A 57,671-nucleotide genomic window follows, 5' to 3' on the forward strand; every position below is an offset into this window, starting at 1 on the left:
TAACCGACACCGTGGCCGGTTCCGTGATTGAAGTCAAGACCTCTCTCCCAGAATGCCTGTCTTGCAAGGTAATCAAGGTTGATACCGATGCAGCCGTGGAGGAATTTTGCATTTCCAAGACGAAGGGTTCCCATCGCAGTGATGGTGAAATGTTCTTTTTCTTCCTCGGTCAGCGGTCCAACTACGATTGTTCTGGTAATATCGGTCGTTCCCTCATAATACTGTCCGCCGGAGTCCACTAGGTACATGCCTTTTGGCTGCAGAACAGAGAAATTGTCTTTCGTTGCCTGATAATGGCACATAGCAGCATTCGGGCCGTAAGCGGAAATCGTTCCGAAACTTGGCTCAATAAAGCCTTCCTGCTCCTTCCGGAAGGATTCCAGTTTTTCAGCAACGGAAACCTCATCCATTGGGATCTTACCGATATTCTTCTTTAACCAGTATACGAAACGGGTAACGGCAACGCCGTCTTTGATGTGGGCTTTTCGGATGTTTTCCATCTCAACCGGTGTTTTGACTGCTTTTAAAGAAGAAGCCGGGTTCATGACATTGACAATCGTATTGCTGCCCATGACACTCTGGCAGATCGTGTAGTTGACTTTGGCTTTTTCCAGAAGAATGGTTTTTCCTGTGATGCCGGAAACAAAATCATAAACAGCATCGTATGGATGAAGGGAAATGCCAAGATCAGCAAGATACTGTTTTACTTTCTCATTTAAGGTTTCTTCCTGAATGAACAGATGACTCTCGGTTTCTGTCAGTACGAGATAGGAGAGAACAACCGGGTTGCATGGAATATCGTTTCCACGGATATTCAGCATCCAGGCGATATCATCCAGTGCAGTCAGAATATGCACTTCGGCACCGTTCTCTTTCATCTTTTCGCGTACTTTTGCAAGACGCTCCGCAGCGGATTCACCGGTATATTTTGCATCAAGGATCCACACGGGTTCTGCGGAAAGTGCCGGGCGGTCCGACCAGATCTCACCGATCAGGTCGCTTCGATAGGAAAGAAAACGCTCCGGAAGTGTTTTCTCCAGTGCTTCGCCGAGCATTTCATTGACAACGCGGCCGTCAAAACCAATGGTCATGCCCTCTTTTGTATTTGCCGCCAGGTATTCCTCTACCGTCGGAACGCCTTCCTGGCCCATTTTCATTAAGGTAACGCCGGTTCCGGCAAGTTCTTTGGCTGCCTGTACGAAGTAGCGGCCATCGGTCCAGAGGCACGCTTCGTCCTGCGTAATCACAGCAGTTCCGGCAGAACCGGTAAAACCGGTAATATACGTTCTTGCTTTAAAGTAAGTTCCTACATATTCGGATTCATGATAATCGGCGGTCGGAACCAGATAAGCGTCCACGCCGTATGCTCTCATTTTTTTCGCGGAGAGCAGCTAATCTTTCTGGTATCATAGTTTTTTCCTCATCTTTCTTTTCGAAAATAATGTCGACATTTTTAATGGGATGCCAACGTTTTTATTCTATCACATTTTCCAAATCTGTCAAAGTGATGATTGAGAATTTGTCTCACTGTTTTCCTGTTTTTGCGAAAATTTTTGTGCATTTGGAGATTTTTCCTATTTTTCAAGAGCTTTTTTGTACCATTTTCTGTACAAAAGAAGTAAGATAGGAAGAAGGAAAAAGCGTGGTGAAACTACGCGAAGAAGCAGAAACTATGTAAGAAAGGGGGACATACTGTAATGCATACAATATGTCTGAAAGACAACTGGACCTTAACGGTCCTTGGAAAAAATGTTTACGATATTCCGGAGACTCCAATTGAGACAAAGGTTCCGTCTACCGTTTACGGCACACTTCTGGAAAAAGGTCTGATCCCGGATCCGTTTTATCGTGACAATGAACTCGACGCACTGAAACTGATGGAGAACGATTTCGCATACGAGACAGAAATCGTGATCGGAGAGGAAGACAGAAAAGCGGACCGCCTGTTTTTACATTTCGACGGAATTGATACGATCGCGGATGTTTATTTGAACGGAGAGAAAATCGGCTCCGCAGACAACATGAACCGTGTCTGGGAGTACGATATTACCGATCTTGTTGCAGGTGATGCAGCCGATACCGTATATCAGGTAAAAGTGATTCTGCATTCCCCGACCAAATTCATTGCGGAAGAAGATACAAAATGCCCGGTTGGCGGATCCTCCGATGCAATGCCGGGATTCCCGCATATCCGTAAAGCAGCGTGCATGTACGGCTGGGACTGGGGCCCGCGTCTTCCAGATGCAGGACTGTTCCGTGAAGCTTCCGTTCTCGCAGTAAAAACAGCCCGTCTGGCGCAGGTATTTGTAGGCCAGGAGCATCACGTAACCGGAAAAACGGTTCACGGAAACGTTGTTGATTCTGTTCGCCTGACGGCAGATGCTGAGATCGAGTGGATGCCGGGAGTTACCAACGGAAATGTAAAAATTGTCATGACGGTTACTTCTCCGGATGGAAAAACCGTTCTGACCGCAGAAAGCGGCAGCATCGATCCGCTGACCCATTCAGCACCGGCAAAGAATCTGACTGGTCTTACGTGTGAGCTTCGCAGCAACCATGTACAGGCTTCTCTTACCGTAGAAAATCCGGAGCTGTGGTGGCCGAACGGTTACGGCGCACAGGCACTGTATCAGGTAAAGGTAGCGCTTGTTGCAGAGGATACCCTGGATACCTGGGAGAAAAAAATGGGTCTTCGCACCATCACGGTCAATACCGATCCGATGGAAGATGAAGTTTATGATGAGCACATGACCGGACAGGCACCAGATTACGACGACGGCGACAACATGGTTATGACAAACGGTGAGAAGAAAGTAATTATCACCGATAAAGCAGCAAAGACGGTAAAAGGCCGCAACTTTGCATATGAAATCAACGGACTGCAGATTTTCGCGATGGGCGCGGATTACATTCCGGAGGATAATATTTTAACCCGCCAGACGAGAGAACGTACCGATCTGCTGTTAAAATCTGCACAGGAAGCAAACTTCAATTCCCTGCGTATATGGGGCGGCGGATACTTCCTCGATGACTTCTTCTATGATGTCTGCGATGAGAGAGGACTTCTGATCTGGCATGACTTCATGTTTGCCTGCGCTTCCTATGAGCTGTCAGATCATTTTGAGGAGAATATCTCCACAGAAATCCGTCAGAATGTACGCAGACTTCGTTCTCATGCAAGCATTGCTCTGTGGTGCGGAAACAATGAGATGGAGACACAGTATGAAATGCTGGCATGGCCGAAATCCAAGAAACAGTATTACGATTATATCCATCTGTATGAGTACATCATTCCGAAAATCGTCAAAGAAGAGGATCCGGAGAAATTCTACTGGCCGTCATCCCCGTCTTCAGGTGGAAATTACGAAAACAGCAATGCGGAAAATGTCGGCGATACCCATTACTGGGGCGTATGGCACGGAAGCGAGCCGTTTACCGCTTATCGTTCCCACCATTACCGTTTCCTGTCCGAGTTCGGATTCCAGTCCTTCCCGTCCCTGCAGACTGTAAAACGGTTTACGGAAGACGGCGACCGCAACATCTTCTCACGCGTCATGGAAATGCACCAGAGAAATACGGCTGCCAACGGAAAGATCCTGAACTATATCTCACAGACCTATCTGTATCCGAAGAATTTCGATGAGCTTCTTTACTGCTCACAGCTTCTTCAGGCAGATGCCATCCGTTACGGCGTAGAGCATTTCCGCCGCTTCCGTGGTACCTGCATGGGTGCTGTTGTATGGCAGCTGAACGATATCTGGCCGGTAGCATCCTGGGCAAGCGTCGATTACTACGGAAACTGGAAAGCCCTGCAGTACGCAGAGAAGAAGATGTTCGCACCGATTCTGCTTTCCTGTGAGGAGCATGGAGAGATCGATCAGAAACCGTTTGTCAACACCCTGCCGCATCCAATCGATGTCAGTGCAGACCTTCACGTTGCGAATGAGACGGGTGAGCCGATTGTTGGAACCGTAAAATGGTCTCTGCGCCGTCCGGATTCTTCCGTAGTCAAAGAGGGAACCTTCGAGGTCAACGCACCGGCCTACGGCGGACAGTGGATGCCGCATCTTGATTTCAACGGTCAGGATCCGCTGGAAGTTCATCTGACGTATGAGCTGGTTGTCGATGGAAACGTCGTATCTTCCGGATCGACGCTGTTCTGTGCACCGAAGCATTACCATTTCGCAGATCCGAAACTTTCTGTATCGGTAGACGGCGATACCGTAACTGTAACGGCAGAGAACTTCGCAAAATCTGTCAGCGTAGAGACCGAAAACGGTGTGCTTCGCCTGGACGATAACTTCGTTGATATGGAAGCAGGAACAAAGACCTTCCGTATTCTGCCGACCGCAGACTTTACCGCCAAGGGAACCGGCGTATCGGGCGCATACCGCGTACGAAGCGTATACGAGACAGCAGAACGATAAGGCATGGAAAAAGGGCACGCAAAATGAATGCGTGCCCTTTTCTGCAAAATAACGTTATTTATTTTTTTCTTGCCTGCATTTTTCTGGCCTGTTTCGGTGTGATTCCTTTTATTTTTTTATAACACCGGATGAAATAGCTGCAGTCCGGATAGCCGACTTCTCTGGCAATAAAAGAAACATCGTGACTGGAAAAAAGCAGCATGTTTTCTGCCGCATTGATTCTGGTTGCCGTAATATATTCTTTGCAGGTCATATTGTAGCGGCGGTAAAAATTCATGGAAAATGTGGAGTGCGACATGTTGCACATGGCGGCAAGTTTCTCTACGGTCAGTTCTTCAAAATAATGGGAATCAATGTATTCGGAAATCAGGTCAAAACTGATTTCGTAGGAAGGATGCACGCCGGGAGACGGAAAAGAAGTCCCGCTTTTCTGCCAATTCCGTACAAAACGGCTGATGATTTTCCGAAGATCCGCTGTAAGAATCATGGAATAGCCAAGCTCTTTATCCCGGTATTCCTTAAGAATATCCGAAAAAAGAGGAAAAAGGTCCATTTTCCGTACCTGCTCCGGAGAAAAAATACAGGGGCAGCGGAACGTGTGGAGGCCGTGCAGAATCGAACGCAGATCCAGCTCATCCGTCTTGCAGGTGGGCAGAAGATTGGGGTCAAATTTAATCACATCATACTGCACCGGAACAGACCCTTTTGCAAGCGCGATGGAATGAACGCATTTGGGCGGAAAAAGGATCACGGATCCTTCCGTTCCGATGGATGTCACATTATCAAGGGAAACCTCAATTTCTCCTTTCAGAACGTAGAGAAGTTCTACATAATAGTGCCAGTGAGCAGGAATCGGAAGGGAGTCCCGCGTGCTGTCAAAAAGAAAAGCCTCATAAGGAGAGGCGATGGGGTCGATATATTCATATAAGTTATTCATAGATGTCTCACTTTTCGTTCGTAGTGGATGTTCCATACTGACTGTGGATGGAAACAAACTTCTTTTAGTATATAGTGATTTTATATGATTTGCAAGAAGGAATGAAGAAAGGAAAGGTTACAAGATTATCATCATGCAAAAAACAACAAATGATATGACGCAGGGCAACAGCATGAAGCTGATTTTTCAGTTTTTCCTGCCGATTCTGATCGGAAATCTTTTTCAGCAGCTTTACAGCTTTGTGGATTCCATGGTCGTTGGAAAGGGGATCGGAGATGTGGCCCTGGCAGCGGTTGGAAATACCAGTTCGGTACATTTTTTGATTCTCGCTTGCCATGGGGCTTACCGGAGGACTTGGGATCTGTATTTCCCACTCCTTTGGAGCGAATGATATCGAAAAACTGCGGAAAGAAATTGCGATGTCGGTTTATATCTGCCTTGCCATTGGAATTGTAATTACGGTGGGCAGTCTGTTTTGGATGCGCCGTCTGTTTGTCTTTCTCCAGACACCGGAGGATATGATGACAGACACTCTGGTTTATTTTGGAACCATTCTGGCGGGCAGTACCGTTACCATTTTTAATAACTTTGCCATGACGCTGCTCCGGTCCGTCGGAAACAGTAAAGTGCCGCTGGCTTCTATGATCGTTTCGTCGGTGGTCAATATTGTGCTGGATCTTCTATTTGTATTTCCGTTTGGCATGGGCGTGTTTGGAGCGGCGCTTGCAACGGTTCTGGCGCAGGTGGTTTCTGCCCTTTACTGTCTGGTATATATCCGGCGCGCCGCAGAACTGCTTCCGCGGAAAACAGACTGGAGGGCAGATGGTGTACTTCTTGGCGCACTCGTTGGAAAAGGCCTGCCGGTAGCTGTGATGAATTCTGTAACTGCGGTGGGCGGTATGGTCCTTCAGGTTTTTGTCAATCAGATGGGAACGGCTTATGTCGCGGCTTATGCTGCATGTATGAAGGTGTGCGGTCTGTTCGAGCAGCCGGGTATAACACTTGGACTTGCACTTCTGACTTTTACAGGACAAAATTATGGAGCCGGAAAATACGACCGGATCAAACAGGGAGTCAGGGCAGGTGTCGTGCTTTCTGTCCTTGTCAATCTTCCTTTTGCAGCACTGGAAATTTTCTGCCCGAAGTTTCTGGCATCCCTGATGCTGAATGATGCGACAGTCATTTCCTATACCTGTATCTTTCTGCCGGTTACCGGAGTTGCCCTGTTCGCCCTTGGCGGGCTGTTTGTCTTCCGAAACGCCTGCCAGGGAATGGGAAAAACAGTTCTGCCGATGGTGTCCGGGATTGTGGAGGTTGCCATGCGCGTCATGGTTGTGCTGCTTTTAGAACCGCGCCTTGCGTTCCGCGGAGTGGCATTCGCAGAAATTTCCGCATGGGTCGGAGCTGGAGTTATGCTTATGATTACCTACTTTTTTTATCAGAGGCGGCTCTCCGGGAAAACTCCAGATGTGAGAGGATAAAAGGAGAAGTTATATGTAAAAACCCTGCCTGCACAGCTTTGTAACATAGTCTTTTCAAAGACTGAAAAACTGTGCGGGCAGGGTCTTTTGGTTAAACAAGCGTTCCCATATAGTAGAAGCCGCGGCATTCGTCCAGGGAAACGTTCTGCAGCGTTCCGATCATCGAAGCATCTCCCGGGAAATGAACCAGCGTATTGTTGCTCATACGGCCGGTGACAAGAGAAGCGTCCTGCTCATTAATACTTTCCACCAGAACTTCCTGTACGGTATGAAGATGTCTTGCGGTTACCTCGCGGGAAATTTCCTGGACCTCGGCAAGAAGACGGTCAAAACGGTCTTTTACAACATCCGCCGGGATCTGGTCTTCCATGGCAGCTGCCGGTGTTCCGGTTCTTCTGGAATACTGGAAGGTAAACGCGCTGTCGTAACGAACGCGGCGGACCACATCCAGTGTTTCCAGAAAATCTTCTTCGGTCTCACCAGGGAAACCAACGATAATATCTGTTGTCAGAGAAATATCCGGCACTTTTGCGCGGATTCGGTCTACCAGGTCAAGATACTGCTCTTTGGTATAACGGCGGTTCATCAGTTTTAAGATACGGCTGCTTCCGGACTGGAGCGGAAGATGAAGATGGAGGCAGACCTTCTCGCAGTCGCGCATTGCATCGATCAGTTCTTCCGAGAGATCCTTCGGATGTGAGGTCATGAAACGGATGCGTTTCAGCCCTTCAATCTGATTTGCCTTGCGCAGAAGCTGTGCAAACGTCATCGGCTCCTCGAGATTCTTTCCGTAGGAATTGACATTCTGACCAAGCAGCATGATTTCAACAACGCCGTCTGCAACGAGGCGTTTGATCTCTGCGATGATTTCCTCCGGCTTCCGGCTGCGTTCGCGGCCGCGCACATACGGTACGATACAGTAGCTGCAGAAGTTATTGCAGCCGAACATAATATTAACACCCGACTTGAACGGATATTTGCGGTCAACCGGGAGATTTTCCACGATTTTGTCGGTATCTTTCCAGATATCGATCACCATGCGGTCCTCTGTCATGCAGCGGACAAGATACTCGGCAAAGCGGTAGATATTATGCGTTCCGAAAATCAGGTTGACGAAATGGTAGCTTTTTTTGAGTTTTTCGACAACAAGCGGCTCCTGCATCATGCATCCGCAGAGGGAAATAATCATGCCCGGATTTTTCTTTTTGTACTTGCCAAGCTGTCCAAGGCGACCGTAGACACGCAGATTTGCGTTTTCACGGACGGTACAGGTGTTGTAAACAACAAAATCGGCATCTTCGGTCTCCACAATGTGGTAGCCGACGGTTTCCAGAATTCCCTCCAGCTTTTCGGAATCTCGGGCGTTCATCTGGCAGCCGAAGGTTGTGATGCAGGCAGTCAGATACTCTTTTCCGTTTTGTTTTGCACGCTCCGGTACGAGCTGCTGTTTTAAAAGTGCCATAAAGTAATACTGACGCTGCGGTTCTGTCTCCGGCGCCGGAACAGTAATGTCAATATTTGCAAGATCAATACCGGAAACCTCGGCATCCGGAACGTTTCTGAGATCTATCTTCATAAATGAAACCCTTTCTTTTTCAATATAAAATGCTAAGTACAGTAATCATGAGACGGTATAAAATGCCGTGAAAAAAGACCCGTACAGCCGGATCTTCTTTTTATTTTAGCGTATCTGATACAAAATAGCAAGAAAAACAAGATTGAAAACAGTAAAAACCAGGATATATTTTTTGCGGCAGGAAGCGTCTGCGGCCGTAATCTGGCGATAGGAGATCAGGCTTGCCATAGATGCAATTAAAGTCCCGAGGCCGCCGAGGTTGGTTCCTACAATCAGTTCCGGGATTTCTTTTGTATATCCGGAAAGCAGCATGGCGGCAGGAACATTGCTGATGATCTGGCTTGTGAGGACGGAAAGAAGCCGTTCGTGTCCGGTAATCATCTGTTCCAGATAAATACGAAGCGCTGCCATTTGTTTCATGTTTCCAATAAAAAGAAAGAAAAACACAAAAGTGAACAAAAGAGAGTAGTCTGCTCTGCGGTAAAGGCTGCGGTTCACCAGGCAGATCCCGGCAATCGTGATCAGAAGCAGAATACTATGCGGGAGAAGTTTGGCAACCGTAAGAATACAGCAGAAAAAAAGAGCTGCAAAAACTGCGATTTGCCGCGGATGAGTAATCGCTTTTTTCTCCAGGGAAACGGAAATTTTCTTTCCGGAGAAAAACAGAAAAATGCAGATCAGAAAAAGAACTGCAGCACCCAGAGTATAAGGCAGCATCATAAGCAGAAAATGCAAAAGGGAAAGTCCGGAAAGCGAATACAGATAAAGGTTCTGCGGATTGCCGATAGGAGTAAACATACTGCCAAGGTTTGCAGCCATGGTCATAAAGGTGACAAGAAGTATTTTTTTCTGCTCCATATGGCACATTCGCAGAAGCAGAATGCCAAACGGAACAAAGGTAATCAGAGCGACATCATTGGTAATCAGCATGCTGCAGAAAAAGCACAGGGAAATCAGAAGCAGAGCAACCATCCGTTCTGAGTTTACATGCCGGAGAAGACTGGTGCCAAGCCAGTCAAATACGCCACATTCCCGCAGACCCGCGACAATCAGCATCAGACAGAACAGCAGGATCAGAGTATGAAAATCCAGATAGCCAAGATACTGTGGACCGGGAGGACAGAAAAAGCAGGAAAGCACTGCAAGAAAAAAAGAGACGGTAAGCACTGCATCTTTTTGAAAAAAGGAAATCAGTTTTTTTTACAAAAAATCATCCTTTCATGAATAAGCAGGACTGATGTTGGAAGATCGAGATGAAAAATCAGGCTGCATATTTCGGATACCGCAGATTATTATATAAAAGATATGGAAAAGATGCAAGAAAAAGGTCCAAAACCGAAAAAAATGCGGTTTTTCAAAAAAACGACAAATTTTTCCAGTCAATTCTTGACAATCAACAAAAATCGCGTTAAAATTGCTCCAGTCGTGTAAAAGCAAATTCTGAGAAAAGAAAAAGTAAATGCAGACAAATCGTTTTCAGAGAGCTGCCGGAAAGGTGCGAGACAGCAACGAATCTGGATTGAAAATCATCTTGGAGAAGGAAAGCCCAACGAATCGGCCGTGTATCGTACTATGTGCCGGAATTCCAGTAGGTTTTCACGGGAGTTTCCCGTTACAGAAACCGCGTATGCTTGTGCGTTGTATTCGTGCTTGTTTCAAAGAAGAGACAAGGGTGGTTGCGGGAAAAGAACAGTTCCGTCCCTCGTTGAGGGGCGGATTTTTTTGTTTGTCAGCTGCAAATTCACCCCGGTAATACAGCCTGGCAAAGAATAGATCCTGCTGGAACATTGTACCTGACAGCGGGAAAAGGGAGGAAACATATGAAAGTGTACAAAAAAATCATGAATGGACTGGCGTTTGTTGAGAAACTGGTTCTCGTGCTGTCCACGATCCTGATTGTTGTGCTTACGGTGGGAAACGTTCTTTCCCGTAAGGTACTGCATCAGTCCTGGTCATTTACCGAAGAGCTTGTCGTTGCGGTATTTGTCCTGATTACACTTCTCGCAGCAGCGCTTGCTGCCCGTGACGGAGAACTGGTCAATCTTTCTTTGCTGCCGGACCGTCTTTCTGCGAAGGCGAGAAGAATCCTGCTGGTTGTCAACACAGCATTTAGTGTTGCCTTTACCGTAGTTCTGTTTAAATACGGCATGGACAAGGTACTGACCCAGCTTGCCAACGGAAAGAGAACGTTCGTTTTAAACTGGCCGGAATGGGTTTTCTGGTCTTTCGTACCGATCGGCGCAGCCTGCATGACGCTGCACATGATCGAATATCTGATGGATACATTCGTAAAAGCAAAAGAGGAGGGACAGAAAAAATGATCAGTGCAATTCTTTTTCTTTCATTCTTTGTTTTTCTGATCCTTGGTATCCCGATTGGCATCTGCCTTGGTCTGTCTTCGATCTGCGCGATCCTGTACTCCGGTACATCCCTGACCATCGTAGCAACCAATATGTATTCCGGTATCAGTAAATTTTTGCTCCTTGCCATTCCGTTCTTTGTACTGTCCGGAAACATTATGGCAAAAGCGGGCATTTCCAAACGACTGATTCGTTTCGTCGACACCTGCGTCGGCCATAAAAAGGGCGGTATCGCGATCGTATGCGTTATCGTAGCCTGCTTCTTTGGCGCGATTTCCGGTTCCGGTCCGGCAACCGTAGCAGCACTTGGTATGGTTCTGATCCCTGCCATGATTGAGCGAGGCGGATTTTCTGCTCCGTTTTCCACGGCCCTGATGGCGACGTCAAGTTCGATTGCGATCGTCATACCGCCGAGTATTGCATTCGTTGTTTATGCATCCATCACAGGCGTATCCATCGCCGATATGTTCACAGCAGGTATCGTTCCTGGTATTCTGATGGGTGTGGCCCTTGTCATCGTTGTTCTTCTGGAGGCAAAGAAACACAACATTCAGCCGACCCAGAAAAAAGCAACAGCCAAAGAAAGATGGGATGCTTTTAAAGATGCTTTCTGGGGATTCTTAATGCCGGTCATCATCCTTGGCGGTATCTATGGAAGTATTTTCACCCCGACCGAGGCAGCTGCCGTTTCCGTTGTATACGGTCTGTTTGTCGGAATCTTTATTTATAAAGAGATCAAACTGAAAGACCTGTGGGATCTGATGGTAGATTCTGCCAAAACAACCGGTGGAATTATGCTGATCGTCGCAAGTGCTTCTCTGTTCTCCTTTGTCTGCACAAAGTTTGGTATTGCGCAGGCAGCGTCGGATCTTCTTGGAAGCGTTGCTCATAACCAGTTTGTATTCCTTCTGATTGTCAATATCATTTTCCTGATTGCAGGATGCTTTATCGATGCAAACTCTGCCATGTATATTTTCATCCCGATTATGCTTCCGGTCTGCAAAGCCCTTGGCTATGACCTGATAGCATTCGGTATCGTGGCAACGGTCAACCTGGCCATCGGACAGGTAACTCCGCCGGTCGGTGTCAACCTGTTTGTCGCCATTTCCGTAAAACTGAAAAAAGGAATGGAAGTTACCATTCAGCAGATTTCCAAAGCCGTTATGCCAATGATCGCAGCATCGGTAGCAGTTCTGCTTCTGATTACGTATGTTCCGCAGATTTCCACGTTCCTTCCAAAAGCACTGGCAAAAGACGGAGCTTATACCGGAACGGTAGCTGCAGCAACGAATTCCGATACTTCCAGTGGCGATGGTGCGGATGGCAGCACAGCAGGAAATTCCTCCGGCAATGAGGATTACAATGATATCGCTGATTACAGTGACCTTGGATGGGAAGAGCAGACCTGGAACTTTACCTGCTCCACCACCGAGAACAGTACCTGGGCAGAAGGCGGACGCAAGTTCGGCGAGCTCATGGAAAAAGCAACCGGCGGCAAGATCAAAGTCAATGTATACGCTGCAGACCAGCTGACCAACGGAAACCAGTCCGAGGGAATCCAGGCACTGATGAACGGAGATCCGGTACAGATTTCGATGCACAGCAACCTGATTTACTCTGCATTTGACCCGAGATTTAACGTCGTATCTCTTCCGTTCCTGTTTGATTCCGTAGAAGATGCGGATGCCAAACTGGACGGCGAGGCAGGCGAAAAATTAAAAGCAATCCTCGATGAGTACGGCCTGCACTGCATGGGAATCGCCGAGAACGGTTTCCGTCAGCTGACCAACAGCAAGCAGGAAGTAAAAACCGTCGATGATATGAAGAACCTGAAAATCCGTGTAGCAGGAAGTAACCTGCTGATGGAGTGCTACAAACGCTGGGGTGCCGATGCGACCAACATGAACTGGTCTGAGACCTACACCGCCCTGCAGCAGAAAACCGTAGAAGGCCAGGAGAATCCGCTTCCGGCTATCGATGCAGCCAGCGTACAGGAAGTACAGCCGTACTGCTCCATGTGGAATGCAATTTATGACTGCCTGTTCTTCTGCATTAACGGAGACATCTATAACAATCTGACCCCGGAGCAGCAGAAAGTTGTCGATGAGGCCGGACAGAAAGCCGTCGATTACGAACGTGCGATCAACCGTGCCGGTGACGATGAGATCATGAACCGCTGGCAGAACGAGAACGGTGTCAAGATCACAAAATACGAAGATATGGACATCGATTCCTTTAAACAGGCGGTAGACGGTGTAGATGCCTGGTATCAGAACGAACTGGAAAGCCAGGGCTATGACGATGCCAAAGATCTGATTGAAGCCTTTACAAAGAAAGATACATCTTCTGCAAGCACCTACGATGTAGAAGACAGAAGCGATCTCGACTGGCCGGAGCAGACCTGGAACTTCACCTGCTCCACGACAGAAACCAGTACCTGGGCAGAAGGCGGCCGGAAGTTCGGTGAGCTGATCGAAAAAGCAACCGGCGGCAAGATCAAAGTCAACGTATATGCCGCAGACCAGCTGACCAACGGAAACCAGTCCGAAGGTATCCAGGCACTGATCGATGGAGATCCGGTACAGATTTCAATGCACAGCAACCTGATTTACTCTGCATTTGATCCGAGATTTAACGTCGTATCCCTTCCGTTCCTGTTTGATTCCGTAGAAGATGCGGATGCAAAACTGGACGGCGAGGCAGGCGAAAAATTGAAAGAGATCCTTGATGAGTACGGCCTGCACTGCATGGGAATCGCCGAGAACGGTTTCCGTCAGCTGACCAACAGCAAGCAGGAAGTAAAAACCGTCGATGATATGAAGAACCTGAAAATCCGTGTCGCAGGAAGCAACCTGCTGATGGAGTGCTACAAACGCTGGGGCGCCGATGCCACCAACATGAACTGGTCCGAGACCTACACGGCCCTGCAGCAGAAAACCGTAGAAGGCCAGGAAAATCCACTTCCTGCTATCGATGCAGCCAGCGTACAGGAAGTACAGCCGTACTGCTCGATGTGGAATGCAATTTATGATTGTCTGTTCTTCTGTATTAACGGAGACATTTATGACAGTATGACACCGGAGCAGCAGGAAGTGATCGATGAGTGCGGTCGTCTGGCAACACAGTACGAGCGTGAGATTAACCGCGCCGGTGATGATGAAATCATGAACCGCTGGCAGAATGAGAATGGTGTAGCCATTACCAATTATGAGGATATGGACATCGATTCGTTCAAACAGGCCGTAGACGGCGTGGACGAGTGGTATCAGAAAGAACTGGAAGGCCAGGGATATGATGATGCCAAAGAGTTGATTGAGACGTTTACAAAAGAGGCAGTTTCGTAAATATCTTTATAAGATTTGCTGAGCTTGCCTGAAAAAATAATGTAACAAACTACATATTTGGTAGAAAATAAAAATTCATCCATGACTTGGAGGTCTCTGGTGAGACTGCTTCCGGGCGTGGGTGGATTTTTTTATTTGAGTTTTCCAGGAAAACAGGTATACTGGATGGTATCAGAAAACGGGAGATTTGAATCAATGAAACAGAAAAAAGAACGGGAAAAAGAAATCAGTCAATGGCCATGGATTTCCATGCTGCCGTTCGGAATCCTGGCGGGATACTGGGGAGATAAGGAAGTGCGGATCACGGCAATTTCAGAATATGGCTTTCAGACCCGGCTTGCGACACCGACTACAGTTGAGCAGAAAAATGCGCCGTGGGAACTGGCATTTTACGATCAGAAAACAGCATCCTACCAGCGGATTCTTCTTCGTGATGCGACTTTTCTGCAGGAAAAAGAGGAAGATTTTGATGTTGTTTATACCTTCGCCACGGAACAGGAAGATTATCAAAATGCGGTACAGCGCCTTGCCCTGCAATACAGCCAGTATATTCGCTGGAAAATGGAGGACGATGATGCCGCGCTTGCAGAAGAGATGACAGGATATCCTGCGGAGCAGGACGCGTTTCATCTGGAAAGCCTGGAAGAGCAGAAGAAGGTATGGTTTTCCGGGGTCGGGAAGGAAACATTTACGGCATTGCAAAATGGCTTTGCGGAATCCGGGCAGCCTGGGCAGCCGGTCGAGCTGGCGCTCGAACTGGACCGGCCGGAATGGTATACGGCGTATCTTTCGATGGAAAGTGCGGTGTTTTTTGATGCTTATTTTCGGAAAAACCAGATTCCAGATCCGCCGATTTTTCACCCAGACCGGCTCTATATAGGAAATGCTTTCTGCCCGCATTTGGCACCAACGGAAGAGGAACTGTTCGCACTGATGGATAAAGCCTGCCGGGAGTCGTTTGCGGTTACACTGGTCTTTCCTTTCTTACTGGAAGGAAATCTGCTGGAAACACAGCAGCGGCTGCAGCGTCTCGTCGAATGGTGTGAACAAAAGAACAAAATCATCGAGATTGTCGTAAATGACTGGGGAACGGCCCATCTGGCAGCTCAGCTTCCGGTGTTTTCCCTCTGCCTTGGCGTGCTGCTCAACAAACGGAAAAAAGATCCGCGGATGGCTTATAAGCTGGGGGACCGTACACTGTTTGAACAAAACAGCGTCCACGCGGCATTTTACCGGGAGTATTTGAAAGAAGAATTTCGGATGGAACGGTATGAATGGGAGAGCTGCGGCGATACCAGTACAAGGAAGTTTCCAGAAGGGAAAAACAGTCTTCATCTTCCCTTTTATCAGACAAATACTTCGCAGTATTGTCCAATGTATGCAGCGTGTATCAAAGGAAGCCGCGGCGCGCAGACGCCGGTGAGGAAATGCCCGGAGTTTTGCGAAAAACAGACATTTTTATATCCGGAGCATCTGCGGATGGCAGGAAGATATAATTCGCTGTTTGGGATTGATTTGTCGGTTTTGCAGGAGCCAGAAGCGATGGGGAAGATGTATGGGCTGCGAGGGATAGATCGGATTGTAGTGAATTTGTTATAGTGACATCTTAAGAAGCATGTTCATAGTTCGTATTTCCAACTTGATAGAGCTGCCAATTCGTGATAAGATGAAAAACAACAGGAAGGGGTGCAGACTTCTCTGAAATATTTTTGAGGAGGCGTATGCACATGGGAAAAGCGGACATTGTTACCAAAGCATACATGCGAAAGAGTAACATTTTTGCAGATGCGTTCAATTATTTGATCTATGACGGGAAAAAAGTTGTTGATCCGGAAAAACTGACAGAAGTTGATTCAACAGAGATTGCCATACCGTTTGGCGCAACAGAAGAGAGAAAAGAGGCAAAAGAGACAACCGAAATGACAGAAGATCCGGTCCAGAAATATCGGGATATATTGAAAACAGCTGTGATTATGCAGGAAGTGGAAACGTATTATCTGCTTCTTGGAATTGAAAACCAGACAGACATTCATTATGCGATGCCAGTTCGAAATATGATATACGATGCCTTACAGTATGGCAGACAGGTTACAGACACTGCGGCAAGACATCGAAAAAACAGAAAAAGTGCAAAACAACAGGAAAAAGACCATGGAGATGATTACACAAAAGCAGAATATTTGTCTGGATTCTATAAGGACGATGTCCTGAAACCAGTAATTACACTGGTAATTCATTTCGGAACAGATCCATGGGATGCGCCGTTGTCTCTGCATGAGATGATGAACATTCAAGACGAGAATCTGCTGCGTTTCGTGCAGGATTATCGGATTCATCTAATAGACCCGGCAAGGTTAACCGAAGAAGATTTGGAGAAATTTTCTTCCAGTCTGCGGGAAGTTATGGAGTATATCAGGTATTCAAAGGATAAGAAAAAGCTATTAGAAATTTTAAAGGATAATCCGCGCATGATGCTCGACCGGAAGGCAGCAGTGGTGATCAAGACCATTACAAATACACCCATAGAAATTCCAGAAGAGACGGAGGTGATTGATGTGTGCAAAGCGGTAGAAGATATGCTGAAAGAAAGCAGAGAACAAGGTATTGAACAGGGTATTGAGAAAAAGCGTTGGCAGCATGGTTTGAGGGGAGTAAAGAGTCAGAAGTATTATGATAGTATTGAAGAATGTAGAGGGTGCTTGAGAAAAGTGTCCTCTATTTTTTTATGCTTGCCACCTAAAATATTGATTTCAAATGTCACATTTTTGAAGAAAGTTATGTTTCGGTGATATTTTTTAAATTAAAATCCCAATCCACAACATTTTTACCCATTATAGACGATGCTGTGATATACTGTAGCTAATATATGTAATTTTGACTAATTTATTTTGGAAGTGTTCATTTGATGAGCTTCAGGAGGAACAATGAGCGTATCTTATAAAAAATTATTTAAATTACTAATTGATCGTGACATGAAAAAGAAAGATCTGAGGGAACTTGCCGGAATTGGAAATAGCACTATGACTAAGTTGGCCAATAATGAAAATGTAACGGTTGAAGTTATGGCAAAAATATGTAAGGCACTTGATTGTAAAATGGATGATGTAATAGAAATTATTTAGGACGATTCAGATAAATAGATAAAACGAGGGATTTTATTATGGCAAAAATGATTGATGAAAAACCATCCTTCAAAGGGGAAGGGAAAGTTTGGGATAAATTAAATGAATACTTGCCCAGTGATATGGTTGTGTATAACCAGAGAGAAATCAATGGTAGAGAGTATGATTTTTGTGTTATGGCAGAAAACCTTGGTATTGTTGTAATTGAGGTTAAGGAGTGGCTTGCTGAAAAGATTATAGTAAACGGTGTTGATAATATTGATGTAGAAGGTTATGAGAGGCCACAGACATCGCCCAAAAAGCAAGCGAGAGTTTATAGATTTGCCATACTCAATAAAATAAGCGAGAAATATAATGTAAGCCCATTGGTTTTAGACATGGTATGTTACCCATTTATCAGTAAAGCCGAGTATGAAAGTAGTCGTTTAGATATTATTTCGGAGGAACAATATACTATTTTTAAAGAAGACTTAGAGGATCGCGAACGGTTAAATAACAAAATAATCAATGTTTTTCAAGTCAATAGCGTTATTCCACATTCTGATTTTTCTTATGATTTAATGTTTCGCATTAGAAGAAGCCTAGAACCCGATATTAAAGAGAATGTTGAAGACGGCAAGGTGTTACCCTATTCGAAATTGTATATTATACCGGATATGCCTAATATAACAGAAGTTGAAGAGATGATTGATATTTATTTTATGGGTGTAAAAAGCATTATTTTTGTTGAGGATGGTGCTTGCTACAAAAATATTATTAGATGCTTAAATGACGGTTTAAGAAAACGTAACGTGGATTATAAAAAAAAATAATTTATATTTGGGATATTACAAGGGAATTTCAGAAGAGAAAGATGATGATTGTTTTAGAATATTTAATTTTGAACTGTACCACATTGATTCGTTGGGGGCAAAATGTTCTGAAAAAATTGTTGTTAAAGAAGGAAAAGTAACACCTCAAGCATACGATGTGTTAAGAACGCTTTCAGAGTGTTCTGCATTCAATCTGCAGCAATACGAAGTAGAGCACGCATCTACTTTGCATGACATTTTAGTTGAGGCCGGGGCTGGAACAGGAAAGACATTTTCGATGGTCTCCAGAATTGCATATCTCTGTAATAAAGAAGTGGACGCTGTTTCCAATATAGCAGATGAGATAGCAATGGTGACGTTTACAAATGATGCAGCAATTAATATGAAAAAAAGATTAAAGCAAATGTTTGTGAACTATTTTGTATTAACGGGAAGAGAAAAATATCTCAAATTTGTAGAGGATATTGATCGTTCAAATATTTCAACAATCCATAAGTTTGCTATAGGAATTTTGAGAGGAGAATCCTTGTATACGGGACTGGGAACCAATTTTAGAATTACAGAAAATGAACATAAGAGAGGAAAAACCTATGATTTGTTTTTGGGTGAATTCCTGGAAGAAAAAGAATGTGAGAATGCAAATTTTGTAAATGAACTACCTATCCAATCTATGATTTAAAAAAGAAACTTATGAGTATTGCGGATAGGCTTTTTGATAAGAGTATTAATTTGGAACAAATAAAAACATCCGAAATGGGCGTCACTGTTGATAATAATATTCCGTATTTTAATGAATTGCTTACAAGAGTTGTATTTCCAGCAGAAGAGTTGTATTTGGAAACATTGAGAGATGGTAACAATATTGACTTAAAGGAAAGCGTTATTGAATTGGAAAAAATATTGTCAGGGGGATGTGAAAAATTAAAAAATTTACATCTTAAATATTTATTCATTGATGAATTTCAGGATACTGATGACGTACAGATTGAAATATTTCAGAAGTTGCAAAAAGGCATCAATGCGGAATGCAAGTTGTTCGTTGTCGGTGACTTAAAGCAAAGCATTTATAGATTTCGAGGTGCTAAATTGAATGCTTTTCAAAAACTTCAGAATGGCAAGAAAAAGGAGTGGAGCCACCATAGATTAAATCGTAACTATCGTACAGATCAAAGACTACTCAGCCTGTTTGATGAAATATTTGCGAAAATGGGGAGTAAGAATATATTGCCATATTCTGGAAAAGCAGATCGGTTAGTGAGTGATGTTATTTCAGATGCAAAGGATGATGAATTGTTGGTTGAACTGCCTTGTCATGGCAAAGAGAATGAGAAGATTCTAGAATTGCTGAATGAAACTATTCTTTCAGAAGTTACAAAGCTAAAAGAACTGATGAAAAATAAGTCGCTTAGTAAAGAAGAACGAACAATTGCTATTTTGGTTAGAAGTAATTGGCAAGTTGAAAATGTTGTAAAGGCAGCGGCAAAAAAGAATATTAATGTGGAAATAAGCACTGGCGGCGATTTGTTTCAACTGCCATCAACATTGGATTTGTATAAATTAGTTTTAGCTATTAGCCATAATACTAGCCCGGTCTATTTGGTGAATTTTATTGAATCCAATTATACGGATTTGAAACTTGATTATCAAAAATTTCATTGTATGTCTGAGAAAGAAAAACTAAAAGAATTAAAAAAATATATTAAATGCTTTCTTTGTAAAACGGATGAATATGAGTTGGGAAAGTGTTTTGAATGAGGTATATACGCAACCGGTTCTGTATGCATTAAAGAATATAATTGAATCTTTGAGACCTTGGGATAACTATACTCAGATTCCGGAGAAGAAGAGATTATACATTGCTAATCATGAGTATTTGATGGAGAAAATGATCAAATTTACACATGTAGATACATTGACATTGAATCAGATTATTGAATATCTTGGGATAAATATTTTGACCGGTCAGAGACAACTTTCAAGATCAGTAGAAGTTGACGATGAAGGTGTGCATGTGATTTGCAGTACAGTTCATAAATCTAAGGGGTTAGAATACGGAACGGTGATTTTACCATATACTTTCGAGGATATAAGCGATATAAAAAAGGTTAAATTAGAGACAAACTATAACGATAATAGTTTGTCGTACACTGTATTGTTTGAAAATGGTATTCGAGAAAGAAATTCAAATTACAGTGAGGGTAAGGAAGTCGATGAGCAAATTGCTGAAGAAGCCCGGATTCTATATGTTGCATTGACAAGGTCGATACGGAATTGCATTTGGATTAATAATATAGATAGTACTCCGCAAATTAGTTGGGGATCACTATTGGAGGGATAATATGTCAGTCATTATATACACATATCGCGATCCATATAAATTGAAAGAAAATAAAGAATTATGGAAGGAAATATCTTCATGTCCATATTTCTGTGCTGCGCAAACACTGGTAAATGGTCTGAAAGTGGTTTATGGAGCGGCTTTTCAAATAGGACGTGTTACTACCGTTAAAAACCTTACAGATGTTTTGTATGAGAAATGGAACGGAACGGCGTGTGCTGTTAAGCAGCATGCAGATATCGATAATATTATTGTTAATTCTTCGGATATTACAGGAATATCAAGAATAGAATTGGATAATGTAAAAAAATCATTTTTATTTAATAGGGATGAGGTTTTTACAAGTATACGTACAATGTTTGAATTGAAGATGGAGCCGCAAAATATTGTAGACAAATATTTAACACCAGAACAAAGATTTATAGTATCTGTTTATAAGAAAATTAGAGCATCTGAGAAGGTGAAAGATTTTTGTTTAGAGCAGGATTTTACAGAAGAGCAAATAAATAAAGCAATTATCAAAGCTATGACCACAGCAAAAGATAATTCTTCTACGAAAAATGAGATAGAAGTGGAAACACTGGATCACATTGTTATTCATGGAGTACATCAGTTTTCGCCACTGTTGTTGAGAGCTATTGAGGAGATAGCGAAATATAAAAAAGTAATTTTATTAATTAATTATCAGGAACAGTATAAAAATATATATCAGACATGGATTGATATTTATTCTGCATTTGACTGCGAGATACAAAATTTTGATGGCATTGAATATTATCCAGTAGATGTTTCGGCGGTAAGTTATGATGGAAATTTATTGGCTCATAACATAGGTAAACTTATAGGTGGACACAAGGAAGATATTTCTGTCAGAAAGCCCTACGAAATAATAGAGTTTGATAATACGACGGAATTCGCAAGTTACGTAGCTAAAGTATTTGAGGATGCAGAAAAGAAAGATCCAGAACATCCAATGAATGCAATGAAAGAACAAATTTACGCAGCAGATAGTTCTGTCAATGATATTTTGAAAGTATATTTTCCGGAACAGTTCGGAGAACGGCAATTCTTAAATTATCCATTAGGACATTTCTTTATCGCAATTGCCAATATGTGGGATTCAGAAACAAATGGCATTATTATTTCAGATATTAATGATATCAGAGAATGTTTAGGGGCTGGAATTTTAGCGGAGGCAACAACAGGAAGACTGGTGTCAACATTTGGCAAATTAGAGGCGCTGTTTGATGGATGTGCGTCAATTGATGATATGCTGTCCAGAATAAAGAAAGTGAGGAAAAATAAAAAATATGTCTCAGATGAGAAGAGGCAAGAGTATCTTGGACACATTTCTTATTATTCAGTTTCTTCGATTGAGTTAAAAGAGTTAGAAGAGGCACTTAATGAACTTGAAGAATTAGCTTCTTTCTTTTATGAAGACTTTGAAAAAAGACCAAGTAATTTTAGAAGATTTTATAAAAAACTAAAACAATATCTGCAAGAGGAAATCCTTGAAGAACGAGAATTGTCAGAAGAGTTTACTGATATAATCAGCAGGGTGTTATCTAGATTGGATGAGGTGGAAAATATTGATGCTTCCGCATCTTTTGAATGTCTTAAATCTACTATGTCATTGTACTTGGTTCAGGAAAGCAAACCAGGGAAAAGTGCCAATTGGATTGTTCGTAATTTTGAGCAGATTGATGGTGATGTGCTAAGAACTTATAAGGAAAGGGATAACAGCATATTGCATTTTGCTTGTCTAACGGATGAAGATATTAATTCTGTTAAGCAGAGAGAATTCACTTGGCCGTTAAATGGAGATTTCTTTGAAGTAGCACAAAATCCAGTTGACTGGAAATATCAGGTATACGTTAAAGCTAGAAAAGAGTATAAGAATTTTAAAAGATATGCTCTGATTTATGGACTAGAATTTAACAGGGGAAATTACAAACTGAGTTTCGTAAAGAGGGATGGAGATCAGGAAAGAGAACCATATTATTTGTTGAAAATTCTCGGGGTAAAAAAAGAGCGGAATATAGATAGAAGAATAAATCATAAGATGGAGCCACTTTCAGGCATACAGATTAAAAATGGTATTTCTGGAAAATATCAGAATTGTGATTATTATAGATTTAAGATATGTAAAAAAAGATTTTTATTAGAAAGCCTTGTAGAAGGGAATACAATATATAAAGATAATTTTTTACTTGCAAAGTATCTGGAAGTTTGGATAGAAAATGAAACAAAAGAGAGCCTGCAAGGACTTCCACATAGTGAAATTCTTCTTTTGGATAAACTGAATGAGTTGTATGATGAGCTAAAAAAGTATTTCCCATTTGCGGTTAATATAAATAGAATTGATATCATTAATAATGTGAAAAATCGATTGAACAATGGAAAAGCTTTTCTTGTTTTATCAGAAGATGATCTGAAATTTATGATGATACGTGAATTGTTTATATGTAAGCAATTGAAAGATCCAAAGAAATTTAATCAAGACGTATTAAAAGATATGTTTCCAGATGTAAATCAGCAGAAAATAGAAGAAGAGTTGTCAGAAGAAAAATTAAAGAAACTTGGATTTGGTGGCAGTACCAATCTCTGGTGTAAATACTGCACAAATAGAGAAATATGTGTTGATTATTATGCATGCATAGAATAACGATAGGGGGAGGCCGATTATGTTAAAAACAAAGATGTATGTTAGATGTCCAGCGGATCAAGAGAGCATGTATGAACCACGAATTTTTGTATGCGGACAAATAATTAATATTGATGAGTTTAAACGGACTGTATCGGTCAAAGTTCATGATCCATTTGGGCATCTTCTATTTTTTGAAGATTTACCGAAGGGTGTTATAGAATTGCCATTAGGAAGTGTAGATAGATGCAGTTTTTTTATCGGATCGATAGTTGTGTATAAGGGATCCAGCTATAAAGTATTATCATGTCAAAAATGCAAAGATGATTATTATAAGTACTATATTCAAAACTTTGATGACACGAGTGTTGTTAAGGTGCCAGAGGCTGACGTTATAGCTGCTTTTAATAACGGTCAGGTAGATCCTTGCGTCCAGTTGAAAAATTATGAGTTCCAAAATCCAGCATGGTATCTTGGAAGGGCTGTTGTGGCAAAAAGTATGGATATTCTTGAAAATTCTATTTATGGTTTTAAAGAATTGGCTGGATCAAAAATATATTTAATGCCACATCAGGTTAATACGATTATGAGATGCCTGCAGGAGTCACCATGTCGATATATGCTAGCTGACGAAGTAGGCATGGGAAAAACAATTGAGGCTATATCAGTATACAAGATATATACTATGAATCAGAGTAATAAGAAGGCATTGATTGTGGTTCCTCAAGTATTAAAAGAACAATGGATTTCAGAACTGTTATTGAAATTCAATATACCTAATGGAATGGGGAAAAATAATAATTCTGTAACAGTAAAAACATTACAGGAACTTAGTGAAAAGGATTTGTTTACTGATTGGGATTTTGTAATTGTTGATGAAGTGCATAAATATTTGTTTTCACAGAGTGAATATGAAAAGCTTCATAAAATAAGTACACTAGCAAAAAATATACTTTTATTAAGTGCTACACCGGTTCAGCAGAAAAAAGAAGAATATTTGGATTTATTAAGGCTCCTTTTACCGCAAAAATACAATTCCTTTAGTGTGGAAAAATTTGGAAAACTTATTGCTAAACAGAGTAAAATAATTCAAAAAACTGCTTTGATTTTAGATGATCTTGGAGATTTTGAAGAAGAAATAAACAGCCTTGCTGAAAGTGCACATGATTCTGAAGAATGTGAAGAATTGTTTGAGGAAATACATGAGGATTTAGAAGAGATATGTGATGAATTAGATGATGATAAATTGAATGAGTTATTGCAACAAATTAAGTATGAAAATGATGATTTAGGTGTTTATACAATAAAAGTTATTATTTCATATATATGTAGCAATTATCAGATTGAAAGTAATATCATCCGAAATAGAAGGAAAATCTTAGAGTCAACAGATGAAGATGTTCAACTGATGGCTAGCAGAGATTTGATTGAATTAACATATTTGACAGATAACGAAGGGAACCCGTATGAACAATTGTCATATAATGTTTTTGCTCATTGGATTATTAAAGGATTGGAGAGTGGCATACTAGATGTAGAACTAGATATAAAACCACTTTTATCCAGATTTTTTAGTTCACCTTGGGCTTTTTACAAGCAGGCTAAATCAAGCAAGATGGACGGGAGTATTTTAGATAATATTAGAAAATGGCTAGAATCAGAACAGTTCAATGTTGACCACATCAATGATATTTTGGATGATCCGGATAAATATGCAGATAGCTATGCTTCAAGATTGGTTATAGTAATAAATGCATTGTATGATGATTTTTATGATCAAAAAATTGTGTTGTTTACAAATTATGCAGAAACATTTGATGTATATCGGAAAGCGCTGACAAAAGTTTTTCCAGAGGAAGAAGTAAGTTTCTTTGGGGCTAGTATGTCGACAGAAGAAATCGAGTTGAATGCATATCGCTTTCAAACTCAAGATGAATGTAGAATAATGTTATGTGACAGTACAGGTGGCGAGGGACGTAATTTTCAATGTGCAGATTACATTGTTCATATTGATCTTCCGTGGGATGCAAGCGCGATTGAACAACGTATAGGACGATTAGATCGACTGGAAAGAGATATGTCGAGACCGGTTGTATACTCTGTTGTTGTTCATACCAAGGATACTTTTGAAGAAGCGTTATTTAGTTTTTTCAAGGATGGTTTGAAGATATTTAATCATTCATTGAGTGGAATGGAAATTATCATGAAAGAAATAAATGATGAAATAATATCCGCAATTAATGATGATTTCAAATATGGATTATTCGATAGAATACCTAAAATAGTAGAACTTGCAACTACAATGCGGGATGCGATAAGAAAAGAGCAAAACTTTGATGCTGCGGGATTTATATATCGCCCTATGTATGCAGAATTAAGAAAGTTAATAGAATATTATTCACAAAATGAGAATGTATTGTTTGCTTCGACCATGTCTAATTGGGCAAGCTTGGCTGGATTTCGAGGAAGTGAAAAAAAGAATGGGGAGATTACGTATTCTGCAACTTCGTTTTCTGCTAAAGCTGCCATTAATTCACAATTGATACCACCACGTTGGGATGAGTACCTGAATACTGCACAGAATCAATTTCTGATGAATGTTCAGAATGCTTATGATAAAAGCATGGCAAGAAAAACACAAGACAGAGCAATACGCGGAACATTCTCAAGAAAACTTGCGATTGAAAATGATTATTTGCATTTTTTTGCACCTGGCGATGAGGTGTTTGACTGTATTGTTGATAATGCAATTAATTCATGCAAAGGGTGCTCAAGTGCGTTCGCAACGTTTTGTAGGATTAACTGGATTGGTTTGATATTTACCTGGTCGATTGCACCGGACACTTCGTATTTGCTTGATAATGGAGTTTCGATATATGCAATGAGTCCTTATCGTAATTATTTATTCTCAGAACAGGTTATAATTCCTGTTTCAATTAGTAATGTGGACGAACTAGATGATGAGACTATTATTAGAGAATATACAGAAATTATTAATCGTGGATTTAACGCCAAGTCGAATCTAGTACATTTGGGAAAGAGAAGTCATGAGGCTAGATTTTTAAAAGATACAATCAAAGGCCGTAATATAGATTGGTTTAAAGAAAAATTTGGTGGAGAAAATTGGGAAGATTATGTTCTAAGTGCTCGTAAATATTCTCACGAAAAAGCATTAGAGATATTAAAGAAAAGATCAAATATCCGAGGTGCTAGAGAAGAAATGGAAAGAACGTTGTCTGCACGTGTCGCAAATAGCGAATTTTATGGATTAAATGACGAAGGCATTGAGCAATTAAAACAGACGCAAAAAATAGTATTAGATGCAATAAAGCATCCAAAAATCCATTTGGAATCTGTTTCTTTTATAATGATGATTGGGGAGCGTAATGAATAAAGAGTTAATCATAAGTGAAACGGAGCAGTTTATAAATGACGAAATTTTTTATATTCAAATAGAGTACGGAGAGAAAGAAACGGCCAATGAACGGTTTTACTTGAATACCGCAAAAAGGTTGACTAAGGCGTATTCGTTATATAAGAAAAATAATATTTTCAAGAATGATTACATATTAGCCTTAAGAGATTTTCTTATTACTTTTGATGTATCAGTAAGAATAAATCAGAATGAATTCCTAAAAAACAACAAATTTGGAATATCATTCGATGATGTAGAACGTAAATATTTCGCATCATACCAACTATCTTTTGATGTTAATGAGAAGTTCGTCAAAGAGGCTTTTTTAAGAGAAATTCAGAATAAGAAATCAGGCAATGATAATGATAATTTGACTACCGATCCAATGATTTTAAATCTGACAGGGTATTCAAAATTTAAGTCTTTAGGTCAGAAATTAGCAGTATATGGTGCGTTAAATACACCAGAAGGATTTACAACACTGGTATCTTTACCTACTGGTGGAGGTAAGAGTCTTATTACACAGACTATTGCCTTTCAAAAAGAAGGATTAACAATAGTTATTGTACCTACTGTATCTTTAGCGATTGATCAAGAACGAGTAACAAAAGAAATAATAAAAAGAGATAATAAGGATGGAGAAATCTTTTCGTACTCAAGTGGAGTTGATGCAGAACCTATATTATCTGCAATTAAAAAAAAGAATGCTAGAATGCTTTTCATTTCACCAGAAGCTCTTCTGGAAAATCCAGCATTTGCAAAGGTGATTAGGGAGGCAAACAAAGACAGGTACTTAAAAAATATTGTGATAGATGAAGCCCACATTGTTGTTGATTGGGGGGCAGCATTCAGAGTGGACTATCAGTGTCTAGAGGCCTGGCGAAATATGCTATTAATGACAAATCCATCTCTGCGAACAATACTCTTATCAGCTACTTTCGAGGATAAATGTGTAGAAATACTAAAAAACTTTTTTGAAGTATCCGGAAGATGGATTGAAATCAGATGTGATGCACTTAGACACGAACCGAGATACAGTGTTGTTCGATTGCGAAATAACAGTGAAAAACAAAAATGTTTAATTGAGATGGTAAGAAAATTACCACATCCTATGATTATTTATGTGGCTAGACCTTTGGATGCAGATAATATTAAGAAGTCTCTGGCGAATGTTGGAATCAATAATGTGAGAACATTTACTGGATTGACCGGGAAATCACAGAGAAAAAAATTGATAGATGAATGGGTAGATAACGAATATGAGATTATTATTGCCACTTCAGCATTTGGGGTAGGTGTGGATAAGAGTGACGTTAGGACGGTTATTCATACATATATTCCACAAAATGCAAACACTTATTATCAGGAATTAGGGCGAGGGGGGCGAGACTGCTTGCCGTGCTTAAGTGTAATGTGCTTACAACCAGAAGATACAACAATCGGTAGGGATCGTATTATCAAAAAAGTATTGACATCTGAAAAGATAATCGGTCGATGGGATAGTTTATATAATAATCGAAAGTCTGTTCGATTATCGGACAATAGGGTTTTTATAGATACATCCATAAAACCCAATTATGCAGAGGTGGATGAATTTGATGATTCTCCGACAAGTGATGCTGATATGAACTGGAATGTGTACGTACTTCTCTTTTTGCGTAGATATAATATGATTCAGATTCTTGAAGTCAAGATTGATCATGGCCGTTATATGATTTTGATTAAAATTGAAGATGATCGACTTCGAATAGTGGATGATGAACTTGTTGAATATATTAAAAAGATACGTGAACAAGAGTGGAACTATTACAGTAGATCTTATAATGCAATATCAAATGCTGTACGGGAAAATTGCAAGGAATGTATATCTGAATTGTTTACGGATACTTATTCCAAAGTATTTGAATACTGTGCGGGATGTAATGCACATAGTGAAGTAATTGTAGGTGATATGCCTAAATTTCCACTTAAAAATCGAGTATCTGAACCATTAAAAACTTTATCAGATGAACAGATGGCTCTATTTGGAACAGCTAATGAATTGATTGTCGTTGCCGATGAAAGCGATCAGAAAAATCTGATAAGCAAGTTGGTAGAGAAAGGCGTATCATTGATTATTGTTCCGGATCACTTTAACGGAGAGAATATATTGCTGAAAATAAAGCCGAACAGAAACATGATGATTTTCAGTTTGGATGAAGCGTATCAGTTAATTAAGATGAGAGGATTCTATTTCATTTCTGGGTTGATTGCAGTAATCTATCCTAAAGAAGAAAATGAAATAGGGGAACAATATGTGATTGTTAAGAATAACTTATGTGGAAGAGCTTCAACTAAGATTGTTCATATAGTTGAGAAAGATGTGTATATTGTTCAAGCGGGAAAGACACTTGTTGAACTTGTGGATGGACCAAGCTTGCAACCTAACATAGTCTACACATAGAAAGGAACGATAATGTTTAAAGAAAAAATGGTTACAACTGCAATTCCGGAAAGAGTATTTGCGTTGTGCAAAATCGTTGAAAAAGGATCCATATATTCAAGTGAATTGAAAAACAAAATGGAACCAGAATTTTTAGGGAACGGGTCGGTATATTTTAATGATTATAAAAATGCAGCTGAAGAATTAGGTCTCGTTACAATATCGGATGATCTTATTTCTCTGGCAGTTGATCCAAAGATCGTAAAAAATATAGAATCAATGAGGATGTATATAAACTCTCATTTGGAGTTGTATGATACAGGACAATTCTATTTGGTTACAAATGCGTATTTCGATAAGGGAAATGACATTTTCAAGGAGGATAAGAACATTGCAAATTTAGGTCCGATGTTTAGCGAAATGACTGGTGTGCCGGTAGATGCGGTAGCTATGAGAGCATGGAGATTTTGGGCGTCATTTTAGGCTTTGGATATTTACAAGAAATGTTCGTAATTCCAAACGCCAATGTTTTTTTGGAAGATGTGATCAGTTCCACGAATCTAGAAAAGAAAAGAATGTATTCGGTAAGTGAATTTGTAGATGCAATTACGCCTATGGCAAATATTGTTATGTCAGACATTGCAGCTAAAAAATTCAACTATGGAGTATCAAATGGTCTAAGAACATTACAGGATGCGGGGAAAATAAAGATGGAACACATTCATGATCAAGAAGACATGTGGACATTGTATCCTTTGAAAGCTTATTCGAATGATTCGACGATTACACATATTACCATTATGTAAAGAGAGGTTGATTTATGAATTCTAAAATAGCAAAAGAGAGAATATCATATGTAGCTAGACCGGACTCTATTACTACATCTGAAGGAGATTTCCTGGCAACCCACGTAGCGATAAAAAAATTAAAAGTTTTAGAAAAATTTGATATCGCTCCAACAGGTGGAAAGTCTTTTTCGGAAGAGGATATTTTTAAAAAGTATATCCTTAATCCGGAAGATAGACATCAATTTATAGCTATATACGGACAAAGTGGTACAGGAAAATCTCATTTGATCAGATGGTTTGCAGCACGTTATGAACAGAGTAAACCTAAAGATGAAGTAGTACTGTTTATTAGGCGTAGTGATAATACTTTAAAGGGAACAATCCGGCAATTACTGGAAAAACCGGAAGTGCAAGGAATCAGTAATAAGGAAATATACGAGCGCTTGGTGAAAGCATCGATTTCCGTTGAAGAAAATAAGTTAAAAGACTTGATCTATCACAATTTTATCATTGAAGTCGACCATGATTTGGATGACCATGATATTCTATTGGGGAATGTGATGAAAAGAAAGGTAGTGGCTTTTCTTAATAACGAAATTGTGCATGATTTTCTATTAAGAAAAAATGGTCCAATCGAAAGAATGTATTCTAAGATAGCAGAGCATTCAACGGTTGATAGAGATACAATTGCGCAATTTGAAAAAGAAGACTTTTTAGTTTCCCAAGATTTATATGAGAGCATTCAGCGTGCTGGTGGTGATCGAAAAGCGGAAAGATTGGCGTTAGAACTTTTATCTGATGAAAAAGGAGCAACTACAGCGAAGAGGATTGCAGATTATTTGAACCAGTTTAGAAATGATGTCATTCAAAGATGTGCGGGCATTGAGCCGGGAGATTTTAAACAAATATTTTTAGATATTCGAAAGGAACTCTTCAGATTAGATAAGAAGTTAACTCTTTTTATTGAGGATGTAACTTCTTTTACTGGAGTAGATACTGCATTGCTTGATGCATTAATTGAAGAACATACAGGTAAAAGAGATGGAGAGAGTCTTTGTAGAATTTCATCTGTTGTAGGTACTACAAATAACTATTTACAACATAATTTTAAGGATAATCATAAGGATAGAATTACAAAATATGTTTATATTCCGAGTGATGTTCTTGATGAAGATGGACTGTATGAATTTGTTGCTAGATACGTGAATACAATGTCCCTTAATGAAGATATTATATCTGATTGGGTAAATGGTCATGCTAATCCAGAGGATTATCCTATTCATGATGTTGTTGAAGGAAAAAATTGGGAATATATCAATGTTGGACATGGGAAAAAGATAAATATTTATCCGTTTACTAAGAACAGTATTCTGTATTTTTATAATAATGTGTTAGAAAAAGGACATCAGACACCAAGATATATTATCCGTGATATTATTGAACCGGTTGTTCGTGATGCTATTTTTAATAAAGAAAATTTTCCGAGCATAGATGTTAAGATTGTAAATGTGAATACTACGCTAAGTTTTAGAATTCATTCGCAATTAGACGACCAGGATGCAGCGGATAGATTACTTAAGTTTATGAGCGTATGGGGAAATGGAAGCCCGGATCAATACGAAGAAAACGGAAAAATATATATTTCAGCAATTAGCAAAGATATGTATGATGATTTTAGTTTTCCAGTTTTGCAGATGGATAAGGTTGAAGCACCAAAAACTTCACCTCAAAAGAAAGCCTCAAACAATGCTATAACACCCAAAGTTACATCTGAAGTTAGTATTGATGCAAGTGAAATTGTCGTTTCTGCAGCAAAGATTAAAAAGGTCAATGATGCTAATACGCTACTTACAAAATGGACGAATGAAAAGAAAATTGATATTTCTGCTACGGTAGGAGCAGCGGGAACGGTGCATTCGGCAATATATGATGAGATTCCAGACTATCTGTTTACTGCAATTAACTGGCAGGTAGAAGGAATAACGATGGATAATGCAAGAAAAGTTAAAGATTCTGCAGTGCTTTTGGTAGCGCTTGAAGGTCAAACTAAAAAGGAAGGGCTCTATGTTTTGCCTGCCAATTGGAATAGTATAAATATTATTCTTGCTTTTATTCGTTGGAAAGAATATGGAAATAAAAGTTGGAATTATCCGGACGCAGATTTTGATGCATATTTGATTACGACATGGACAGAATCTATTAAGAAAACGTTGGTAACAAAGGTATCAGAGTACAAAAGCGGAATTGAAACAAAATATATTGAGGCGGCTGTGGCAGCGGAAATATATCGGACTATCCTTGCAGGTGAATTTAGAGAAAAAAGTTTAAAAAATTTTAATTTGCAGACCTTACTTGCAAGCAAGCCCAATAAAGCAACATCAAATTCACATTGCAGTGAATGGAAATCTTTAGTTAGTGTAATGTCTCAAAAGAGTGCAGATGTAAATAATCAACAGACAGTGAGAAGATATTTTAACATAGGGCAGGGTGGCGCAAGTACGAATGTCGTTCTGGATGCAATTGCTCTTTCAAAAGTTTTTGGAAAGGTTAAGAAAAGCCGGCTTATCATTGAGCCTGAAGAAAAACAAAACGACGATAGGATTAAACAACGTAGAGATGCATATACCTTCTTAAATGATATAGAGGAACGTATTGAAAGTGTTGCTAAATCTGAATTGGAAAATGGAAAAGCTAAGCTTCAGAGAATATATGATGCATTTGGAGACAATGAGATAGGAGAAGATGAATTAACAGAATTTATTTCTAGAGTAAAAAAATTTTATGAGGAAGCCAATAAAGCGCAGGTTAATGTGAAAGAGATTTCGCTAGATGGAATTAAGAAGGTGTCAATTCTTGAAAAAGCTATTTCGGATATTGCTGCGGTGCTAGATGAAGATGATCCGTTAACCATTATAATGGCATTTTCTGGGGATCCTGTTACAACTATAAATCGGTTAATCAATGTTATAGATGCCCTTGAAACCGAGATAGCGAAAGCGAAAACAATCATTGCAAATAAAAAAGCCGCATTAGGACCGGATGGTGAAGATTCTGCTGATAATAATAGATATTCTGCAGAACTGGTAAGTATTAATCAAAGTAGACAAAAGATTGAAGGGATGGTGAAGGTATGATCTTTGATGATTTAGTTACAACGACAAAAGCTATGCAGGATCTTCAGAAAAAAACTGCAATAAAAAATAATAAAGCCATGCAGGATAATGCGGACACTAAGTATCGTTTATTACTTACCCAGGCAAATCATTTTGTAGATGTAATGGTGTATTTATATACTGATCTTAGCGTGCCAAAGAATCATGAAATTTTGATGTCAATATCTGAGCTAATGAATGTTTTAGAACAAATTGTTGCCTCTGGTTTGGCTTCACCGGACGGTATTATAAATGCAGATAATACATTTAAGACCCTTCAAAGTAGTATGAAAAAAGAATGGTCGAAGCAATATGCGGATTTGACAAGTGCTACAGTCAGTACTTTGGAGGCTATCAGAGGGATAGATCCGGATAATGTTGGAAGATGTTTGCAAAAAATTCAACCTGCAGAGAATTGGGACTTGGATGTAGAAAGATATAAAACAATGCATAATGGTCTAAATGAGGCTGATTATCTAATAATGGAGTTGGGATTAGATGACGAAATAATAGCATTTCTACAGAATACAAATTCTGGTAGGGCAACATTACAAGACTTAAATGACAAAGTATTAGCTTGGATTCGGGATGAACAGTTAGAAAGAAAAATAAGAATATCATTTGTGAAAGCAAAGTAAAAACCAGAGATTTCGCTTTTAGAAAATAATATTCCCGTTTTGCCGAGAGCGCATCCAGCAGAATGGGGAATTCCCTTATTGAAAGAAAAATTACTGTTTTTTCTGGATAAACAACCAAAAAGGACACCTTTTATTGTATAATTATGTTACCACAACATAAAAACGAAAGAAGGTGTCCTTAATGAAAAATTAGCATTGAAGAAACTGCTAACTTATATGAAAAGTGTATACAAAATTCCGCAAAAAATCAAGGGGTTATCGGATGAAAGAAAGAGAAAATCTATTCCGTTGTTTAACCTTGTTATGCCTGTATTGATTTTTCTGATACTGCAGTACGAAAGCTTTCATACTGTCTTTTCAGCGCCCGAAAGTATGGGTAGACGGCTGAAAAACTGTATCCGTGGAAAAATCCCAAAAGTCGATGCGGTCAGAGATCTTCTTTCACGAATAGATCCAAAAGAAATCGAGGAAATTCATGCTCAAACGGTTGATATTATAAAACGTAACCGTGTATTTCGGGAAGGAACCATAGGCGGCTATGTAGTAGCAGGCATAGATGGTGTGGAATTGTTCAGCAGTACAAAAAAATCCTGTCCAGAATGCCTGAGCAGGAAGAATGGGGCTGGTAAAACAGAATACTTTCATCGGAGTGTGGTATGTATGACAGTAGGAAAACCACCCCATGTAATCTTTGGACAGGAAATGCTGAAACCGGTGGATGGATCTGGAAAAGATGAAGGGGAACTGACAGGTGCAAAGAGACTTATTCGGCGTTTAAAGAAAAGGCATGGTCATTTTGCGGATGTAATTGTGGCAGATGCGCTGTACTTGAATGCGCCGTTTATCAATGCTTTGAAGGAATGCGGTATGGAAACCGTGATCCGGCTTAAAGATGAAAGAAGGCTTTTGTTTCAGGATGCGGAAAGTATGTTCCAGAGGGATGAGGGGAGAAAAAAGAGTTTTAACATAGGAAAAAAGAGGGTTGAAGTCTGGGATCTTTCCGGATTTGAGATAGCTGGCAGCCCGCATAAACTCCGTGTGGTCCGATATCGCGAAAAATGGGAAGAAAAAGGAAAGGAAAGCGAATGCTGGATGTGGCTTGTGACTACGCTGGAACATGCGGACTACCGAATCTTGTGGAGATGATGAAGCGCAGATGGGATATTGAAGAGAATGGATTTCATCAGTTAAAAACGTATTATCACGCGAAGCACTGTTATTGTCACACAGCGACAGAAGTTATATTTAACCTGATGATCATAGGTTTCAACATGAGAGAACTGTATGTGTATCGACGGGTCCAAACGTTTGAAGGAAGCGGAATCAGCCGAAAGAGTGTAAGCCGAAAGTTCTGTGATGAACTGCTGATAGAAAAAGTAAAGGATATTTTGTATGAAAAAGGTGGATAGAATATGCTGTATAAAAGGAAAAAGAAATAGGTAAAACGGTTCCAAACAGAAAAGGGGGAATTTTGTGCATAATGGTTCTGTCTGTGAGGAAAAAAGGAAAAGTGAATACAGAAAAGGGGCTACTTATAAATATGCGTTGCTAAAAGCGAAATCTCTGAGTAAAAACGGCACTTGTTGACAGAATGATACATATGGGATATACTTAAGTAGGTACTTAAGTATAGTAAGAGCTTTATATTCTAGCGTCAGATAAAACAAATACTTGCGCCATTACTAGACGCAAGCATTTTACTACATTTATTATTTCTGGCAACTCGCTTTCACACTGTCACTCCACGGTGCCAATTCGGATAACTGTTCATCCGTCATTTTGGCATTGGGCCGATGTTCCAGCAGATATTCCAGGTAGCGGTAAACATTCAAACCATTAGCTTTTGCCATCTCTACCATTGTGTAGGTAAGAGCGCTCGCTTCAGCACCTTTTGAACTGGAACTGAATAACCAGTTCTTTCGACCAACGGTAAATGGACGGATCGCATTCTCACTTAAGTTATTGGAAAAACTGCAATGGCCATCTTCCAGATACATCATCAGCGACTCTTTTCGATTTTGGGCATAGTTCACCGCTTTCTCGAAGCGGGTTCCACGGTGGGGACGTTGTTGTTCCAGCCATTCCCAGAATGCATCGAGTACTGGTTTTTCTTTCTGCAGACGGTATGCCTTTCGATGGTCCGGATCCATTTTTCGTTCGGCAGCGATCCGTTCATAATCAAACAGCTTCGTGCAGAACTGGATGCCCTGGACGGTAGCATTGCTGTAATCAAACTCTTTTCCCTTGGGAACAGCATCCACAAAGTATCTTCTCATGTGCGCCCAACAGGAACACCGCTTTACACCGGGCAGATCATTGTATCCTTGGTATCCATCTGTTTCCAGGTATCCGCCTTGGAAGCCATCCAGGAATGCGGCTGCGTTGTACTTTGCGCGAGTCTCTGTGTAATGGAAAAGAATGATCGGCGCAAGCCCATCTTCCCCTGAGCGGAACAGCCACATGAACGATTCTGTTTCCGGATTTCTGCCGGGTTCTTTCAATACCTGGATCCGTGTTTCATCTGCCATCAGATACTTTCTGGCAAGCAGTGTACGATGAAAGTAGTCATACATTGGACGGAAGTAATTCTGTGCGCAGTAGATGATCCAGTTTGCTAAAGCTGCCCGCTTGAAACCGACACCAAGCTGCTTCCAGTCCTGTTCCTGGCGGTACAGGGGCATTGCATTGGCAAACTTCTGGTACATGACCCATGCAGCTGCAGATGGTGATACATAACTGTTCGGGATCAGAGCTTCAGGGACCTCGGCTTTTACAAAAGCAGGGCTGTCTGCCAGTTCCTCTTTTTCCGTACATTCCGGACACTTATAGGTAGTCCGATAAATATTTACTACCTCGCCTTTTGCCGGAGTAAAACGGAATTCATGACGTACGAATTCTTTCCCGATGGCTTCCAGCCTGCTTCCGCATACCGGGCACAGCTGTTCTGCCTCCGGGAGTTCCAGAACTTCATCGCGGGAAGGAATTCCTTTGAACAGCTCTTCGTGGGTGCGCCTTGCTTTTCGCTGATGTTCTGGGACTGTGACAGCGGTGCTTTCTTCTGTCTCCTGTGGATCAGCCGCCTGTTCCGCTTCATCAAACAGACACAGCTGACCTTCGATGTCTTTGCTTTTTTCACTGGAAGTGCCGAAAAGCTTTTTCGTCAGGTAATCGATCTGTTCCATCAGGTTTTTGTTATCCTGACGCAGATCTTTCACAGTTTTCTGCAGGGAACGGTTGAGTTCTGTCTGTGCTGTGAGCAGTGTATTCAGTTGGGTTATGGTATCCTTGTATTCCAGGAGTTTGATCTCTGCCGCGCTGCCTGCCATCATCCCTGCCTCCTTTGTCTTCTGGTCTTATTTTAACATAAAACCGGTGAGAAAAGAAGCAGAAAATCCGGTTGTTCCAGCCGGTTTTCAGATCAGTCCGGCGGTCGGAACGCTTTTGGCTGTTCAATCTCCAGCCCAGACATCAGCCAGTTGAATTGCTGCCAGGTGAGCTGTCTTACTTCCGTACTGTTACGGGGCCAGCGGAACCGCCCCTGTACCTCGATGCGTTTATAAAGAAGTACAAACCCATCGGATTCCCAAAGTAAAGCCTTTACGCGGTCACATCTCTTCCCACAAAAGAGATACAAGGCTTTTCTGCGGGGATCCATATGGAGCTGCTTTTCAACGATAGCACACAATCCGTCGATTGATTTCCGCATATCGGTGTAACCGGTTATAATGTAGAGTTCATCGGCGGCTGTGATATCACCTAACATGGAAGCTCCTTCCATGCAGACAGCAGATGAACAAGCAGCTGGGGATCCGTCCCATTTGGAATCCGCAGAGTAATGCCATGAAAAGAAAGTTCCATAGCATCTGAAGTTCCGCAAATGGGACTTGGATATGTTTCCTGACAAAGCGAAGGCGGCTCCGCTGATGTCAGTTCTACTTTTACAACTTCCTGCCTGGGTACTGATCTGTTCTGAGGTTCCGTTTTCTCCGGAATAATAAGATCAGGATTCTGGCGCAGACGCCGCACCCAGTTATAAAAAGTTCCTGGGTGGATATCGTGTTCCAAGCACCACTGGTGATCAGAAAGACCGCTCTGGCGGCACTGCATGATCAATTGGTATTGTTCTTTCGCTGATATCCGTGGTTTTCTCATTCTGTTGCTCCTTCATAAGAGGTGAAGTGAAACGCTCGCATTTCCAGCATTGATTAGAGAGTAAAATGCTTGCATTTCCTAGCTATAATTATGAAGGTTATTTCAAGCTAGAGCAAGTCATCGAATTAAAAAGCGCTTACTAAGTATATCCTTATTTTCGCTTTATGGAGGAGTTATGGATTTTGTATATAGATTTCCTGTAGTTAGAGGACTTCAAGCCGGGACGGAATATTATATAGCAATGGTTCCATTAAAAATGTTGTCTAAATTGTTTCCGGTAGATGAAGAAGAATTTGTGTTGCCGGAGTATCGAGCACAAAGAAAGTTAAATGAAGCCAGAATTCCAATTATCAGCAAATATATATTGGATAATAGGGATTCCTATGTATTCTCGGCATTGGCAGCATCCATTGATGGTATGTTCTCTTATGAGCCTAGCAGTCAAAATGCAGATGCAGGTGTTTTAGAAGTTTCTATGGATGCCCATTTTTTAATAAATGACGGACAGCACAGAAAATCAGCTATTTTAGCTGCGCTAGAAGAGGATTCTTCACTTGAAGAAGAAACCATTTCAATTGTTTTTTATTCTGATCAGGGTTTGAAACGGAGTCAGCAGATATTTACTGATCTTAATAAAAATGCAGTAAAGACATCAAATTCTATTTCAGAATTGTATGACTCTAGGGATGAAATGGCTGTTGTTACGAGAAATGTTATTTGGAATATTGAATTTTTGAATACCTATACAGATAAAGAAAAGGATATTTTAGGAAAATATTCGTCGAGTCTTTTTACATTAAATACTTTTTACACAGCCAATAAGAGTATTGTGGGTAGAAATGATGTGAGTGAAAGCGAGCACTTCCTTTTGAACTTCTGGACACTGGTAGCAAAACATATGAAATTGTGGCAGGAATTACAAAACAGAGAAATTACGAAAGTCGATCTTAGAGAGAATTTTATTGCAACGCAAAGCATTGTAATTCAGGCGTTTGGCAGGGTTGGAAGTTATTTATATTTACATCAGAATGAAATGGAAAAAACAATGGCTAATATCGAAAAAATAAATTGGAGCCGAAATGCAAGACAATGGTATATGCGTGCGGTTGGTAAAAATGGACGTATTATTACTAATAAAAAAGCAGCATTACTAATTGCAAATGTTATTAAACAGCAGATAGGAATACCATTATCACAAGAAGAATTAAATGCAGAAGAGGCATTGAAAAAAATAATCGAAGAGTAGGGACAATAATATGGCAATTGCGAAAGAACGAATAGACGGATTGATCGTCACAATACAGAATCTATATTTAGCAGATGATATCCCGTGGATGATAGGTTATTCCGGCGGTAAGGATAGTACTGCAGCTGTTCAGCTTGTATGGATGGCAATGGAAAAACTCCCAGTAGAGGAAAGAAATAAGCCGATTCATATTATGAATACAGACACATTGGTGGAATCACCGGTGGTATCAAAGTGGGTAGAGAAATCATTAGAACATATGAGGATAGAAGCTGATAAAAAGAAGCTTCCTTTTGTTCCAGAACGATTGATCCCCGATTACAATAATACTTTTTGGGTGAATTTGATAGGAAGAGGATATCCGTATCCAAGAATGAAATATCGTTGGTGTACAGATCGATTGAAGATTCAGCCAGTAAATGACTTCATTAAGAATAAAATAGCTGAGCATGGTGAAGTGATTCTGGTTCTTGGAACAAGAAAGCAAGAAAGCTCAAGACGAAATAGAACCATGACCAATCTTGAAAAAAAGAGAGTTAGAGAATTGTTGAGTCCAAATCCAACGCTTGCAAACGAATTGGTATTCTCTCCAATGGAAGATTGGACAGATGATGATGTTTGGGCATTCCTGATGCAGTATAAAAATCCATGGGGTTATTCTAATATGGATCTTATGACCATGTATCGAGGAGCTACAGCTGATAATGAATGTCCTTTGCAGGTAGACAAATCTGCTCCATCGTGTGGCAAAAGTAGATTTGGATGTTGGGTGTGTACAATGGTCGAAAAAGACAAATCTATGGAAGCAATGATAGCAAATGATCAAGAGAAAGAGTGGATGACTCCGCTTCTCGAGTTTAGAAATGAATTTGGAAATGAAGATGGCGATCGAGAGAGAAGAAGTTTTCGGCGAATGAAAGGTAACTTGCAGGGAAATTATGGAAAGCTTTTTCATGGACCATATAAGAAAGAGTTCAGAGAACAATGGCTTGAACGATTATTAAGTATTCAGAAAGATATAAATGAAAATGGCCCTGAAGAATTTCGTGAACTTGAGCTTATTAGAATGCCAGAACTAATGGCTATTCGCAGAATATGGGTAAACGACAAACATGAATTTGATGATGCATTACCGAGAATATATGAGCGTGTAATGGGAAAGCAATTTGAAGATCCAAAGTGGATTCATAATGAAAATTTTGAATATGAAGAATGGGAAATATTGCAAAGAGTTTGTCAAGAGATGTATCCAGATGAAAAATTAGCTTTTGAAATGATGTATACGTTAATAGATTTGGAGAACAAAGCATCAGGAGTAAACCAGAGAAAAGGAATCCTTGACGACATTAATAATACAATAAGCAAGACTTTCTATAAAGATGAGGATGATGCAACTCAATTTTATTCAGACATGATGAGTCGTAGAAAAGAACATGGTGGTAAATATAATGAGAAGTTTTTGGATTACCAACCGCTTGAATCTGAATTTGAAGATGACGAGGAAGAATAACTTATGATAATAAAAAAGCTTCAATTACATAATTTTGGTGTATACGCCGGAGATAATGAATTTATTTTTGAAGGAAACAAACCGGTGGTTTTAATAGGCGGTATGAATGGAAGGGGTAAAACAACTTTTTTGGAGGCTGTTCTACTGGCATTATATGGTTCTAATTCTTTTGCATATTCGGAAAGTAAACAGAGATCATACATACAATATTTAAGATCTTTTGTTAATAGAGGATCAGACGATCAAACCTGTAGTGTAGAACTTGAATTTGAAATTAATAACGAGATAAAAGAAAATTATATCGTAAGAAGAGAGTGGGATGCCGTTAGTAAACGAACTAAAGAGCAGATACTTGTATATAAGGATGGGACGTATAATGAATTCTTGACCAACAATTGGCCGATGTTTGTTGAGAATATTTTGCCAAGTGCCTTATCTAGTTTCTTCTTTTTTGACGGAGAAAAAATAGCTGAGTTAGCGGTTGATAATACGAATATACAATTGAAAAATTCCATTCGCTCCATGCTTGGTATATCAGTTCTTGACGTGTTGAGTAATGATATTCTGCGTAACTTAAAAAAAGTAGACAAAATCGGAAGTGAGAAAAAATCCGTAGAGGAAATTCAGGTATTGCGTGAGGAAAAGGAATCGGCAATAGAAGCTCTAACTACTATTGATGCCGAAATAGAAAAAATGAATCAAAAGCTTATCAAGGATAACGATTCGTTAGAGGCATTACATCAGTTGTATACAGCGAAGGGTGGAGATGCAGTTGAAAAGAGACAGGAAACATTAAAAAAGAGAGCTGATTTAATGGCCGAACTATCAAACGTAGAAGATAGACTACATGAATTGATGGCAGATGCATTGCCAATGTTGCTGGTTGAAGATTTAGTGGTTGAAATTAAGTTGCAAGCGACGGATGAGCATACAGACTCGATTATGCAAGAGGCGGTGCTCCAGTTGGATAATATTTTTGAGGATTTTGCTGTAGAGTATTTAGGAGATAAAAAAGCAGGAATAGATTTCATAGAATATGTAAAAAAACATACAGAAGATAATCAGATCGAAACAGTGTATGGTTTATCGGAACAAGCTCTATTTCAAACTAATAATTTAGTTGAAGGAGTATTGAAGAATACTGCGGATGAAACGAAGATAATTATAAAGAAAAAGAAAAAATTAGTGAAGCAAATCAGTGAGTTTGATAGTTATTTAATGCTGGATATTAATGATAAAGAACTGAAGAATATTCATAAGAAAATAAAAGCAGCAGAGCAGGCGATTATCGATGATCAGGTAAAGATTGCTGAACTGGAACAAAGACGTGGTGCAGCAAATTCACGAGTGATGACTGCAACCTCAGAATTTGGCAAGTATATTGAAGCGTATTTATCAACTGCAGAACTTAAAGATAGTTCGGATAGAATTATAAAGTATTCCAATATTGCATTGAATGTTATTGAAAAATACCGGATTGAGTTGCAAAAGAGGAAAACAAATATATTGGCTGCAACAATTACTGATTGCTATTTGAAACTAGCCAATAAGAAAAATTTAATTCAAACGATAGTAATGGATCCGGAATCTTTAGATCTTAGGTATTTATCTGAAAATGGTGCGGAGGTTCCGAAAGACTCATTATCAGCAGGCGAGCAACAACTTATGGTTATTTCGATTCTCTGGGCATTAGCACTATGCTCAAAGAAAAAGTTGCCGGTAATAATTGATACGCCATTGTCAAGATTGGATTCATTACATCGAACAGCGTTGATTACAACATATTTTCCAAATGCTGGAGAACAGACTATTATTTTATCAACAGATTCAGAAATAGATGCAGGGTATTATCAGTTGATGAAAGAAAATATAGGGGATGAGTTTACACTTAACTATGATGAAAATTCAAAGAGCACTCTATCGAGAGAGGTTATTTGATTGGAGCAAAATTATGATACTGAAACAAGTACGCCTGTCACAACAGGCAAAAGATCAATTGTCCCGATTAAAAGGGAAAACGGGAATAAAAAATTGGAATATTCTTTGTAGGTGGGCTCTTTGCTATTCATTAAGTGAGAAGACATTGCCTACAGATATTCCTATTGTGGCTGATAGTAATTTGGAAATGTCTTGGTTCACATTTGGCGGAGAATATTATGAAATATATGAGGCTTTAGTGAAAGCTTGGTGCATTAAGATGAATCTTCCTACCGATGACGATACTGTGGCAAAATATTTTCATCTGAATTTAGAAAGAGGAATTGCGCATCTGTGTGGAACAGGATTCATTAAAAAAGCGGAAGATTTGGCAAAACTTGCAATAAAGGAGAAATAGATATGAGTGTGTACTTAGATTATAATGCCTCGGCTCCGATTGATGAAAGAGTTTTGGATCTGATGGTCGAAGTGTATAAAAATAGTGTGGGTAACGCTGATAGTCGGACACATAATTTTGGTGAGAATGCACGTAGTATTGTTGAAAATGCAAGGAAGCAAGTTGCAAGTCTGCTGCAGGTTAAACCGGATGAAATTTTTTTTACTAGCGGTGCGACAGAAAGCAATAATATCGCAATTCAAGGACTTAAAGAGTATGCGGAAAAAAGTAACAGAAAGCATATTATTACTACTGCTATTGAGCACAAGGCGGTGTTGGAGACAGTAAAGCATCTTGAGTCGGAAGGATTTGACGTAGACATTGTTTCTCCTGATTTAACAGGACGAGTGAGCGAAGAAAAGATTTTGGAAAAGGTTAAAGACAATACTCTTCTTGTAAGCGTAATGCATGTAAATAATGAAACTGGTATTATTCAGCCAGTGAAAGAAATCGGCGAAAAACTGCAAGAAAGAGGGATCCTTTTTCATATAGACGCAACGCAAAGTTGTGGAAAATTGGTAGAAGAGATCAGAAGCATAAAATATGACATGCTTTCTTTTAGCGCACATAAATTGATGGGACCGCAGGGTGTTGGTGTTCTGGTACTACGAAAAAAATCATACAAATTTCCTCCGGTGAAAGCAATTTTATATGGTGGGCAGCAGGAACGAGGCATCCGTCCGGGAACACTACCTGTTGCATTGGTTGCGGGATGTGGAAAGGCATGTGAAATAGCTGAATCTGAATATCAAAGGAATATTAAACATTCCCAAGATCTTAAAAATGAACTGTTAACGGTGCTTGATGAATCTGGCATACAATATCACTTTAATGGAGAACAGAACTATTGTGTCCCAAGTACATTGAATATATGTATTGATGGAGTGTCATCGGAGGCTCTTATGATATCGACAAAACAGTTTTGTGGAGTATCAAATGGGTCAGCGTGCACATCAAAAAGCTATTCCCCGAGCTATGTGTTGGTTGCAATGGGGATTGCAACAGAACAAATCGAAAGCTCTATAAGAATTAGCTGGGGGCCTAATACTGATAAGGAAGATGCGCTTCATAATTTCAAGGCACTATTGGAAATTGCAAAGCAAATAAAGAGTTAGGAAAGAAGGGGCAATATGGATCATAAATTGCATCTAGACTTAGTATATGAGAATAATTTGGATACAGACAAGTTTGCCCGTATGTTTAATAATAAAGCACAAAGCTATAAATTTTACTGGTTTGAAGCAATATTAAACCTAACGAAGACATCAGAAGAAGATCTTTCATTTGAGAATGTAATAGATGAGATGATCTGTGAAGCTTGGCATACAGTGACGCATTATCATCTTCGACTTGGTCCGACAGTTAATGGAAATGCAGCAAATTTTCTGGAACATGCCATTAACACATTAAACAATACTGTGTCAGATTTATCTCAGAATCCGTCAAAAGAAGAATTAAAGCAAGCTATAAGTGAATGTGAAAAGGAATTAAAAAGAGATAAAACTAGATTGACAGACTATGTCCCATATAAACTTTTATATCCATTTTTTGATGTTGAAGGAATGGAAGAGGAACTGTCGTATATTAAGAACGATAAACACAGTAGACTCATTGCATACATGGCAAAGTTATCTGGAGATGAGAATCTTTTCTATACCATTTTGGATGGTGTTGGATTACAAAAGAAAATTCGTATGAATCCTTATTGGAGAAAGTTTTTGCTGCAAAATTTCTCAGTTATTCAGAGAGATGAATGGAGTAAATCGTATAGACGATTTTGTGAAGATGTGTCTTGCAAGAGGTTGGCTGGTTCAGAGACTTGATATTGAAAATCAGCTGGATTTGTATGCTAAGGCGGAGGAAGAGATTGAATTTGAATGAGGCGCAAGCGAAAGGATTTAACTTATGAAAATCACATCAGGCCTCGGCTCCATTGATGACTATCCCCGTTACGTCCGCGCCGGTGCAGACGAGCTGTTCTGCGGTTACGTTCCATTTTCCTGGTCAGAAAAATACGGAACGGTTCTGCCGCTGAATCGGAGAGAGGTCTTAAACTATAATGTACAAATCGGATCGTTCAGTGAACTGGAAATTCTGGCTAATATGGTGCAGAAATATCAGAAGCCGGTGCATTTGACGTTTAATTCACTGTATTACCGGCCGGAGCAGTATGAAGAAATTACGCAGATCATCCAACAGTGCCGCAGCATAGGGTTTGACAGTTATATTCTTGCGGATCCCGCGCTGCTTGTGTACCTGCGAAAAGAAAAGATCGACTGTGAGGTGCATCTGAGTGGGGATTTGGGAACGGTGAATTCTGCGATGACAGAGGTTTTTGCGAAAGAATACCCGAAGAGGATCATTTTCCAGCGCAAAAATACGATCTCGGAAATGCGTGCAGTGATTCGGCATATAACTGCGCAGAAAGAAGCCGCTCGAAAAGAATGGACTTATCCAACGGAGTTCGAGGCATTTGCTTTGAATGAACTGTGCCAGTTCAGTGGTGCTTTCTGCAATTCCCTGCACTGCGATGAAATGGGATATCTTTGCCGGGTTCCTTACTGGAGAAAACCGGTGTCATGTGCCAACAGATGTTTTTCAGAAAACTTTTTGGAAAAGGATATAGCGCCGGACAAGAGAGTTTCAGTTCCGAAAGAGGATTCTGTATTGAAAAATGATCCTGAATTAGAAAGGGATTTGGCATTAGAAAATGATGCTGCATCGGAAACGACGGATCCAATATCAGATGATGGCTATCTCTGCGGCGCAACCGGCTGCGGCCTGTGTACATTAAAACAGCTTTCCGATGCCGGAATCACTCATCTGAAGCTGGTAGGCCGGGGAAATTATACCGATTTTATGGAGCGTGATATCCGAAATCTGCGCCGCACGCTGGAGATTCTGGAGGATTCTTCTACGGAAGAAGAATATATCCGAGCGATGAAAGCAGAGCTTTTTCCAAATGGATGCAGTCACATGTGCTATGCCAGATAAAATATGTCAACTCTTTCTGAAGTAATGCATTTGGGATTGACATATTTTTGTATCAAGGGTTAGTCCTCGAAAGAAAATGTAAGAAAGGCTCTGCGTATGCAGGGTCTTTCTTAATCTAAAGAAATAGTGGAGAACGTAATGAGAAATATTTTTCCAGCACGCTTTAATAATTAACATAGTGATGAATCGTATTCTGCGCCAGATGATACTGCTCCAGCGTCATGGCGATTTTCCCTTTTTTCAGGGAAATCACGCCATCCTCTTTTAGTTTGCTGATCGTTCGTCCCAGCGTTTTTACGGTAATACCGCATTCTTCGTAGAGCTCCTGCCGCGTTTTCTGAATTATGATTTCTTTTTTTCGCTCGATGCCAAGGTGCGCCGCCTGTTTTAGAATGTAGTCGAGCAGCAGGAAGTTTGGCGGATAGAAGAGTCGTGCGCCGCGGTTATAGGAGGAGCGGTACAGCTTGTATGCAATTTTGTGGGCGACCAGCCGCAGAAGCTGAATATCTTTGACAATCCAGTCCTCGAAGTCTTTCCGGGGAAAATAGACAACGGTTGTCTCGGTCAGTGTTTCGATTGTAACCGAAGTCTTTTCCATTCCGGCCAGGATCGTCACTTCTCCGACAAAATCGATCGGTTCGTTCTTTTCGATCATGAAAACATTGCCATTCTGAAATTCATTGATGACGCGGTGCTCTCCTTTGGCGATGATGCCAAACTTTTCCAGTTTATAATCTTTCTGGTGAATAATCGTTCCCGGCGGGTAGACACGGATCGTGTAACGGTTATGCAGTTCTTCCGGCATATGCTCGAAATAGGGGGCAAGTGCCGGAACTTCTTTGATCAGTTCTTCTAGTGTCATATTTTCTCGACTCTCTTTCCTTGGTGCAATCACAAAACCAGTTTTGCGTCTGGCATAGCTCATTTTGCGGTCAGACATCTACTGCGGTGAGTATATCACATTTTTTTTCATGGACGCAATGTCTGACTATGACTTTTTCAAAAAAAGAAAAGAAATCCTAAAAAAGAAGAAAAATTTCCCCGAAAACATCCCATATGTCCTTTTTTTCATACCGCGAATCCGCTAGAATACATCTTGTTCTGCAAGACAGAACAAAAATGAACCATAAAAAGAGCAATGGTGGAGGAGAATGTTATGAAAAAGGAAAAGTATGCGTATTCATCACTGAAAAGCCGTATTCAGGCTGAGTGGAAGATCTATGTTCTGGCATTTGTGTTCATTCTGATCGCAGATTCCATCGGACAGGTCAAGATCCCGCTGGGACCGGGAAACTTTATTTTGTTCCCGATTTTTTATGCATTGATTCTTGGTGTGCTGTCCGGTCCGCAGGTGACTAAAATCGTAAAATCGAAGGAAGTAAAAGCAGCATCAAAACTCGTTATTGTGGCAATCTGTCCGTTTATTGCAAAGCTTGGCATCAATGCGGGAGCCAGCATTGAAACGGTCATTTCTGCTGGTCCTGCACTTCTGTTACAGGAGTTCGGAAACCTTGGAACTATTCTTCTTGCAATGCCGCTGGCACTTCTGCTCGGCTTAAAGCGGGAAGCGATCGGAGCCACTCATTCGATCAACCGTGAAACAAACCTTGCTCTTATCACCGATATGTTCGGACCGGATTCCCCGGAAGCGCGTGGCAGCCTTTCCATTTACGTGGTCGGCGGTATGGTCGGCACCATCTATTTTGGATTTATGGTTTCCGTAATCGCAATGTTGAATATTTTCCATCCGTATGCTCTCGGTATGGCCTCCGGCGTTGGAGCCGGCATCATGATGGCGAGCGCCACCGCTTCACTGACCGAGATTTATCCGACGATGGCGAACCAGATCTCTGCACTTGCCAGCGCCAGTGAAACGATTTCCGGTATCGACGGAATTTACATGGCTATTTTTGTCGGTATTCCGCTCTGCAACTTCCTGTATCGAAAACTGGAACCGACGCTTGGAAAATTTGCAGACAGAAGAGCAGAAAAACGTGCCGCAAAAAAGAAAGGGGAAGCATAAGCGATGAGATATATTGAATGGGGATTCTTATTTTTACTGTCCGGTCTTGGAATCGGACTTGCCAATCTGGTTGGATTTCAGGTAAACTTTCTGGATTCTCTTCCGGGGATTCTGATTCTGCTGGCGATTTCTTGTGTCGGTGTTGTGGTAAGCAAACTGATTCCGCTGAAGCTTCCGATTGTAGCATACGTTTCCATTCTCGGCCTGCTTGCTGCATCTCCAATTTCACCGGCAAGACAGTTTGTGATCGACGCAGTCGGCAAAATTAACTTTACAGCTCCGCTTACCATGGTAGGTGCGTATGCCGGAATTTCCATCGGCGACCAGGTAAAAACCTTCGCAAAACAGGGATGGAAAATGATTCTGATCGGCGTCTTTGTTATGACAGGAACCTTTATCGGTTCCGCTGTGATTGCACAGGTTGTCATGATGCTGACAGGAACGATTTAAACACTACGCAAGAGAAACAGAGCCCGGCTCTTCCCAGACAGAAAATGGGATGAGGCAGGCTCCTGCTGTTATAGAAAAAGAAAGGAAACCAGTTATGGGAAAACTGATCGTAACGAATACCTCTGTGCTTCTGCACGATATGACAATCGCCAGAGGGCAGATCGTCGAAACAGAGAACGGGATCATTTCTGCCATCCGTCCGTATCAGGAAGGAGAAGAAATAACGCTCTCCGGAAATAAGGAAACTGAGCTTCTTGACGGAAGCAGAAAGCTTCTGATGCCCGGTCTTTGCGACAGCCACATGCACACGGGGCAGCAGCTTTTAAAGGGACAGATTCTCGACGCGCTTCCGATGATCTGGACGCGCATTATGCTGCCGTTTGAGAGTACCCTGACGCCGGAAAAGATGGAACTTAGTGCCGAACTTGCGGCATTGGAGATGATCAAATCCGGAACGACGTCGTTTGTGGACGCAGGAAGCTACTTTATGGAGAGCGCAGCAGATGTCTATCTGCAGTCCGGGCTGCGTGGCCTGTTATCTGCATCTACCATGGATGATGCGTCACTGCCGGATGTTATCCGCCATACCGCCGATCAGAATGTGGCGCAGACAGATGCGCTGTATGACGCGTACCATGGAAAAGGGAACTTAAAAGTCGCCTATTCTCTTCGGTCTTTGATCAGCTGTACAGAAGAGCTGATTTTAAAGGCAGCCGGTCATGCGAAAGAGCGTGGCGCCCTGCTGCAGGCGCATATGAACGAATATCCGAACGAGATCAATTTCTTTCTGCAGCGTTTTGGAGTGCGGCCAATCGAGTACCTGGAAAAGCTTGGTGTGCTGGATGAGCGTTTTCTGGCGGCGCACTGCATTCTGCTCTCGGAAAATGAGAAGGATCTGCTGAAGAAGTATGAGGTAAAAACATGCCACTGCCCGTTCAGCAACTGTGGAAAAGGAGTACCGGATACGCCGGCTCTTTTGCAGCGCGGCATCACCGTCGGCCTTGGAACGGATGGCGCGGCGCATGGAGGACTCAGTCTCTGGAATGAGATGAAAATTTTCCGTTCCGTGATGAACGTCGGACGCGGTGTCGGTATCAGCGAGGCGGCAGTCATGCCGGCAGCGAAAATCCTCCGCATGGCGACACAGGGCGGATATGACTATCTGCATGAAACGGCGGAAGTATCGCTGTTGGAAAAGAGGCGGACTTTATCACGATTTCGCTTCGCCAGCCGCATCTGTATCCGACCGGAAATCTTGTCAATACACTGCTCGAGTGCGTGACAGCAGCGGATGTCTGCGACAATGTAGTACATGGGAAGACTTTGATGAAAGACCGTGCCGTGCAGACTCTTGATGAAGCACGGATTCTTGCTAAGGCAGAGCGGTATTTTGAACAAGCTGAAAAAATTACACCATAAGGAGAATCTATAGTTATGTTAAATCTGATTCTGATGATCCTTCTGAATTTCGTGGTCGGCGGTTGTATCGGCCTGACGGGAATCGCAGGATTTCTGCTTCCGATGTTCTACGCCGGATTTCTGGATATGCCGTCCTACGCGTCCCTGGCACTCAGCTTTGCGGCATTTCTGATTTCCGGCATTCTGGGATCGGTAAATTATTATAAGAGCGGGAACCTTGACCTGAAAACGGCAGGTGTGCTTTCGGCCGGAAGTTTTGTCGGCGCGCTTGCCGGTGTCAAGATCAACCTTCTGATTCCGGCGGACACGATGAAAATAATTCTATATCTCGTTGTTCTGCTCTCCGGAATTTCCATCCTGCTTCGGAAAGACAAGCCGGGAAATACAGAGAAAAAAGCAGTCCAGAGCGTTCCGTTTTTCCTGGTACTTGGTGCTGTAACCGGTGCTGTCTGTGCCGCCTCCGGTGCAGGCGGGCCGGTGCTTGTAATGCCGATTCTGACACTGCTCGGTATTCCGGCGCACACCGCGGTCGGTATTTCCTTGTTTGATTCGATTTTCATCGCCGTACCGTCTGCGGCAGGCTATCTGATCGCGGCCGCCGGAAACAAAGAAGTCTTTTTGCTTTTACCGGTACTTCTGGTCGCACATGGCATCGGTGTCTTTGCCGGAAGCAAAAATGCAACGAAAATCAACCAGACGCTGCTGAAACGGATCGTGGCTGTGGCTTCGATTGCGATCGCGTGCATCAAACTCTTTCTCTGATTGAAAAACTAGAGTGTGTTTGAAAAACCATTTCCGCAGCCTGCACGCCCCACTTTGCGGTAGACTTTGCCTCATTCAGTCGCCGTAGCCCGCTACGCCTCCTTCATTCAGACAAAATCTACCGCAAAGTGGAACATGCAGACTACGAAAAGCCTTTTTCAAACACACTCTAGCGCTTTGCACACAAACTTTAGTTAGAAGCGTATCCCAATTGTTCTTATTGACTAAATATTTCCTCAGGGAATACAATATAGAAAAAGTAAAAAGGAGGGATACCATGCAGGCACTTTCAAAGAAAAAAACCGGTGATATCTGTACCATCAAATGGATGTTTGGAATCCCTGATGTTCTGGATTTCCTCCGAAGCCGTAAAATCAAAGAAGGCAGCACCGTACAGGTCATCCAGAGAATAAACGGTGGATTGATCCTTGGCATGGATGGAAAACGGATTGCAATGTGTGATGTAGCTGCAGACCGGATTCAGGTATGAAAGGAAGAAAAATCAAAATGAGCGGAACCTTGGAAAAGGAGCCGCTCATTTTGATTTTCCAAATACCCACAAAAGAATTTTCGTAGATAAGTGTGCAGACTGCGGAAATGATTTTTAATAAATACGCGCCAGGAAATTTTCAAGCTTTTCTTTACATAGAACCGTTGCGAAACAGCCGCCAGATAGAGTAAAATAGAGCAGATCTTAAGAAAAAGGAAGTTGGACTTTTATGATATTATTAGAACAGATACAAAAAGAACATGCCGCTGCTTTTACGCACGGCGGAAAATTTCATGCGGATGATGTGTTCTCTGCGGCACTGCTTCTGCATTTTAATCCGCAGCTTACCATCCAGCGCGGAAATCGTGTGCCGGAGGATTTTGACGGGATTGTTTTTGATATTGGAAGAGGAGAATACGACCATCACCAGAAAGACAGCCGGATCCGGGAAAACCAGGTTCCGTACGCGGCGTTTGGCCTTTTATGGGAGGCACTTGGCACAGAAATTTTAAGTCCGGAGATGGCCGCGCGGTTTGACGAGAAGTTTGTACAGCCGCTCGATCTCAATGATAATACAGGAGAAAAGAATGAACTCGCCAGTATGATCGGCATGTTCAATCCGGTATGGGATGATAACAGCGGAAGCGATGCTGCTTTCCTGGAAGCGGTGGCAGTGGCCGGACGGATTTTGGAACATAAATGGGAGCGTTTTCGTGCGGATGAGCGGGCGGAGCAGCAGTTTGCAGCTCTTCTTGCCGAACACAGGAAGCGGATCGCAGCGGAGAAAAAGGCAGGAACAATGGATGAAAAGATTCTGATTCTGTCGGAATTTTTTCCATGTCAGAAACAGCTTTCCGCGACTGAAATTGCATTTCTGATATTCCCATCGAACCGCGGCGGTTACTGCGTGCAGCCGGTTCGAAAAGAAAATTCATTCAATTACAAGTATGATTTTCCGGAAACATGGCTTGGTCTGGAAAAAGAAGCACTGCAGGAAGCGACGGGGCTTTCCGATGTGTCTTTCTGCCACAAAGGAGGATTTCTTCTCACCGCAGAAACGCTTGACGATGCCGTCGCTGCCTGTCGCATCAGCCTTACGGGAATGCCAAAAGCACCGGTTCTGATCCACATCGGTACCGATGCGATTGATGCGGATGACGCGCTTTTGCGGCAGATGCCGGGCATGGAGCATGCAGTTATTCTTCATAAACCGCTGCTGGAGGCCCCGGAACTGAACATCTGTGGCAGTTATGCCGTGTCATCACTTGAAAAAGCAGAATGGAAGATACGCCTGCGGGAATACCTGTCGGACCTGTTAAAAGAAAAGCCGGAGGCTGTCTGTGTCAGCGGTGATCTCTTTGCGGCCTATCCGGTCATGCACCAGCTCCGCAAAAAACATATTCCGGTTCTGACGGTATCAGAGCAGAATGGAAAACGGCTGCTGGTCCGCATTCCGTCCGGTTCCTGAGAATTTACAGAGAATCTCTCTCAATTTCACGCGTTAAACAGAAAAATTCCTCAATATGTGATTTGTTTCTTTGCATCTGCTGTTGTCTGTGATACAATATAGAAAATACGTGAAATTTTTGCACAATGAAAATAAATGATATCATTTTTGGTTTATCTTCAAAAAAAGAGGCCAGACTTTACAGGAACGATACGTTTTTGTGATTTCATCCGAACGGCCTCAAAAGCAGAAAATGGCAGGCAGAAATCGACAAACAGCAGAGAGGAGAGCAAAACATATATGATTTCAAAGAAAAAATTTGGCACAACGGTAACAGCGTTCGGCGTGGCAGCCGGAATGCTTCTCGGTTCGGCTGCACCGGCGCATGCAGAGGAGACAGCGAAAACGGTGCAGGAAACGCAGAAAGATCAGGCGGATGCACCGGCCATGCAAAGTGAAACGGAAAACGGAAACACAGAAGAAGCCGTTGTTACGGCTGTAGAAACACAGGAAACCGAGACACCAGCAGAAGAACCGTCCGTACCATCTCAGGATGAAAATGCCGCTTCCACAGAGGAGCCAGAAGTACCGGAAACGCCAGAACCGACAGAGGATCCGAATCCAACGGAGACACCGGAAGACCCGAATCCAGGCGAGATGCCGGAGCCATCTCCAAGTGAAACCCCGGAACCAACTCCAGGCGAAACTCCAGAACCGTCGGTAACGCCATCCCCAAGTGAAACGCCGACTCCAGCCCCGTCCGAAACCCCGGAACCAACTGAAACCCCGGTGCCAACCGAGACGCCTGCACCAGCACCGACAGAAACACCGAAAAATGATGAGACACAGGCGGATGACTGGATTCAGACGATTGATTACGGAAAATATATCAGCTCCATGAAAAAAGATCTCCGCGCAGGTTTCGCACAGGTCGACAAAGCGTACGCCTACGCAAAGGTCGATACCAGATTAAACGTCCGCGAAAGCGGTTCCACCAGCGCACGGATCGTGGGAACACTTCCGGCAAAGGCACTCTGCTTTGTGATCGCCGATGCGGATCAGGAGTGGGTTTATATTGAATCGGGCGACGTCCGCGGTTTTGTCCGTACGGATTATCTGCAGCAGGGAAAAGAGGCGCTGGAATATGTAACCGGCACCGGAGAGGATCAGATGAAACTGGCGGATCAGGTGATTGATCCGTCTGAAAATGAAGCCTTTCCCTATAAAAAAGAAACGGTTTATGAAGTAAAAACCTCAACCGGAAACGGTATTATCACATTTGCAAAACAGTTCGTTGGCAGACCATACGTCTGGGGTGGAAACTCCCTGACGGACGGTATTGACTGCTCTCATTTTGTATGGCAGATTCTGACCCGTTGCGGTGCGTACGACGGTGAATATACGATCTCCGGCGGATGGCGCAGCCTTGGAACGGAGGTTGCAAGCCTGGATGAGGCACGCGCAGGCGATGTTATTTGCTATAATGGCCATGTGGCGCTGTATGACGGAGAAGGAAAAATCGTAGAAGCGCTGAACGAAAACGCCGGTATCACCTGCGACCGCCCAGTGGACTGTGACACGATTCTGACGATCCGTCGTTTTGCAGCCGACGATGAAATCGGTGGAACGAACGCAGAAAAGATCTGGAATTACTTCCTGATGCACGGATTTACAAAAGAAGGAGCCGCCGGTATTATGGGAAATATTGCAAACGAGGCATCCACAGACCTCAATCCGACACTGCTTGAGTATGGCTCTACCAGCCGCACAAGCCTGAGCGGAGAGCAGTACACGAACCTTGTTGATGCCGGAATCATTTCCCGTGACGAAGTGATCCGAAGTTCCCGTTTTGGCCTTTACAGTGGCGGAAGATATGGATATGGTCTCTGTGGTTTTACAGATCCAACGATCAAAGAGTATCTGTGCCGATATACCATTGATCTTGGAAAGAGCCTTGGAAGCCTGTCCGGCCAGCTCGACAGTCTGATGGCCTACCTTTCCGACTACAATCCGAATCTGCTGGACAGACTGAAAAATGCCGAAGATGTTGACACCGCAGCAACTGCCTTCATGCGTGAATACGAAAAATGCGCAAACCAGAGCACACAGCAGAAACTGCGTACAACAGCAGCAGAACAGATCTACAATGTTATGGAATTGTATGATTCGCCGGTAGATGTAGAATAAACGAACAGATGATGAAAACGTGTTAAGGAAAGTCCTCCGCAGCAGAAAGATTCTGTGTGGAGGACTTTCTTACAGTAAAATAATTGAATTTATGTATGATTTTTTACTTCCAGCTTTTCAGTTTGTCCGCTTCTGGAGTCTGCAGCAGAATTTCTTTACAGGCCAAAAGAGAAGGACTCACATAATCACAAAATGGAAAAAGCTCTTTTGTATACGGTGTCAGATCCGGGATCATGCAGGAGATGGCACCAGCTGCACGCGCGGCCTTCAGACCATTGATGCTGTCTTCGGCTACTATGCATGCAGCAATCGGAACTTTCAGAAGAGACGCTGCTTTTAAGAAAATTTCCGGATCCGGCTTGCTGTTGATTACCTCATCCCCGCAGACTGAAGCATTGATATACTGGTCAATGCCAGACTGTTTCCAATAGTCTTCCGCAACGCGCCGCGTTGTAGAAGTAGCAACGGCAACTTTGATCGAATGCTCTTTGAGCCAGGAAAGAAACTCATGAAGCCCTGGCTTTTCCGGGACACCGTTGCGTCGAATATAATCGTTTAGATACGCCGTGCGGATTGCGCGTCCTTCATCGTATGTCACCTGTCCGTGAAACCACTCCTCAAACAGCTTTCTGCTCCGCGGAAGCGCACTGCCGCGCATCTGCGAAAGATGTTCCTCCGTGAGCGTAAAATTCAGCTCCCGGGCAGCTTTTTGCCAGCCCTCTTTCATTACAATCTCGGTGTCAAACAGGATACCATCCATATCGAATAATACTGCCTTTATCATAAACATGACCTCCAAAGCACTTCTGTATTTTCAGTTGCTTAAAAACTATATTCAGTATACGAAAAATCCAGAAAAAAGACAAGCCCATGAGACAAACAGAAGACCACAAATTATACTTGACTTCAACCTAGCTTGAAGTGATATGCTGTCAAAAAATGACAAATCAGGAGGAATGACAAAATGGAAAAGTCAACGGTTTATTTTACCGACTTTCGATGTCCGGTTGGAACGAGTCAGCTTGACAAGCTGAAAAAGCTCTGTATTGCTGCTGGCATCAAAGACATTGATATGGAAGGCAAATTCATCGCAATCAAAATGCATTTTGGCGAACTGGGAAACATGGCGTTTCTTCGTCCGAATTATGCGAAAGTGGTTGCAGATCTCTGTAAAGAGCAGGGAGGCCTTCCGTTTCTGACAGACTGCAATACGTTATATCCGGGCAGCAGAAAAAATGCCCTGGAGCATCTTGACTGTGCGAATCTGAATGGATTCAATACCATTACCACAGGATGCCAGATTATCATCGGAGATGGAGTGCGAGGAACCGATGAAATCGAAGTTCCGGTTGTCAACGGAGAATATTGCAAAACAGCATTGATTGGTCATGCAATCATGGACGCAGATATTTTTATCAGTCTGAGCCACTTCAAAGGCCATGAAGCAACGGGCTTTGGCGGTGCACTGAAAAATATCGGTATGGGATGCGGAAGCCGCGCCGGAAAGATGCAGCAGCATGCCAGTGGAAAACCGGCAATCAATACGGAGGTCTGTCGTGGCTGCCACCGCTGCGCAAAAGAATGCGGAAGTGACGCGATTTCCTATGTAGATAAAAAAGCAGTCATTGACTATGATAAATGTAAAGGCTGTGGCCGCTGCATCGGTGCCTGCAGCTTTGATGCGGTTTATAATCCAAACAGCAGTGCAAACGAGCTTCTTGACCGGAAAATGGCAGAGTATGCGCAGGCTGTCTGCCATGGACGTCCGTGCTTCCATATCTCGCTGGTACAGGATATCAGCCCGAACTGTGACTGCCATGGGGAGAACGATGCTCCGATCCTGCCGGATATCGGAATGTTTGCAAGCTTCGACCCGGTTGCTCTTGATCAGGCGTGTGCCGATGCCTGCCTGAAGGCAACTCCGATCGAAAACAGTCAGCTTGGCGAGCATCTTGCAGAGCCGGGATGGCATTGCCACCACGATCATTTCAAGGATTCCAATCCGAACATTGAATGGCAGGCAACCCTCGACCAGGCAGAGAAAATTGGTCTTGGTACGAGACAGTATGAACTGAAACGTATCAAATAGTTTCTCAAACAGAAAAAGCGCTGCGTCACACTCCTGTGCGGCGAAACAGCAGCGAAACACAATGAGAAAGCTCCAGTTTCTCTTTGAAGCTGGAGCTTTTTACGATCAGATTTTTGCATTGCTTTTTGAGTCTGCTATTGTTTTATCCGTCTTATATCATCTCCAAAAACGCCTTATGAATCCGCACATCCGGGTCGAGTTCCGGGTGGAAGGAGAAGGTCATCTGGTTTTTGTATTTTACACCGACGATCCGCTCTTCCACAACCGCGAGCACTTCCACGCCATCCCCCACAGATGCAATATACGGCGCACGGATAAACGTCATCGGCACTGTTCCGATGCCCGCAACCGGTGCTTCTGTGTGGAAGCTGCCTAACTGGCGGCCGTAGGCATTCCGCCTGATGCACATCGGAATCGTGCCGAAATACTGTTCCGGCTGTCCCTTGATCTGTCCGTCGATCGTTTCGGCCAGAAGAATCGCACCGGCGCAGGTTGCGAGGACCGGCATGCCGTTTTCAATCTGGCTTTTCATGATATCGAACATGCCAAGCTCTTTTAAAAGCTTTCCCTGAACGGTACTCTCGCCGCCCGGTAGTACAAGTGCATCGTAAGGCTCGGCAAGATCGCGGGCCTGACGCAGTTCGATGCATTCGGCGCCAAGCTGCTCTAATACTTTTTCATGTTCTGCAAACGCACCCTGCAGTGCAAGCACTCCAATTTTCATTATTTTCCTCTTTCTGCCATCAGTAAGGCGATTTCCTGCTCGTTGATGCCGACCATAGCCTCGCCGAGATCAGCGGAGAGTTCTGCGATCAGTTTCGCATCGGTGTAGTTGGTAACGGCTTTTACGATGGAAGCCGCACGTTTTGCCGGGTTGCCGGATTTGAAGATACCGGAACCAACAAAAACACCCTCTGCTCCAAGCTGCATCATCAGCGCTGCATCGGCAGGAGTTGCCACACCGCCGGCTGCAAAGTTGACAACCGGGAGACGGCCGTTATCATGAACATACTGAACAAGATCGTACGGAACCTGCAGGACCTTGGCTGCCTCAAACAGCTCATCCTCACGC

General features: G+C 42.0%; 45 protein-coding genes, 3 pseudogenes and 1 other annotated feature (2 of these 49 cut by a window edge). Of the genes and pseudogenes, 35 read left to right on the plus strand and 13 right to left on the minus strand.

Annotated elements, in window-relative coordinates:
• Window positions 1-1,410, minus strand: a pseudogene (locus tag DXA93_RS09165) (aminopeptidase P family protein) (it extends 379 nt beyond the left edge of the window).
• A gap of 287 nt (window positions 1,411-1,697) precedes the next feature.
• Here DXA93_RS09165 and DXA93_RS09170 point away from each other — a divergent pair.
• Entirely contained in the window at window positions 1,698-4,427 is a 2,730-nt protein-coding gene (locus tag DXA93_RS09170; protein ID WP_118594490.1) for a beta-mannosidase, read from the plus strand.
• A gap of 58 nt (window positions 4,428-4,485) precedes the next feature.
• Here the strand turns inward: DXA93_RS09170 and DXA93_RS09175 are convergent, their stop codons facing one another.
• The gene (locus tag DXA93_RS09175; protein ID WP_158583284.1) at window positions 4,486-5,364 is read right to left on the minus strand and encodes an AraC family transcriptional regulator; all 879 of its coding nucleotides are present in this window, start codon (window positions 5,362-5,364) and stop codon (window positions 4,486-4,488) included.
• Window positions 5,365-5,614: 250 nt separating this feature from the next.
• On the opposite strand from DXA93_RS09175, the pseudogene DXA93_RS09185 reads away from it, so the two are divergent.
• Window positions 5,615-6,845: pseudogene (locus tag DXA93_RS09185) on the plus strand (MATE family efflux transporter).
• Between the two features lie 91 nt (window positions 6,846-6,936).
• On the opposite strand, the gene miaB reads toward DXA93_RS09185, so the two are convergent.
• Both miaB and DXA93_RS09195 read right to left on the minus strand, forming a co-directional pair.
• Window positions 6,937-8,421 carry a tRNA (N6-isopentenyl adenosine(37)-C2)-methylthiotransferase MiaB gene (gene miaB, locus DXA93_RS09190; protein ID WP_118594489.1) on the minus strand — a complete coding sequence of 495 codons (1,485 nt, stop codon included), beginning with the start codon at window positions 8,419-8,421 and terminating at the stop codon, window positions 6,937-6,939.
• A 105-nt stretch (window positions 8,422-8,526) separates the two neighbouring features.
• On the minus strand, window positions 8,527-9,588 hold the full coding sequence (locus DXA93_RS09195; RefSeq protein ID WP_256372642.1) for an SLC13 family permease: 1,062 nt from the start codon (window positions 9,586-9,588) through the stop codon (window positions 8,527-8,529).
• 266 nt (window positions 9,589-9,854) lie between these two features.
• Window positions 9,855-10,127: a binding site (T-box leader), on the plus strand.
• Window positions 10,128-10,241: 114 nt separating this feature from the next.
• On the opposite strand from DXA93_RS09195, the gene DXA93_RS09200 reads away from it, so the two are divergent.
• The 17 genes from DXA93_RS09200 (at window position 10,242) to DXA93_RS18455 (ending at window position 34,602) form a co-directional block, all read left to right on the plus strand.
• Complete coding sequence (locus DXA93_RS09200) at window positions 10,242-10,742, plus strand: TRAP transporter small permease (protein WP_118594487.1); 501 nt, start codon at window positions 10,242-10,244, stop codon at window positions 10,740-10,742.
• On the plus strand, window positions 10,739-14,125 hold the full coding sequence (locus DXA93_RS09205) for a TRAP transporter large permease subunit (protein WP_118594486.1): 3,387 nt from the start codon (window positions 10,739-10,741) through the stop codon (window positions 14,123-14,125). The genes DXA93_RS09200 and DXA93_RS09205 overlap by 4 nt, the downstream gene beginning before the upstream one ends.
• Before the next feature lie 195 nt (window positions 14,126-14,320).
• On the plus strand, window positions 14,321-15,724 hold the full coding sequence (locus tag DXA93_RS09210) for a hypothetical protein (protein WP_147398224.1): 1,404 nt from the start codon (window positions 14,321-14,323) through the stop codon (window positions 15,722-15,724).
• 128 nt (window positions 15,725-15,852) lie between these two features.
• A complete protein-coding gene (locus DXA93_RS09215) occupies window positions 15,853-16,914 on the plus strand; it encodes an Rpn family recombination-promoting nuclease/putative transposase (protein ID WP_158583285.1) in 1,062 nt (353 codons plus the stop codon).
• A 135-nt stretch (window positions 16,915-17,049) separates the two neighbouring features.
• The gene (locus tag DXA93_RS09220) at window positions 17,050-17,247 is read left to right on the plus strand and encodes a helix-turn-helix domain-containing protein (RefSeq protein ID WP_118594476.1); all 198 of its coding nucleotides are present in this window, start codon (window positions 17,050-17,052) and stop codon (window positions 17,245-17,247) included.
• A 38-nt stretch (window positions 17,248-17,285) separates the two neighbouring features.
• On the plus strand, window positions 17,286-18,059 hold the full coding sequence (locus tag DXA93_RS18425) for a nuclease-related domain-containing protein (RefSeq protein WP_119208116.1): 774 nt from the start codon (window positions 17,286-17,288) through the stop codon (window positions 18,057-18,059).
• 7 nt (window positions 18,060-18,066) lie between these two features.
• Entirely contained in the window at window positions 18,067-18,738 is a 672-nt protein-coding gene (locus DXA93_RS18935; protein ID WP_158583286.1) for a UvrD-helicase domain-containing protein, read from the plus strand.
• 11 nt (window positions 18,739-18,749) lie between these two features.
• A complete protein-coding gene (locus tag DXA93_RS18940; RefSeq protein ID WP_119208120.1) occupies window positions 18,750-19,814 on the plus strand; it encodes a UvrD-helicase domain-containing protein in 1,065 nt (354 codons plus the stop codon).
• Complete coding sequence (locus DXA93_RS18440; protein WP_158583287.1) at window positions 19,807-20,397, plus strand: 3'-5' exonuclease; 591 nt, start codon at window positions 19,807-19,809, stop codon at window positions 20,395-20,397. The genes DXA93_RS18940 and DXA93_RS18440 overlap by 8 nt, the downstream gene beginning before the upstream one ends.
• Window position 20,398: 1 nt before the next feature.
• The gene (locus DXA93_RS09245; protein ID WP_118594474.1) at window positions 20,399-23,062 is read left to right on the plus strand and encodes a hypothetical protein; all 2,664 of its coding nucleotides are present in this window, start codon (window positions 20,399-20,401) and stop codon (window positions 23,060-23,062) included.
• A 19-nt stretch (window positions 23,063-23,081) separates the two neighbouring features.
• A complete protein-coding gene (locus tag DXA93_RS09250) occupies window positions 23,082-26,435 on the plus strand; it encodes an SNF2-related protein (protein WP_118594473.1) in 3,354 nt (1,117 codons plus the stop codon).
• Complete coding sequence (locus DXA93_RS09255) at window positions 26,428-28,899, plus strand: DEAD/DEAH box helicase (protein ID WP_118594472.1); 2,472 nt, start codon at window positions 26,428-26,430, stop codon at window positions 28,897-28,899. The genes DXA93_RS09250 and DXA93_RS09255 overlap by 8 nt, the downstream gene beginning before the upstream one ends.
• Before the next feature lie 12 nt (window positions 28,900-28,911).
• Window positions 28,912-29,361 (plus strand): hypothetical protein, encoded by a 450-nt coding sequence (locus DXA93_RS18445; RefSeq protein WP_243109190.1) that lies wholly within the window; start codon window positions 28,912-28,914, stop codon window positions 29,359-29,361.
• Window positions 29,337-29,684 (plus strand): hypothetical protein, encoded by a 348-nt coding sequence (locus DXA93_RS18450; RefSeq protein ID WP_243109191.1) that lies wholly within the window; start codon window positions 29,337-29,339, stop codon window positions 29,682-29,684. Before DXA93_RS18445 ends, DXA93_RS18450 begins: the two co-directional genes overlap by 25 nt.
• 14 nt (window positions 29,685-29,698) lie before the next feature.
• Window positions 29,699-32,800, plus strand: coding sequence for an AAA family ATPase (locus tag DXA93_RS09265; RefSeq protein ID WP_118594470.1), 3,102 nt, complete (start codon window positions 29,699-29,701; stop codon window positions 32,798-32,800).
• Window positions 32,797-33,456, plus strand: coding sequence for a hypothetical protein (locus DXA93_RS09270; protein WP_118594469.1), 660 nt, complete (start codon window positions 32,797-32,799; stop codon window positions 33,454-33,456). Before DXA93_RS09265 ends, DXA93_RS09270 begins: the two co-directional genes overlap by 4 nt.
• Window positions 33,457-34,116: 660 nt before the next feature.
• Window positions 34,117-34,602: a transposase gene (locus DXA93_RS18455; RefSeq protein ID WP_147399541.1), complete on the plus strand. Its 486-nt coding sequence runs from the start codon at window positions 34,117-34,119 to the stop codon at window positions 34,600-34,602.
• A 563-nt stretch (window positions 34,603-35,165) separates the two neighbouring features.
• Here the strand turns inward: DXA93_RS18455 and tnpC are convergent.
• The 3 genes from tnpC to tnpA all read right to left on the minus strand — a co-directional run bounded on the left by tnpC (window position 35,166) and on the right by tnpA (window position 37,608).
• Entirely contained in the window at window positions 35,166-36,782 is a 1,617-nt protein-coding gene (gene tnpC / locus DXA93_RS09285) for an IS66 family transposase (protein ID WP_118594468.1), read from the minus strand.
• 92 nt (window positions 36,783-36,874) lie between these two features.
• Window positions 36,875-37,219: an IS66 family insertion sequence element accessory protein TnpB gene (gene tnpB, locus DXA93_RS09290; RefSeq protein WP_118594467.1), complete on the minus strand. Its 345-nt coding sequence runs from the start codon at window positions 37,217-37,219 to the stop codon at window positions 36,875-36,877.
• On the minus strand, window positions 37,213-37,608 hold the full coding sequence (gene tnpA / locus DXA93_RS09295; protein ID WP_118594466.1) for an IS66 family insertion sequence element accessory protein TnpA: 396 nt from the start codon (window positions 37,606-37,608) through the stop codon (window positions 37,213-37,215). Before tnpA ends, tnpB begins: the two co-directional genes overlap by 7 nt.
• Window positions 37,609-37,783: 175 nt before the next feature.
• Here tnpA and dndB point away from each other — a divergent pair, with 175 nt between their 5' ends.
• The 7 genes from dndB (at window position 37,784) to DXA93_RS09325 (ending at window position 45,732) form a co-directional block, all read left to right on the plus strand.
• Window positions 37,784-38,854 (plus strand): DNA sulfur modification protein DndB, encoded by a 1,071-nt coding sequence (gene dndB / locus DXA93_RS09300; RefSeq protein WP_118594465.1) that lies wholly within the window; start codon window positions 37,784-37,786, stop codon window positions 38,852-38,854.
• A gap of 10 nt (window positions 38,855-38,864) precedes the next feature.
• Window positions 38,865-40,364, plus strand: coding sequence for a DNA phosphorothioation system sulfurtransferase DndC (gene dndC / locus DXA93_RS09305; protein ID WP_118594464.1), 1,500 nt, complete (start codon window positions 38,865-38,867; stop codon window positions 40,362-40,364).
• Between the two features lie 3 nt (window positions 40,365-40,367).
• Window positions 40,368-42,302 carry a DNA sulfur modification protein DndD gene (gene dndD / locus DXA93_RS09310; RefSeq protein WP_119208128.1) on the plus strand — a complete coding sequence of 645 codons (1,935 nt, stop codon included), beginning with the start codon at window positions 40,368-40,370 and terminating at the stop codon, window positions 42,300-42,302.
• A 13-nt stretch (window positions 42,303-42,315) separates the two neighbouring features.
• Complete coding sequence (dndE, locus tag DXA93_RS09315) at window positions 42,316-42,699, plus strand: DNA sulfur modification protein DndE (RefSeq protein ID WP_118594462.1); 384 nt, start codon at window positions 42,316-42,318, stop codon at window positions 42,697-42,699.
• A 2-nt stretch (window positions 42,700-42,701) separates the two neighbouring features.
• A complete protein-coding gene (locus DXA93_RS09320) occupies window positions 42,702-43,853 on the plus strand; it encodes a cysteine desulfurase family protein (RefSeq protein WP_118594461.1) in 1,152 nt (383 codons plus the stop codon).
• Window positions 43,854-43,868: 15 nt separating this feature from the next.
• A complete protein-coding gene (locus DXA93_RS17635) occupies window positions 43,869-44,561 on the plus strand; it encodes a hypothetical protein (RefSeq protein WP_147398222.1) in 693 nt (230 codons plus the stop codon).
• A gap of 82 nt (window positions 44,562-44,643) precedes the next feature.
• Complete coding sequence (locus DXA93_RS09325) at window positions 44,644-45,732, plus strand: U32 family peptidase (RefSeq protein ID WP_118594460.1); 1,089 nt, start codon at window positions 44,644-44,646, stop codon at window positions 45,730-45,732.
• A gap of 163 nt (window positions 45,733-45,895) precedes the next feature.
• Here DXA93_RS09325 and DXA93_RS09330 read toward each other — a convergent pair whose 3' ends face one another.
• Window positions 45,896-46,594 carry a Crp/Fnr family transcriptional regulator gene (locus tag DXA93_RS09330; protein ID WP_118594459.1) on the minus strand — a complete coding sequence of 233 codons (699 nt, stop codon included), beginning with the start codon at window positions 46,592-46,594 and terminating at the stop codon, window positions 45,896-45,898.
• A 294-nt stretch (window positions 46,595-46,888) separates the two neighbouring features.
• Here DXA93_RS09330 and DXA93_RS09335 point away from each other — a divergent pair, with 294 nt between their 5' ends.
• From DXA93_RS09335 to DXA93_RS09350, 4 genes are all read left to right on the plus strand, one after another.
• On the plus strand, window positions 46,889-47,755 hold the full coding sequence (locus DXA93_RS09335; protein WP_118594458.1) for a DUF3100 domain-containing protein: 867 nt from the start codon (window positions 46,889-46,891) through the stop codon (window positions 47,753-47,755).
• Between the two features lie 3 nt (window positions 47,756-47,758).
• A complete protein-coding gene (locus DXA93_RS09340; protein WP_118594457.1) occupies window positions 47,759-48,205 on the plus strand; it encodes a hypothetical protein in 447 nt (148 codons plus the stop codon).
• A gap of 94 nt (window positions 48,206-48,299) precedes the next feature.
• Window positions 48,300-49,487 (plus strand): amidohydrolase family protein, encoded by a 1,188-nt coding sequence (locus DXA93_RS09345; protein ID WP_330426985.1) that lies wholly within the window; start codon window positions 48,300-48,302, stop codon window positions 49,485-49,487.
• A 152-nt stretch (window positions 49,488-49,639) separates the two neighbouring features.
• The gene (locus tag DXA93_RS09350) at window positions 49,640-50,386 is read left to right on the plus strand and encodes a sulfite exporter TauE/SafE family protein (RefSeq protein ID WP_118594455.1); all 747 of its coding nucleotides are present in this window, start codon (window positions 49,640-49,642) and stop codon (window positions 50,384-50,386) included.
• Here DXA93_RS09350 and DXA93_RS20570 read toward each other — a convergent pair.
• Both DXA93_RS20570 and DXA93_RS20575 read right to left on the minus strand, forming a co-directional pair.
• Window positions 50,370-50,432 carry a hypothetical protein gene (locus DXA93_RS20570; RefSeq protein WP_334295362.1) on the minus strand — a complete coding sequence of 21 codons (63 nt, stop codon included), beginning with the start codon at window positions 50,430-50,432 and terminating at the stop codon, window positions 50,370-50,372. The two genes, DXA93_RS09350 and DXA93_RS20570, sit on opposite strands and share 17 nt — an antisense overlap.
• Before the next feature lie 29 nt (window positions 50,433-50,461).
• Window positions 50,462-50,527 (minus strand): DUF6783 domain-containing protein, encoded by a 66-nt coding sequence (locus DXA93_RS20575; RefSeq protein WP_334295363.1) that lies wholly within the window; start codon window positions 50,525-50,527, stop codon window positions 50,462-50,464.
• Between DXA93_RS20575 and DXA93_RS20580 the strand changes: the two are divergent.
• The 4 genes and pseudogenes from DXA93_RS20580 to DXA93_RS09365 form a co-directional block, all read left to right on the plus strand.
• Window positions 50,513-50,584, plus strand: a pseudogene (locus tag DXA93_RS20580) (hypothetical protein); the annotation flags it as partial. The gene DXA93_RS20575 and the pseudogene DXA93_RS20580 sit on opposite strands and share 15 nt — an antisense overlap.
• A gap of 79 nt (window positions 50,585-50,663) precedes the next feature.
• Entirely contained in the window at window positions 50,664-50,876 is a 213-nt protein-coding gene (locus tag DXA93_RS09355; protein WP_119208131.1) for a ferrous iron transport protein A, read from the plus strand.
• Between the two features lie 229 nt (window positions 50,877-51,105).
• Window positions 51,106-52,344 (plus strand): MYG1 family protein, encoded by a 1,239-nt coding sequence (locus tag DXA93_RS09360; protein WP_117802296.1) that lies wholly within the window; start codon window positions 51,106-51,108, stop codon window positions 52,342-52,344.
• Window positions 52,345-52,623: 279 nt separating this feature from the next.
• Window positions 52,624-54,510, plus strand: coding sequence for a phage tail tip lysozyme (locus tag DXA93_RS09365; RefSeq protein WP_119208133.1), 1,887 nt, complete (start codon window positions 52,624-52,626; stop codon window positions 54,508-54,510).
• A 103-nt stretch (window positions 54,511-54,613) separates the two neighbouring features.
• On the opposite strand, the gene DXA93_RS09370 is transcribed toward DXA93_RS09365, so the two are convergent.
• A complete protein-coding gene (locus tag DXA93_RS09370) occupies window positions 54,614-55,294 on the minus strand; it encodes an HAD family hydrolase (RefSeq protein WP_119208135.1) in 681 nt (226 codons plus the stop codon).
• Window positions 55,295-55,474: 180 nt separating this feature from the next.
• Between DXA93_RS09370 and DXA93_RS09375 the strand changes: the two genes are divergently transcribed.
• The gene (locus DXA93_RS09375; RefSeq protein WP_119208137.1) at window positions 55,475-56,599 is read left to right on the plus strand and encodes a DUF362 domain-containing protein; all 1,125 of its coding nucleotides are present in this window, start codon (window positions 55,475-55,477) and stop codon (window positions 56,597-56,599) included.
• Window positions 56,600-56,750: 151 nt separating this feature from the next.
• On the opposite strand, the gene pdxT is transcribed toward DXA93_RS09375, so the two are convergent.
• Both pdxT and pdxS read right to left on the minus strand, forming a co-directional pair.
• A complete protein-coding gene (gene pdxT, locus DXA93_RS09380) occupies window positions 56,751-57,323 on the minus strand; it encodes a pyridoxal 5'-phosphate synthase glutaminase subunit PdxT (protein WP_119208139.1) in 573 nt (190 codons plus the stop codon).
• Window positions 57,323-57,671: the end of a pyridoxal 5'-phosphate synthase lyase subunit PdxS gene (gene pdxS / locus DXA93_RS09385; RefSeq protein WP_118700430.1), read on the minus strand. Its footprint extends 533 nt past the window's final position; only the last 349 of its 882 coding nucleotides appear in the window; its start codon lies beyond the right edge, outside the window; it ends in the stop codon at window positions 57,323-57,325. The genes pdxT and pdxS overlap by 1 nt, the downstream gene beginning before the upstream one ends.

This window comes from Blautia sp. OF09-25XD, from assembly GCF_003482095.1.
GTDB lineage: Bacteria > Bacillota > Clostridia > Lachnospirales > Lachnospiraceae > Fusicatenibacter > Fusicatenibacter saccharivorans.

What these genes read in the sequence shown, in the direction of transcription:
- DXA93_RS09170 (WP_118594490.1), top strand. Translation starts at nt 1,698, where the DNA reads ATGCATACAATATGTCTGAAAGACAACTGGACCTTAACGGTCCTTGGA.
- DXA93_RS09175 (WP_158583284.1), bottom strand. Translation starts at nt 5,364, where the DNA reads ATGAATAACTTATATGAATATATCGACCCCATCGCCTCTCCTTATGAG.
- miaB (WP_118594489.1), bottom strand. Translation starts at nt 8,421, where the DNA reads ATGAAGATAGATCTCAGAAACGTTCCGGATGCCGAGGTTTCCGGTATT.
- DXA93_RS09200 (WP_118594487.1), top strand. Translation starts at nt 10,242, where the DNA reads ATGAAAGTGTACAAAAAAATCATGAATGGACTGGCGTTTGTTGAGAAA.
- DXA93_RS09205 (WP_118594486.1), top strand. Translation starts at nt 10,739, where the DNA reads ATGATCAGTGCAATTCTTTTTCTTTCATTCTTTGTTTTTCTGATCCTT.
- DXA93_RS09210 (WP_147398224.1), top strand. Translation starts at nt 14,321, where the DNA reads ATGAAACAGAAAAAAGAACGGGAAAAAGAAATCAGTCAATGGCCATGG.
- DXA93_RS09215 (WP_158583285.1), top strand. Translation starts at nt 15,853, where the DNA reads ATGGGAAAAGCGGACATTGTTACCAAAGCATACATGCGAAAGAGTAAC.
- DXA93_RS09220 (WP_118594476.1), top strand. Translation starts at nt 17,050, where the DNA reads ATGAGCGTATCTTATAAAAAATTATTTAAATTACTAATTGATCGTGAC.
- DXA93_RS18425 (WP_119208116.1), top strand. Translation starts at nt 17,286, where the DNA reads ATGGCAAAAATGATTGATGAAAAACCATCCTTCAAAGGGGAAGGGAAA.
- DXA93_RS18940 (WP_119208120.1), top strand. Translation starts at nt 18,750, where the DNA reads ATGAGTATTGCGGATAGGCTTTTTGATAAGAGTATTAATTTGGAACAA.
- DXA93_RS09245 (WP_118594474.1), top strand. Translation starts at nt 20,399, where the DNA reads ATGTCAGTCATTATATACACATATCGCGATCCATATAAATTGAAAGAA.
- DXA93_RS09250 (WP_118594473.1), top strand. Translation starts at nt 23,082, where the DNA reads ATGTTAAAAACAAAGATGTATGTTAGATGTCCAGCGGATCAAGAGAGC.
- DXA93_RS09255 (WP_118594472.1), top strand. Translation starts at nt 26,428, where the DNA reads ATGAATAAAGAGTTAATCATAAGTGAAACGGAGCAGTTTATAAATGAC.
- DXA93_RS18445 (WP_243109190.1), top strand. Translation starts at nt 28,912, where the DNA reads ATGTTTAAAGAAAAAATGGTTACAACTGCAATTCCGGAAAGAGTATTT.
- DXA93_RS18450 (WP_243109191.1), top strand. Translation starts at nt 29,337, where the DNA reads ATGGAGATTTTGGGCGTCATTTTAGGCTTTGGATATTTACAAGAAATG.
- DXA93_RS09265 (WP_118594470.1), top strand. Translation starts at nt 29,699, where the DNA reads ATGAATTCTAAAATAGCAAAAGAGAGAATATCATATGTAGCTAGACCG.
- DXA93_RS09270 (WP_118594469.1), top strand. Translation starts at nt 32,797, where the DNA reads ATGATCTTTGATGATTTAGTTACAACGACAAAAGCTATGCAGGATCTT.
- DXA93_RS18455 (WP_147399541.1), top strand. Translation starts at nt 34,117, where the DNA reads ATGACAGTAGGAAAACCACCCCATGTAATCTTTGGACAGGAAATGCTG.
- tnpC (WP_118594468.1), bottom strand. Translation starts at nt 36,782, where the DNA reads ATGGCAGGCAGCGCGGCAGAGATCAAACTCCTGGAATACAAGGATACC.
- tnpB (WP_118594467.1), bottom strand. Translation starts at nt 37,219, where the DNA reads ATGTTAGGTGATATCACAGCCGCCGATGAACTCTACATTATAACCGGT.
- tnpA (WP_118594466.1), bottom strand. Translation starts at nt 37,608, where the DNA reads ATGAGAAAACCACGGATATCAGCGAAAGAACAATACCAATTGATCATG.
- dndB (WP_118594465.1), top strand. Translation starts at nt 37,784, where the DNA reads ATGGATTTTGTATATAGATTTCCTGTAGTTAGAGGACTTCAAGCCGGG.
- dndC (WP_118594464.1), top strand. Translation starts at nt 38,865, where the DNA reads ATGGCAATTGCGAAAGAACGAATAGACGGATTGATCGTCACAATACAG.
- dndD (WP_119208128.1), top strand. Translation starts at nt 40,368, where the DNA reads ATGATAATAAAAAAGCTTCAATTACATAATTTTGGTGTATACGCCGGA.
- dndE (WP_118594462.1), top strand. Translation starts at nt 42,316, where the DNA reads ATGATACTGAAACAAGTACGCCTGTCACAACAGGCAAAAGATCAATTG.
- DXA93_RS09320 (WP_118594461.1), top strand. Translation starts at nt 42,702, where the DNA reads ATGAGTGTGTACTTAGATTATAATGCCTCGGCTCCGATTGATGAAAGA.
- DXA93_RS17635 (WP_147398222.1), top strand. Translation starts at nt 43,869, where the DNA reads ATGGATCATAAATTGCATCTAGACTTAGTATATGAGAATAATTTGGAT.
- DXA93_RS09325 (WP_118594460.1), top strand. Translation starts at nt 44,644, where the DNA reads ATGAAAATCACATCAGGCCTCGGCTCCATTGATGACTATCCCCGTTAC.
- DXA93_RS09330 (WP_118594459.1), bottom strand. Translation starts at nt 46,594, where the DNA reads ATGACACTAGAAGAACTGATCAAAGAAGTTCCGGCACTTGCCCCCTAT.
- DXA93_RS09335 (WP_118594458.1), top strand. Translation starts at nt 46,889, where the DNA reads ATGAAAAAGGAAAAGTATGCGTATTCATCACTGAAAAGCCGTATTCAG.
- DXA93_RS09340 (WP_118594457.1), top strand. Translation starts at nt 47,759, where the DNA reads ATGAGATATATTGAATGGGGATTCTTATTTTTACTGTCCGGTCTTGGA.
- DXA93_RS09345 (WP_330426985.1), top strand. Translation starts at nt 48,300, where the DNA reads ATGGGAAAACTGATCGTAACGAATACCTCTGTGCTTCTGCACGATATG.
- DXA93_RS09350 (WP_118594455.1), top strand. Translation starts at nt 49,640, where the DNA reads ATGTTAAATCTGATTCTGATGATCCTTCTGAATTTCGTGGTCGGCGGT.
- DXA93_RS09355 (WP_119208131.1), top strand. Translation starts at nt 50,664, where the DNA reads ATGCAGGCACTTTCAAAGAAAAAAACCGGTGATATCTGTACCATCAAA.
- DXA93_RS09360 (WP_117802296.1), top strand. Translation starts at nt 51,106, where the DNA reads ATGATATTATTAGAACAGATACAAAAAGAACATGCCGCTGCTTTTACG.
- DXA93_RS09365 (WP_119208133.1), top strand. Translation starts at nt 52,624, where the DNA reads ATGATTTCAAAGAAAAAATTTGGCACAACGGTAACAGCGTTCGGCGTG.
- DXA93_RS09370 (WP_119208135.1), bottom strand. Translation starts at nt 55,294, where the DNA reads ATGATAAAGGCAGTATTATTCGATATGGATGGTATCCTGTTTGACACC.
- DXA93_RS09375 (WP_119208137.1), top strand. Translation starts at nt 55,475, where the DNA reads ATGGAAAAGTCAACGGTTTATTTTACCGACTTTCGATGTCCGGTTGGA.
- pdxT (WP_119208139.1), bottom strand. Translation starts at nt 57,323, where the DNA reads ATGAAAATTGGAGTGCTTGCACTGCAGGGTGCGTTTGCAGAACATGAA.